General features: G+C 72.1%; 36 protein-coding genes and 1 pseudogene (1 of these 37 running past the window's edge). 16 read left to right on the top strand and 21 right to left on the bottom strand.

The features are described from left to right. Window positions 1-1,253, bottom strand: the 5' portion of a protein-coding gene (locus tag G6O68_RS21285) for a hypothetical protein (protein WP_165250667.1). It extends 565 nt beyond the left edge of the window; only the first 1,253 of its 1,818 coding nucleotides appear in the window; it begins with the start codon at window positions 1,251-1,253; the stop codon falls past the left edge of the window. Window positions 1,254-1,575: 322 nt separating this feature from the next. Between G6O68_RS21285 and G6O68_RS21280 the strand changes: the two genes are divergently transcribed. Next, the gene (locus G6O68_RS21280; protein ID WP_240911424.1) at window positions 1,576-5,343 is read left to right on the top strand and encodes a PVC-type heme-binding CxxCH protein; all 3,768 of its coding nucleotides are present in this window, start codon (window positions 1,576-1,578) and stop codon (window positions 5,341-5,343) included. A gap of 575 nt (window positions 5,344-5,918) precedes the next feature. Next, on the top strand, window positions 5,919-6,254 hold the full coding sequence (locus G6O68_RS21275; protein ID WP_165250666.1) for a hypothetical protein: 336 nt from the start codon (window positions 5,919-5,921) through the stop codon (window positions 6,252-6,254). Between the two features lie 7 nt (window positions 6,255-6,261). Here the strand turns inward: G6O68_RS21275 and G6O68_RS21270 are convergent, their stop codons facing one another. Next, complete coding sequence (locus G6O68_RS21270) at window positions 6,262-7,119, bottom strand: cyclase family protein (protein ID WP_165250665.1); 858 nt, start codon at window positions 7,117-7,119, stop codon at window positions 6,262-6,264. A gap of 180 nt (window positions 7,120-7,299) precedes the next feature. Between G6O68_RS21270 and G6O68_RS21265 the strand changes: the two genes are divergently transcribed. From G6O68_RS21265 to G6O68_RS21250, 4 genes are all read left to right on the top strand, one after another. Continuing rightward, on the top strand, window positions 7,300-8,724 hold the full coding sequence (locus G6O68_RS21265) for a DUF2079 domain-containing protein (RefSeq protein WP_165250664.1): 1,425 nt from the start codon (window positions 7,300-7,302) through the stop codon (window positions 8,722-8,724). A 33-nt stretch (window positions 8,725-8,757) separates the two neighbouring features. Beyond that, a complete protein-coding gene (locus G6O68_RS21260) occupies window positions 8,758-10,251 on the top strand; it encodes a sulfatase (protein ID WP_165250663.1) in 1,494 nt (497 codons plus the stop codon). A 113-nt stretch (window positions 10,252-10,364) separates the two neighbouring features. Then, window positions 10,365-11,855, top strand: a complete 1,491-nt coding sequence (locus G6O68_RS21255) for an MFS transporter (RefSeq protein ID WP_165250662.1) — start codon at window positions 10,365-10,367, stop codon at window positions 11,853-11,855. Between the two features lie 73 nt (window positions 11,856-11,928). Then, window positions 11,929-12,924, top strand: a complete 996-nt coding sequence (locus tag G6O68_RS21250; RefSeq protein ID WP_165250661.1) for a malate dehydrogenase — start codon at window positions 11,929-11,931, stop codon at window positions 12,922-12,924. A gap of 265 nt (window positions 12,925-13,189) precedes the next feature. Here the strand turns inward: G6O68_RS21250 and G6O68_RS21245 are convergent, their stop codons facing one another. The 4 genes from G6O68_RS21245 to G6O68_RS21230 all read right to left on the bottom strand — a co-directional run bounded on the left by G6O68_RS21245 (window position 13,190) and on the right by G6O68_RS21230 (window position 18,774). Next, complete coding sequence (locus tag G6O68_RS21245) at window positions 13,190-13,897, bottom strand: CAP domain-containing protein (RefSeq protein WP_165250660.1); 708 nt, start codon at window positions 13,895-13,897, stop codon at window positions 13,190-13,192. A gap of 174 nt (window positions 13,898-14,071) precedes the next feature. Next, the gene (locus G6O68_RS21240; RefSeq protein ID WP_165250659.1) at window positions 14,072-14,683 is read right to left on the bottom strand and encodes a PEP-CTERM sorting domain-containing protein; all 612 of its coding nucleotides are present in this window, start codon (window positions 14,681-14,683) and stop codon (window positions 14,072-14,074) included. 156 nt (window positions 14,684-14,839) lie between these two features. Continuing rightward, entirely contained in the window at window positions 14,840-18,196 is a 3,357-nt protein-coding gene (locus G6O68_RS21235) for a WD40 repeat domain-containing serine/threonine-protein kinase (protein ID WP_165250658.1), read from the bottom strand. Then, window positions 18,193-18,774 carry a sigma-70 family RNA polymerase sigma factor gene (locus G6O68_RS21230; RefSeq protein WP_165250657.1) on the bottom strand — a complete coding sequence of 194 codons (582 nt, stop codon included), beginning with the start codon at window positions 18,772-18,774 and terminating at the stop codon, window positions 18,193-18,195. The genes G6O68_RS21235 and G6O68_RS21230 overlap by 4 nt, the downstream gene beginning before the upstream one ends. Before the next feature lie 284 nt (window positions 18,775-19,058). Here G6O68_RS21230 and G6O68_RS21225 point away from each other — a divergent pair, with 284 nt between their 5' ends. Next, entirely contained in the window at window positions 19,059-22,763 is a 3,705-nt protein-coding gene (locus G6O68_RS21225; RefSeq protein WP_165250656.1) for a PAS domain S-box protein, read from the top strand. A gap of 7 nt (window positions 22,764-22,770) precedes the next feature. Here G6O68_RS21225 and G6O68_RS21220 read toward each other — a convergent pair whose 3' ends face one another. The 3 genes from G6O68_RS21220 to G6O68_RS21210 form a co-directional block, all read right to left on the bottom strand. After that, window positions 22,771-23,829, bottom strand: coding sequence for a HEAT repeat domain-containing protein (locus G6O68_RS21220; RefSeq protein ID WP_165250655.1), 1,059 nt, complete (start codon window positions 23,827-23,829; stop codon window positions 22,771-22,773). Between the two features lie 86 nt (window positions 23,830-23,915). After that, window positions 23,916-24,566: a bifunctional 4-hydroxy-2-oxoglutarate aldolase/2-dehydro-3-deoxy-phosphogluconate aldolase gene (locus tag G6O68_RS21215; protein WP_165250654.1), complete on the bottom strand. Its 651-nt coding sequence runs from the start codon at window positions 24,564-24,566 to the stop codon at window positions 23,916-23,918. Then, entirely contained in the window at window positions 24,563-25,849 is a 1,287-nt protein-coding gene (locus G6O68_RS21210; RefSeq protein ID WP_165250653.1) for a DUF790 family protein, read from the bottom strand. Before G6O68_RS21210 ends, G6O68_RS21215 begins: the two co-directional genes overlap by 4 nt. Window positions 25,850-26,400: 551 nt before the next feature. Between G6O68_RS21210 and G6O68_RS21205 the strand changes: the two genes are divergently transcribed. Beyond that, window positions 26,401-27,807, top strand: coding sequence for a hypothetical protein (locus tag G6O68_RS21205; RefSeq protein ID WP_165250652.1), 1,407 nt, complete (start codon window positions 26,401-26,403; stop codon window positions 27,805-27,807). A gap of 117 nt (window positions 27,808-27,924) precedes the next feature. Here the strand turns inward: G6O68_RS21205 and G6O68_RS21200 are convergent, their stop codons facing one another. The 4 genes from G6O68_RS21200 to G6O68_RS21185 all read right to left on the bottom strand — a co-directional run bounded on the left by G6O68_RS21200 (window position 27,925) and on the right by G6O68_RS21185 (window position 33,737). Beyond that, window positions 27,925-29,931, bottom strand: a complete 2,007-nt coding sequence (locus G6O68_RS21200; protein WP_165250651.1) for a SulP family inorganic anion transporter — start codon at window positions 29,929-29,931, stop codon at window positions 27,925-27,927. Between the two features lie 183 nt (window positions 29,932-30,114). Next, window positions 30,115-31,533: a DEAD/DEAH box helicase family protein gene (locus G6O68_RS21195; RefSeq protein WP_165250650.1), complete on the bottom strand. Its 1,419-nt coding sequence runs from the start codon at window positions 31,531-31,533 to the stop codon at window positions 30,115-30,117. 600 nt (window positions 31,534-32,133) lie between these two features. Further along, the gene (locus G6O68_RS21190; protein ID WP_165250649.1) at window positions 32,134-32,598 is read right to left on the bottom strand and encodes a carboxypeptidase-like regulatory domain-containing protein; all 465 of its coding nucleotides are present in this window, start codon (window positions 32,596-32,598) and stop codon (window positions 32,134-32,136) included. Between the two features lie 104 nt (window positions 32,599-32,702). Next, window positions 32,703-33,737, bottom strand: a complete 1,035-nt coding sequence (locus G6O68_RS21185) for a DUF1559 domain-containing protein (protein WP_165250648.1) — start codon at window positions 33,735-33,737, stop codon at window positions 32,703-32,705. Between the two features lie 305 nt (window positions 33,738-34,042). Here G6O68_RS21185 and G6O68_RS21180 point away from each other — a divergent pair, with 305 nt between their 5' ends. Beyond that, complete coding sequence (locus G6O68_RS21180; protein WP_165250647.1) at window positions 34,043-34,954, top strand: RluA family pseudouridine synthase; 912 nt, start codon at window positions 34,043-34,045, stop codon at window positions 34,952-34,954. A gap of 102 nt (window positions 34,955-35,056) precedes the next feature. On the opposite strand, the gene G6O68_RS21175 is transcribed toward G6O68_RS21180, so the two are convergent. Continuing rightward, window positions 35,057-36,085 (bottom strand): PP2C family protein-serine/threonine phosphatase, encoded by a 1,029-nt coding sequence (locus G6O68_RS21175; RefSeq protein WP_165250646.1) that lies wholly within the window; start codon window positions 36,083-36,085, stop codon window positions 35,057-35,059. A 137-nt stretch (window positions 36,086-36,222) separates the two neighbouring features. Then, window positions 36,223-37,461 carry a XylR family transcriptional regulator gene (locus G6O68_RS21170; protein ID WP_165250645.1) on the bottom strand — a complete coding sequence of 413 codons (1,239 nt, stop codon included), beginning with the start codon at window positions 37,459-37,461 and terminating at the stop codon, window positions 36,223-36,225. Window positions 37,462-37,960: 499 nt separating this feature from the next. On the opposite strand from G6O68_RS21170, the gene G6O68_RS21165 reads away from it, so the two are divergent. The 6 genes from G6O68_RS21165 (at window position 37,961) to G6O68_RS21140 (ending at window position 45,999) form a co-directional block, all read left to right on the top strand. Beyond that, window positions 37,961-39,040, top strand: coding sequence for a DUF1559 family PulG-like putative transporter (locus G6O68_RS21165; protein WP_165250644.1), 1,080 nt, complete (start codon window positions 37,961-37,963; stop codon window positions 39,038-39,040). A gap of 35 nt (window positions 39,041-39,075) precedes the next feature. Continuing rightward, the gene (locus G6O68_RS21160; RefSeq protein ID WP_165250643.1) at window positions 39,076-39,303 is read left to right on the top strand and encodes a hypothetical protein; all 228 of its coding nucleotides are present in this window, start codon (window positions 39,076-39,078) and stop codon (window positions 39,301-39,303) included. Window positions 39,304-39,399: 96 nt separating this feature from the next. Next, the gene (locus tag G6O68_RS21155; RefSeq protein WP_240911422.1) at window positions 39,400-40,770 is read left to right on the top strand and encodes a hypothetical protein; all 1,371 of its coding nucleotides are present in this window, start codon (window positions 39,400-39,402) and stop codon (window positions 40,768-40,770) included. 231 nt (window positions 40,771-41,001) lie between these two features. After that, window positions 41,002-43,893 carry a PVC-type heme-binding CxxCH protein gene (locus G6O68_RS21150; protein ID WP_165250642.1) on the top strand — a complete coding sequence of 964 codons (2,892 nt, stop codon included), beginning with the start codon at window positions 41,002-41,004 and terminating at the stop codon, window positions 43,891-43,893. Between the two features lie 313 nt (window positions 43,894-44,206). Further along, window positions 44,207-45,007: a 3-keto-disaccharide hydrolase gene (locus G6O68_RS21145; protein ID WP_165250641.1), complete on the top strand. Its 801-nt coding sequence runs from the start codon at window positions 44,207-44,209 to the stop codon at window positions 45,005-45,007. A gap of 110 nt (window positions 45,008-45,117) precedes the next feature. Beyond that, window positions 45,118-45,999: a dienelactone hydrolase family protein gene (locus G6O68_RS21140; protein ID WP_165250640.1), complete on the top strand. Its 882-nt coding sequence runs from the start codon at window positions 45,118-45,120 to the stop codon at window positions 45,997-45,999. 59 nt (window positions 46,000-46,058) lie between these two features. Here the strand turns inward: G6O68_RS21140 and G6O68_RS21135 are convergent, their stop codons facing one another. From G6O68_RS21135 to G6O68_RS21110, 6 genes are all read right to left on the bottom strand, one after another. After that, complete coding sequence (locus tag G6O68_RS21135; protein WP_165250639.1) at window positions 46,059-48,665, bottom strand: polynucleotide kinase-phosphatase; 2,607 nt, start codon at window positions 48,663-48,665, stop codon at window positions 46,059-46,061. Window positions 48,666-48,762: 97 nt separating this feature from the next. After that, window positions 48,763-49,128, bottom strand: a complete 366-nt coding sequence (locus G6O68_RS21130; protein WP_165250638.1) for a hypothetical protein — start codon at window positions 49,126-49,128, stop codon at window positions 48,763-48,765. A 222-nt stretch (window positions 49,129-49,350) separates the two neighbouring features. Continuing rightward, the gene (locus G6O68_RS21125) at window positions 49,351-50,076 is read right to left on the bottom strand and encodes a hypothetical protein (protein ID WP_165250637.1); all 726 of its coding nucleotides are present in this window, start codon (window positions 50,074-50,076) and stop codon (window positions 49,351-49,353) included. Between the two features lie 19 nt (window positions 50,077-50,095). Then, the gene (locus G6O68_RS21120; RefSeq protein ID WP_165250636.1) at window positions 50,096-51,367 is read right to left on the bottom strand and encodes an SUMF1/EgtB/PvdO family nonheme iron enzyme; all 1,272 of its coding nucleotides are present in this window, start codon (window positions 51,365-51,367) and stop codon (window positions 50,096-50,098) included. 113 nt (window positions 51,368-51,480) lie between these two features. Next, window positions 51,481-52,290, bottom strand: coding sequence for a HEAT repeat domain-containing protein (locus G6O68_RS21115; RefSeq protein WP_240911421.1), 810 nt, complete (start codon window positions 52,288-52,290; stop codon window positions 51,481-51,483). Continuing rightward, a complete protein-coding gene (locus G6O68_RS21110) occupies window positions 52,280-53,680 on the bottom strand; it encodes a 3' terminal RNA ribose 2'-O-methyltransferase Hen1 (protein WP_165250635.1) in 1,401 nt (466 codons plus the stop codon). The genes G6O68_RS21115 and G6O68_RS21110 overlap by 11 nt, the downstream gene beginning before the upstream one ends. Before the next feature lie 187 nt (window positions 53,681-53,867). Between G6O68_RS21110 and G6O68_RS21105 the strand changes: the two are divergent. Next, window positions 53,868-57,671 (top strand): annotated as a pseudogene (locus G6O68_RS21105) (patatin-like phospholipase family protein); the annotation flags it as partial.

The following is a 57,671-nucleotide window of genomic DNA, read 5'->3' as shown; positions in this document are numbered from 1 at the left end:
CCGTCGCGGGTCATCCAAAGCTCGACGACCGCCGGGCCCCCGGGCCCCGCGTCGTCGACCGCGTACTGAAGCTTGAATCGCGGGTCGCCTACCAGCATCGTCCCGCCGCCCCCCTCGGGGCCGGGGCCCGCCCCGTCGGCGAGGCCGCCGCCGCCCATCGGGCTGGGGAAACCGCCGGCGCTCGAGGCCGGCTCGGGGTTCGGGAACGGATCCGGGAATCCGGGGGGGCGATTGGAGGCCCCCATCCCGGCCGAGTCCGTCGACCCGGCGAATTCCGAGGCCGCGGCCGGCGCGGGCGAGCCGGCGCCCCCGGATCGAGAGCCGGCGTCCCAGTCCGGGGCCGGCGGCGACGAGTTCACCAGGGCGTCCGACCCCGCGCGGGCCTGCCGGGCGATCGGCCGCTTGCCCTCGCTGCCCCAGGCCCCCGCGACGGGGCGGGAGGCCGGGGCCGGATCGTCCTCGACCGGCGTGAAGCTGGAGTCGGGCTCGATCGGCGAGCGGCTCCGGCGGAACGGCTCCACCGGCGGGGCCGAGGCCCCTTCGGGATCGATGGACGACATGTCCAGCGGGGCCGAGGCCCCCTCGGACAGCTCGATCTGCTGCTGCGCCACGTTCCCCGCCCGGTCCGCCACCGAGGCCCGCACCCGGATCGACTCCACCGTGTTCGCGTCCCAGGATTCCGTCCCCAGCGCGGTGGCGCGGCGGATCGGCACCCGCTTCCAGTCGCGGGCGCCGGCGACCTGATACTCCACGGCGAGCGACTTCAGGTCCAGGTTCTCGTCCTTGACCTCCCAACGCACCTTCGCCAGGCTCCCCTGGCGGCCGTTCGCCTCCAGGACCAGGCTCGGCGGCAGGGTGTCCACGATCACCTTCAGGCCCGGCCGGATCGTCTCGTCGGTCGCGGGGGAGAATTGGCCGCTGGTCGACATGGTCCGGACCGCGAACCAGTACTCGCCGTCGCGGCGGGCCCGGAACGTGAAGACCTTCTGGTCGGGCGTCGTCCGGCTCACGGAGTTCCAGTGGAACCCGGCGTCCTCCGAGGCCCAGAGCTGCAGCTCCTTGATCCGCGAGAGGTCCTGGCCCCCCAGGTCGAACGGGATCCGGAACGAGCGCTCCTTGTGGTAGATCGGCGCGACCTGATCGTCGCCGGGGGCGGCCGAGGCGGGAGGCCAGGGCGCGAGGAGGCCGAGCGTCAGGGCCCATGCCCGGATCGCACCCGCCTTCCATCCGTCCTGGGTCGCCTTGTTCGCCACAGTCTCGATCTCCCGGCCGCGTGTCCAGCCGTCGCCGCGCGTCCCTTCGTCCTTGGTCCGGACGCACGGCCTACGGCGGTCTTATCGACCCCTTGCGTCGGCCCGCTTGAAACGATTCGTCCGTCCCGGCCGATTGCAACGGTCGCCATCTCCCGAGCGAGAGCGACATGGGAGGGCTAGGGGGTCTGGCGAAGGAAATCGCCGATTGGGCGGCGAGGTCGGAGCCTGGGGTCGCGAGGTTGCCGCCCATTCGACAGGGGTTGTACAATCGCGGCCATCCCTCGTCGAACGCTCATCCGATCCCCACCACAGGACGCGCCCCATGCCCTCGGCCCCTCTTCCGCGGACGCGGTCCGCCCTCCCGCGATCATCCCGGCTCCTCGGGGCGATCGCCCTGGTCGGGCTCTCGCTCGGTTCCTCCGCCCGCGGCGAGCTGCCGAAGGTGCCCGACGGCTTCAAGATCCGCCTGGTCGCGGCGGTTCCGGCGGTGTCTTACCCGTGCCAGCTCGCCACGGCGCCCGACGGTTCGCTGTTCGTCGGCGAGGACCCGATGGACCAGATCGGCCCGGCCGACAAGCCCATCGACCGCGTCCTGCTGTTCCGGCCGGGGCAGGAGCCGACGGTCTTCGCCGAGGGGCTCAACGCCGTTTTCGGCATGCTCTGGCGCGACGGCGCGCTGTACGTCATGAACATGCCCAACCTGACCGTCCTCCGCGACACCGACGGCGACGGCAAGGCCGACGAGCGGAAAGAGCTGTTCACCGACATGGGGGTCGGCCCCGGCTTCCCGAACATGCTGAACGACCACATCGTCTCGGGCATCCAGATCGGCATGGACGGCTGCCTCTACATCTCGGTGGGGGACAAGGGGGTCCCGAAGGCCACCGGGCCCGACGGCCGGACGATTCAGCTCAAGGGGGGCGGCGTGGTCCGCTGCCGGCCCGACGGGACCGGGCTGGAAGTCCTCTCCTCCGGCACGCGCAACCACCTGGAGCCGAACCTCGACGCCCGCGACCACCTCTTCACCTACGACAACACCGACGACGGCCTGGGCTGGTGGACGCGGGTCGAGCATCACGTCGACGGCGGCTATTTCGGCTACCCCTTCGACTACCACGACCGCAAGGACAGGATCCTCCCCCACATGGCCGAGTACGGCGGCGGCTCCCCGTGCGGCGGCGTCGTCTACGAGGAAGACGCCTGGCCCGAGGAGTTCCGGGGCCGGGCCTTCTGGGCCGAGTGGGGCAAGCGCTCCGTGCGGGCCTTCCGGTTCAAGCCCAAGGGGGCGAGCTTCGAGGTCGCCGACGTGATCGACTTCGTCCAGCCCGGCGAGGTCGAGGACTTCCGGCCGATCGACCTGGCCCTCTCCCACGACGGCGAGACGATGTACGTCGCCGACTGGTCGATGGGGGGCTGGGGCGAGAAGAAGGACAAACTCGGCCGCGTCTACGCCGTGACCTACGCCGGCGAGGGCGCGGACCGGGCCCCGGCCCGCCGGCCCCGGGGCTCCGACGCCGACCCGACGCCCGCGCTGATCGCCCAGCTCGACCACCCTGCGCGGGCCGAACGGCTCCGCGCCCAGCACGCGCTGATCGCTCGGGGCGAAGCGGCCCTGGCCGACGTGACGGCCGCGCTGGCGAAGCCCGAGACCCCCGAGGTCGCCCGCCGGCACTTGACCTGGGCCGTCGCCGGGATCGCCCCCCGCTCGCCGCTCGGGATCGAGCCCCTGATCGCCGCCCTGGACGACTCCTCGGCCGACGTCCGCGCCCAGGCCGCCCGCGCGATCGGGCTGGATTACGGGCCGATCGCGACCGACGCGCTCGTCGCCAGGCTGAACGACCCCGAGCCCTCGGTGAGGCTCCAGGCCATCGTCGCCCTGGGGCGGGTCGGCGCGCCCGAGGCCGTCGCGGCGATCACGCCGATCGTCGCCGACCCCGACCCCTACCTCGCTTTCTCCGCCCGCAAGGCCCTGGCCCGGATCGGCGACTGGGACAGGGTGGGGCAGGGGCTCGCGTCGCCCGATTCCAAGGTTCGTGATGGGCTGCTGCTGGCCCTCGAAGGGGTCTATCGCAAGGAGGCGGTGAAGGTGCTGGCCGACTTCGCGGCCGGCGGCGGGGAGGCGTCCGAACGGGCCCTGGCCGTGCGCCGGCTGGCCTCGTCGGCCCGCGAGACGCCCCCGTGGGACGGCAAGTGGTGGGGGACCCAGCCCGCGAAGGGGAAGGCCCCGGCGAGGACCGTCGACTGGGAGGAGACGCCCTTCGTGCTGGACGCGATCCGGGCCCGGATCGGCGACCCCGCGCCGGCCGTCCGGGCCGCAGCCGCCGACGCCGCGGCCGAGGTGAAGGACGAGTCCGCGAAGGACCTCGTCCGTGCCCGGTTCCCGGACGAGGCCGACCCCGACGCCCGCGCCGCCTTCGCCCGCGCCCTCGGCGTCCTGGGCGACGCCGAGGCGCTCCCCGCGCTGGCCTCGGTCGTTCGCGACCCGGACGGCCCCCAGGCGGTCCGCGACGCCGCCCTGCAGGCGGTGGAGGCGATCGGCGGCGACCGCGCGACCGATGTGCTGCTGGGGGTGCTGGACGACCCCTCGCTGGGCGACGACCGCCGCAAGGGGGTGGTCGCGGCACTCGGCCGCTTCCAGGCCGGCTCGGCGGTCTCGGCCCTGGTCAAGACCCTCGACAACCCCGCGCCGGCCGTCCGCGAGGCGGCCGTCGACGCCTTGGCCTCGGTGCTGGGGGATCGGAAGGGCGAGGCGCCCGACTCGGCCCTCGCCGCCATCCGGGGACGGCTCGACGACCCGGCCCTGGAGGTCCGCAAGCGGGCCGTCGAGGCGCTCGGGACGCTCGCCGACCCGGCGTCGGTCCCCGCCCTGATCGCCGCAGCCGACCGCGAGGACGTGCGGTACGAGGCGGTCGAGGCCCTGGCCGCCAACCCTGTCTTCGAGGCGATGCCGGTCTACCTCGGCGCGCTGGGCGACAGGAGCCCCGCGCTCCGCAAGCGGGCGGCCGCCGCGCTCGCCCGGCTCAAGGATCAGGCCGTCCCCCGGCTCGACCAACTGGCGGCGCGTCGCGAACTGCCGGCCGCCGCCGTGGCCGACCTCCGCGAGGCGTTCACCGTGACCGCGCCGATCCTCGCCTGGCAGGTCGTCGGCCCCTTCGAGAAGGAGGCCCCGCCGCCGTTCCCGCTCGACGGATCGATCGACCCCAAGGCGGAGCTGGACGGACTCGACGGCCGTAAGGTCTCGTGGAAGGCCGTCCAGCCGCGCGACCGTCGCGGCCGGGTCAACCTGGAACGGATCGTCGGCGGCGGGGACCGCTCGGCCTTCGCCGTCGCCGAGGTCGAGAGCCCGACCGACCGCGTCGCCTCGTTCGCCGTGGGCTCGGACGACACCCTGACCGTCTGGGTGGACGGCGAACAGGTCTACGACTTCCCCAAGAACCGGGGCTACTCGCCCGAGGCCGACCGCTTCGAGGTCAAGCTGAAGCGGGGGGCCAACAGGATCGTCGTACGCTGCGGCAACGACGGCGGCCCCTGGGACTTCTCGGTGGCCGTCGCGGGCGCGGCCGACTACGCCTTCCTGAAGGAGCCGGCGGCCGGCGGCTTCGACCCCGAGGCCTACCGCGCCCGGGCGGTCATGGGGGGCGGCGACCCGGCGAAGGGCAAGGCGATCTTCGAGGACCTGAAGGGCCTGGCGTGCATCAAGTGCCACGCCGTCGCCCCCGGCGGGTCGACGGTCGGGCCGGAGCTGTCGAGCGTCGGGGCCAAGTACCCGAGGGACGAACTGATCACGGCCGTGCTGCAGCCCTCGGCGAAGATCTCCAGCGGGTATGAGCCGGTGGTCCTGGCCCTCGACGACGGCCGGGTCGTCTCGGGCGTCCTCAAGTCCGACACCGCCGACGCCGTGGAGATCCAGGACTCCGACGCCAAGCTCGTGCGGATCGAGGCCGACCGCATCGAGGACCGCAAGCGCGGCGACGTCTCGATCATGCCCCCCGGACTGGCCGAGGGCATCGCCCCCACCGACTTCGCCGACCTCATCGCGTACCTGGAATCGCTTAAGAACCCCAGCCCGGCCCCCAAGCCCGGCGGCTGAGGGGCCGACCCCATCAATTCGAAGGACGGGCGTACCGACGCCTTCCCCCCTGGCGGGGGAAGGCAGACCCCGCAGGGGTCGGTTGAGGGGGGGACGCTCGCGGGGAGTCGGGGGATTTCGAAGCTCGGCCCGTACGGCCGACGGCCTCGGAAGGCCCTGTTGAAACACCGAGAGTCGTCCTGCCCGCCCCCCCCTTCATCCCGCCCTGCGGGCCACCTTCCCCCGCCAGGGTGGAAGGGAGTCATCAACCATCCGAATGCGGCGCTTGCGCGAGACGGCACCCGGTTTCCCGCTTCCTGGACTGGGTCGCCCCGCGCGTCTGGCCGACGCCCGCCGTCCTGCTTCCTGAGGCGGGCCCAGGCTTACCAGGTTTCCCGGACCCTCGCGAAGCCACCCCCCGCCGGGCCTCTCGCGGGCAGCGCGTGGGATTCGGCGCCGCGGTTGCTTTAGGGATGTCCATCACTTCGAGCCCGGCAGCTAGGTCGGCCTCGCGTCGAGCCCAGGACATTCCGCCACTCTCGGCGGTTCTGCAATTTCACGAGGCCCGCGCCACGCGCGGGTCAGGAGGGAGACCCATGCGCGGAACGATCCGGCCCCTGGTCGTCGGGACCACGATCCTCGCCCTCAGCGGCTGCGCCGGCTCGCGCTGCCTGCATCGCCCGTGCGAGCCCGAGTGCGCGGTCTCGTTCGACAACCCCTCGCCGTTCGCCCGGACTTCCAAGGTCCAGCGCGAGCCGCTGCTCGACCGTCTGGGAGTCGACCGACTCTGGAACCGCGACGAGACCGCGCGTGACATCACAGTCCGTCCCGAGGAGACGCCGATCCCGGGCGAGCGCGTCGCCCGCCGCACGACGGTCCGCGGCGTGCTCGACCTCCCCCCGGTCGCGGCCGAGGACCCGCGCGTGGACTGAGCCGCCGTCACGGCTTCGGAGCGATCGAGAAGACGCGGGCCGGGAAGCCCGAGCCCCCGCGCGGCCTGGGGAAGGCCGCCACGACGATCGCGCCCGCCTCGGGCAACTGATCCAGGTTCGTGAGGGCCTCGATCTGATACCGATCCCGGCCCAGGACGTACCGCTCCAGGCCGTAGTCGCCCCGACTCGTGGCCGATCCCGGGTCGGTGTCCAGGGTCTCGTGGCCTATGGCGGTGGCCCCGCGAGTCTCCAGGATGTGACGCAAAGCCTCGCGCCCCCAGCCGGGCGTGTGCGAGACGCCTCGCGCGTCCGGGTTGCGCATCATTTCCGGGTCTGGCCAGCGCTTCGACCAATCGGTCCGCAGTGCGACGAACGCGCCGTCGGGGATCGGGCCGCGCCGACGTTCCCAGGCGAGCACGTCGTCCAGGGTCGCCGTGTAGTCCGCGTCGCGGGCGACCGCCTCGTGCACGTCGATCACGACGAGCGGCAGGACCATCTCGCGGACGTCGATCTGGTCCACCGTCCGCAGGCCCTTGACGAAGTGGGCGGGCGGGTCGACGTGGGTCCCCCACTGGCCGACCAGGCTGTAGCGGTGCATCAGCAGGCCGGAGCCCATGCTGCCCCGCGCCGGTTCGTGATCGTAGAGCGTCTCGACCGCCTCGTCGGGCGCGCCCGACCAGTGCGGCACGCCGGGCTCGAACGCGTGCGTCAGGTCGACGAACCGCCCCTCCTGGAGCTTCGCCAGGATCTCCCAGAGCGGCGGCCTGGCGGGCTCCCGGTCGCCTCCGCCGATCGGCAGGGCGGCCGTCCCGATCAGGACGACCGCCGCCGAAGCCCCCGCGCCGAACCATCGTCGCCGCGTCATGTCTCTGCTCCTCGATGGACCGCCCCTCCTCGACCCAATCCCGCCCGGCCATCCTAACCCACCCGAGGGGCGGAAGGGCCGGCGACGCGAATCGCCGCGCCGATGCGCGCCGCCGATTGCTTATAATGCGACGATCGGTCCGGGGAGGCCCCGGCTGGGTGAGGCGACGGGAGATCCTTCATGCGGATCGACGGGCGGATCGGCTCCTGGCTGCTGGTGGCCTTGCTCACGGCCGTGCTCACGGCGACCACGACCACGCAGGCGCTCCGGCGGTATCACGACCTGCAACTGGGGTGGTCGTGGGACCTGGCCTATTACAACCAGTGGTACTGGGCGCTGACGAAGGGGGACGGGGTCCTCTCCGTGCAACCGATCGCGGCCTACGCGATCGAGGGCCCGTCGGTCTGGAAGTCGAACTACCTGGCGCCGGTGCGATTCCTGATCGCGCCTCTGTACGCGGCGTTCCCGGACCCTCGCACGCTGTTGGTCGTCCAGAACGTGATCTTCTGGTGGCTGATCCCGGCGGCCTTCACGCTCGCCCGGTCGGAGTCGGGCTCGACCCGAGCGGCGCTGGCGGCGACGGCCCTGGTGCCGATGGCGCCGCTGATCTGGCCGCTCGCCTGGAACGACTTCCGGGAGCTGTCGATGGGGATCCCGTTCGTGCTCTGGGCCTACCAGGGCGTGCGGAGTCGGCGGGCCGGGCTGGCGGCGGCGGGGGTGGCGGGGATGCTCGCCTGCCGGCAGGAGTTCGCGATCATCGTCGCCAGCCTGGCGTTCCTGCCCGCCCGCGAGGACGAGGACGTCGGCCGCAAGGCCCTCTGGCGGCTCGTCCTGTTCGACGTCGGCCTGGGTTGGATGCTCTTCGCGTTCTTCGGCTACCTGTTCCTGGTGGTCAGCAGCCGCGGGCCCGAGGCGTACGTCGACCAGTTCCTGGGCGGCAAGCCGACCCTCGTCGAGACGCTCGGGACGATGTTCTGGGTGGTGCGCGACGGCCTGGGCCCCTGGCTCTGGCTGGCCCTGCTTTCGCCCGCCGCGGCGCTTTTGGCGGCGCCCTGGCTCTGGAGCCTATGCAACGGCCAGTGGGCGATGCGGATGCTGGCGGAGCCTTCGTGGCACCACGTCCGCTACGCTGTGCCGACGGTCGCGACCATGCTGGCCGCCGGGCTGATCGGCTTTTCCCGGCTGGCGGCCCGGCTGGAAGGCCGGCGCGGCGGGCCTGCGATCCTGGCGCTGGTCTGGCTGGCGGCGGCGGGGTCGTCGGCGTTCGGCCTGCGGGAGACGCTGCGGCGGATGGAGGCGATCCCGCCGCCGGTCGCCGCCGCCGACGTGGAGCCCTACTGGGCCTGGGCCCGCCAGGTCGAGCCGGACGACGCGGTGCTGGCCTCGTACGAGTTCACGGCCCCGCTCTCGTCGCGCAAGGCCCTGTACAGCCACGTGCTGACGATCAACGAGCCCAAGGGGTACCCCCAGCTCGGCCCGGAGTTCCGCTGGATCTTCTGGAAGGTCCCCGGCCGCGACCCGGCGGTCACGTTCACCCCGCAGGGGTTCGCCGTGGTCCACCGGGGGCCGTCGCTGGTCGTTTTGAGGCGAGCGGAGACGCCGTAGTCGAAGGGCGGGCGCGTCATTACAATGGGCCCCATGAACGCCATCGTCGTCGCCTGCAACAGCGTGCATCTTGGATTCCTCGGGGCCTACGGGAACGCGTGGATCGAGACGCCCAACCTCGACCGCCTGGCCGCGCAGGGGGTCGTCTTCGACCACCACTTCCCGGAGAACCTGACCACGCTCCCCACCCGGAGGAGCTGGTGGACGGGCCGATACGGCCTGACCGACCCCGACCTCGGCTGGACCCCCCTACGCCCGGACGAGCGGATCCTCCCCGACCTCCTCAGCCCTCAAGGCGTGCGGACGGCCCTGATCTCCGACGTGCCGTTCCTGCGCGAGACCGGCATGGGCTACGGCCGCGGGTTCGACGACGTGATCTGGATCCGGGGCCAGGGCTACGACCCCTACATCCCCGCCGACGACCCCCGCGCCCGGGGCGTCCGCCTGGAGGACGAGCCCGGCCTGCGCCTGCCGCCCGAGGACGAGGACGACCCCGAATCGGCCGAGCGCTGGCGGACCCGCTGGGAGCAGTTCCTCCGCAACCGCAAGGCCCTGCGGACCGACCGGGAGGAGAACACCGGCGCGGCCCGCACCGTCAAGGCGGCGATCGACTGGCTCGACCGCCGGAAGGACGACCCCGAGCCGTTCCTGCTCTGGCTCGACTTGTTCAGCCCCCACGGGCCCTGGGACCTCCCCGACCCGTATCGCGACCAGTACGCCACCATCGAGCCCGACGAGTTCGAGTCCGACGACGAGGGGGACCTCGTGGACGACTCCGACGAGGACGAGCCCGAGATCGACGTCGAGGACGTCCCCGTGCTGATCGACGTCCCCGCCGGCGCCGTGGGCGACGTGATCGGCGAGGCCGAGCTGTACCGCCTCCGCCGCACCTACGCCGGGGCCGTCACCCTGGTCGACCGCTGGCTCGGCGAGCTGTTCGACGCGCTCGAACGCCTGGGCCGCGACGAGGACACGCTCCTGATCTTCACGAGCGACCAGGGGGAGCCCCTGGGCGAGCACGGCTACGTCCGCCGGTTCCGCCCCTGGCTCTATGAGGAGCTGGTCCACACCCCGCTGATCGTGAGGATGCCCGGGGCGAAGCACGGCGGCATGCGCCACCAGGCGATCGTCCAGACCGTCGACCTGCTGCCGACGCTCCTGGGCTTCTTCGGCGTCCAGCCCCCCGACGACGCGCCGCCGATCCACGGCCGCGACCTCCTGCCGCTCATCCGGGGCGAGCAGACCAAGATCCGCGACTACGCCGTGATGGGCATGGACGTGGAGGAGTACGCCATCCGCACCCACGTCTGGCACATGATTCTCCCCCTGGTCGACGACCCCGAGGAGCCGCGACGCCCCGAACTGTACCGCAAGCCCGAGGACCGCTGGGACCAGAACAACGTCATCGAGCAGCACGGCGAGGCCGCCGAGCACCTGGAACTCGCCCTCCGACGGTTCGTCGAGGCCGTCCCGCGCGAAGGGCTCGACGAACTCCCACCCATCCGCGACGTCGCCCGCCGCGGCTGACCCGGGACGGCGGCCGGCCGCCCCCTGGACGCCGCGCCGGTGGTGGCGTACGATCGTCTCCTGGACTCTGGCTCGGGTCGACCAGGGGACGATCGAAGCGGAGTGCCACGTCCGTGAGCCAGCCGAGCAACGAGCCGATCGAGGGAGGGGAGCGGAGGCCGACGACGCGGCCCGATCCCCTCGGGGGCGTCCCCGACCCCCGGCCGGCTCCGTGGTGGGCGTGGGGGCTGCTGGGCTTCCTGTTCCTCGCGAACGTCCTGGCCTCGGTCGACCGCTGGCTCTTCACCGCGCTGATCCGGCCGCTGGGCCTCGAGCTGGACCTCTGGGAGGACCAGGCCGACTGGCTGGAGACCCTGCCGCTGATCGCCGCGGCGCTGGCGGCCCCGGCGCTGGGCTTCTTCGGCGACCGCATGCGGCGCCCCCGGCTGCTGGCCCTGGGGATCGCCGTCTTCGGGCTGGCGAGCGTCGGCACCGGCCTGGCGTCGTCGTTCGGGACGCTCCAGCGGGCGAGGGCCCTGGTGGGGGTCGGCACGGCGACCTTCGGCGTCGTCGCCCTGACGATGCTGATGGACCTCTTCCCCCGGACGGCCCGCGCGCGGGTGCTGGCGGTCTACTTCCTGGCCGGGCCCGTCGGCGCGGCGACGGCCCTGGGCCTGGGCCCGGCGCTGGCCGACGTCACGACCTGGCAGACCGCGTTCCTGTTCGCCGGCGCCCCGGCCCTCGTCCTGGCGATGGCGAGCTTGACCTTGCCCGACCCGGTGCGGGGCGTGAGCGAGGGGGTCGCGATCCCCCGCCTGCGACGGCACGAGGCGGAGGGGGCGAGCGGCGAGGACTACGTGGATCTGATGGTCAACTCGTCGTTCACGTACGCCGTCTTCGGCCTGACGTTCACCGGGTTCGCGATCGGCGGGCTGGAGGCCTGGCTGCCGACGTTCCTGGTGGGGGTGCGGAAACTCTCCGAACCGCAGGCGGCGATCGTGGCCGCGACCCTCCCGCCGGCGGCGGCGGCCGTGGGCCTGCTGGCCGGCGGCTGGCTGGCCGACCGCTGGGCGAGGACCGACCCCCGGGCCTACTTCCTGGTCCCGGCGGCGGCGGCGTTCCTGGCGGCTCCGCTCTGGCTGGTGATGGCCCTGGGACCGGCCCGGCCCTGGCAGTTCGGCGTCCTGTTCGCGGTGGTCGCGCTGCTGGCGGCCAACCTGGGCCCCTGCCACGCGATCCTGGCGTCGGTCGCCGCGCCGAACATGCGAGGGGTCGCGTTCGGGTCCGCCCTGACGGTCTCGCACCTGCTGGGGGACGCCTGGGGGCCCCGGCTGATGGCCTGGGCCGCCGAGGTCTTCGGCCAGGCCGACGCGATGGCCACGCCGTTCGGCCGGGCCCTGGCCGCGCTGGGGGCCGTCCCCCGGGCCGTCGGCGGCCGACCTCCCGAGAACCTGGCCGCCGCGATGCTGGTCGCGGCGCCGACGCTGCTGGCCGCATTCGTCGTCCTGCTCTGCGGGGCCCGCCACCTGCCGGGCGAATCGGCCCTGATGCTCGCCAACCTCCGCGCCGCGGCCCCGAGGCCGGTCAAGACCGCCCCGCCCGTCGAGGCCCCGCCGGCGCCCTGATCCGGCCGCCCTCCACCCTCCAACCGTCAACCCGAAACGTTTGTTCACTCGATCAATCGGAGAATCCTCGAAGATGTCCACTCCCCTCCGCGTCGCGATCACCGGGGCCGGCGGCCAGATCGGATACGCCCTTCTGTTCCGCATCGCCTCGGGCGCCCTGTTCGGCCCCGACCGCCCGGTCGCCCTCCAGCTCCTGGAAATCACCCCGGCGCTGCCGTCGCTGAACGGGACGATCATGGAGCTGGAGGATTGCGCCTTCCCGCTGTTGACCGAGGTCAAGGCCTCGGACAAGGCCGAGGTCGCCTTCGCCGACGCCGACTGGGTGATCCTCGTCGGCGGCCTGCCGCGCAAGGACGGGATGACGCGGGCCGACCTGATCCGCGCCAACGGGCCGATCTTCACCGGGATGGGCAAAGCGGTCAACGACGTGGCCGGGCCCAACGTCCGGGTGGTGACCGTCGCCAACCCGTGCAACACCAACGCCCTGATCGCCCGGTCGCACGCCCCGAAGGTCGGCGCCGACCGCTGGTTCGCGATGACCATGCTCGACCAGAACCGGGCCACCGCGCAGATCGCCAAGAAGGCCGGCGTGCCGGTCTCCTCGGTCAAGAAGGTCACGATCTGGGGCAACCACAGCGACACCCAGTACCCGGACTACAAGAACGCCGAGATCGCCGGCGTGCCCGCCCCGAAGGTGATCCGCGAGGACTCCTGGTTCACCGAGAACTTCATCCCCACCGTCGCCAAGCGCGGGGCCGCCGTCATCAAGGCCCGCGGCGCCTCGTCGGCCGCCTCGGCCGCCAACGCCGCCATCGACACGGTCGCCAACCTCTACCACCCGACCCCGGCCGACGAGTGGTTCAGCACCGCCGTCGTCTCCGACGGCAGCTACGGCATCCCCTCGGGCCTGATCTACAGCTTCCCGCTCACCTCCAAGGGCGAAGGCTCCTGGTCCATCGTCCCCGGCGTGCCGATCGACGACGACGCCCGCAAGCGCCTCGACGCCTCCGCCCAGGAGCTGATCGCCGAGCGCGACGCCGTCAAGGACCTCCTCGGCCCGGCCGCCTGATCGACGTCGAGAACGAACCCAAAATTGGGTTCGTCTGCGAACGAAGCCAATCGCCGTTTTCGGGGTTAAGTCCTGCTCAACCAAGGCTTTACACCGCTCCGCGATTGGCTTCGTTCGCGCGTTTTTCCTTTCGTCGCCACATCGGCATCCGCACCTGCGCCGCAGTGCCAAGAAACATCGGGACGCAGCATCCCGTACCTGGATCATGCGCACGAACGGGCCGGAGCGAGCGCGATTCCGGCGCGATCGGCGCTCGGCCGAACGCTCAGCGGATCGGCCGGGCGAAGACCTGGACGGCGAAGAGGTCCCGCGTGGAGGGATCGGCCGGGATCGGGTCGAGGCTCACGCCCACGCCCAGCTCGGTGAACGCGGGGTCCAGGATGTTATCGCGGTGGTCGGGCGAGTTCATCCAGGCGGCGACGACACCCTCGGCCAGCGTCGGGTCGGCGGCGACGGGAAGGGCGCGGAACAGGTTCTCGCCCACCGAGGCGGCGGCCTCGCCGACGGTCGCCACGCGGTCATAGGGCGTGACGCCGTCCACGACGTGCTCGACGATCCCCCGCGACGCGAGGTCGTCGGCGTGGACCTCCGCCGCGAACGCCAGGCGGTCGCTCCAGGCCAGCGGGGCCGCCCCGACGGCGGCCCGCTCGGCGTTCGTCAGCTCCACAATCCGCCGCGCGAGCGAGTCCGGAGTGGCGTTGAGGACGGGTGCCGGGGCCGGGATCGGTATCGGGGCCGCGATCGCCACGGCCGGCGAGGCGGCCGGCATCCGGCTCGCGGGCCGTCGGGGTGACGACCTGGACTGGGCGGCGATCGCGGATTTCGACCGGGCCGGGGTCGTGACGGCCCGGGGCTGCGGCCGGGCCGTCGACCGGGTCGGACGGCGGGCCGGCGGCCTCGCCGCCTCGGCGTCGATCGTCGCGAATGTCAGCAGCGCGCAAGCGAACGCGAGCACCTGCGAGAGGGCTTTCATGGGGCGGACTCGACGGATTGGATCGATGAGGATGACGACGCGCCGGGGATCGTCCCCCGGCCCGAAAGACGGGCCCGGCGGGCTGGGTCACGGCCTCGCCGGATCGCGTCGCAATCCTACATGATCAAAAGCGAACTTCCCACGATCCCGTCGCGAAGTCGCGATTTATCAACGTCACGAGCGAACGCGTCGCCCGAGGGCCGACGCCCTGCGCCGCGCGACGACCCCGAGGGCCCCCGCGCCGACGGCGAGCAAGGCGAGGCTCGCGGGCTCGGGCACGGTGGCAATGGTGGTGCTCGCCGTGAAAGTCCCCTCGTCGGAGACCCGGGAGAACTCCAGCGAGCCGAGGCTGGTCGCATACGTCACGCCCGGACCGGCCGAGGCGATAAGGCCGAGCGTCGGGCCGACGGCCGACTTGAGGTCATAGCCCGCCAAGGACTCGTCGAAGAAAACCAGGATGCCGAAGGACGCTCCCCCACGATCGCCCAGAGGCCCCTGGACCGTCCTCATGTCGACGAAGTGGAGATTGGAGAGCGTCAGGTCCCCGACGCCCGCGATCGAGGCGGTGAGCGTGAGGCCGTCGACGAGGTATTGCTGGCTTGTGAACGGCCCCCGCACGTCGTCGGTGTCCGCGGTGGTCCTGAGGGTGAACGCGGCGTCGGTGAACGCGACGCCCCCCACATGGCCGGACGCGACCGTCTCCAGGGTGAAGGTGATGGGCTCGGCCTGGACGTCCGCGGCTCCCAGGAAGACCAGGGTCGCCAGCAGGGCTGAATGAGTTCGCACGTTGAGCATCCTCGATGTTCTCCACAAAACCTGTCGTATCCGGATGAGGTGGGCGGCGGCCGCGAGCGTCCTCGCATCGAGCGAGCCGCGCGCCAGGGTCGACGCCCCCGGTGAGAGACGACCTGACGCGGCCGACGTCACGCCGGCCTTGGAGATTTAGCGAGGCGAATCCGCCCACGTCGTCACCGAGGCGGGGCGATTGGCGTCTCCCTGGTGGACGGCGGTGAGGGAGGAGCCGTCCGGTGAGAAGTCGAGATGGACGACCTCGGCGGGGGGGCCGGCGAGCGGCAGGAGGGGCCGGAGCGAGGCGGCGTCGAGGAGGGTGGTCACGCCCGTCTGGTCGCCGACGGCCAGGGTGGATCCGTCCGGGGAGACGGCCAGGGCGGTCGGCCCCTCGGCCGTGGCGACGAGCGAGGCCGTCCGGCCGGCCTGGTTCAGGTCCCAGGCGAGGAGAGCCCGGTCGTGGCGGAAGGCGGCGACGACGCGGCGGCCGTCGGGCGTGACGACGATCGAATCGGCCCGGATCATCGGCGCACCCGGATGGTCGACCATGACGCCCGTCGAGGGATCCCAGACCCTCAGATGTCCGTCGCAGACCAGGGCGATCCGATCGCCGGCCGGGAGGAAACGGGGGGCGAAGCAGGAAGCATCGCCGACCCAGGCGAGCGGTCGGGGACGATCGACGTCCCAGACGCCGACCACCCCGGTGCCGTTGGAGGCGACCAGGCGGCGGCCGTCCGGAGAGAAGCTCATTCCGACGTGCGCCGGGGAGCCGCGAGGCGGGGAGAAGCCGGGGGGGAGATCGAGTCCGATCGCCGGCGCTTCGGACGCGAGCGGGAGGATTTCGAGGCGGTGGCCACCCACCACCTCGCGATACACGGCCACCCTCGCCCCGTCGGGGGAGGCCTCGCCGCGCATCCAGCCGCCGCCGCCATACGCCCGCTCCAGGACCGCACGCCCCGCGTCTCGCTCCCGGATCTCGGCGCGGGCGGGGCCGTCCGGGGCGCTGCCGAAGATCGCCAGGCCGAGCCGGGTCGTCGTCGCCGAGACGATCCGGCCGTTCGTGCCGGGGAGCGGCCTCGTCTCGCGCTCGCGCGGCTCGTCGACGTCCCAGAGGTCAACGAACCCGTCGTCGCCCGAGGACGCCAGGGTGCGGCCGTCCGGCGAGTAGGCGAGGCTCCAGGCGCGACGCCGGCCGGACCGGAGCGATCGGATCGAGAGGAGGGAATCGGCCTCATGGATCGCGATGCTCCCGTCGCCCCCCGCCGTGGCGAGGAGGCCGCCGGCCGGCGCGAACGCGAGTGCCTCCTGCCTGATGGTCGGGTCGACCAGATATCCCCTGGCGACGGCCTTCGGGCCGGTGGAAGCGAGGCGGACGCGGCCCGAGCTGTCGCAGCAGGCGACCTGGCTCCCGTCCGGGCTGAACGCCACGCTGTTGACGATAGAAGGGACGTCCAGCGAGAGGTGGTCGATCGAAAACCCCCCGCCCGTCGCGCCGAGCCTCACGATCCTCAGGTGCGGGGCCTCGCAGGCGATCGCCAGGAGGGCGCCGTCGGGCGAGAGGGCCATGCCGTTGATCCGCGTGTTCTGCGAGGGCAGCACGCGTTCCACGGCGGCGTCGGCCGCGTTCCGGACCACGACGCGGCCGCGTGCGTCGCCCGAGATCAGGCTCTTGCCGTCGGGGGTGAAGAGGACCGAGACGACCTCGACGCCGACGCGGGAGTGGACGCGCGAGGGCTTCGAGTCGTCGAGGGCGTCCCAGAGCCGGACCGTGCCGTCGTTCCCGCATGAGGCGAGGGTTCGGCCGTCGGGCGAGAAGGCGACCCAGTCGACGTCCCCCGCGTGGCCCCGGAAGACGCGCAGGGGGGAGCCGGTCGCGGCGTCCCAGAGGCGGACCGTGGCGTCCGCGCCGGCGGTGGCGAGGGTGCGGCCGTCGGGGGCGTACTCAACGTGGTAGACGTCGCCCACATGGCCCTCCAGGCGTCGCGGCCGGGCCTCGCAGGCCCGCCAGAGGAGGCGCCAGGCGAAGTCGCGGTCGTCGTCGGCCCCCGGTGCGGGGACGTGGTGCACAAGCCGGTCGACGGCCGTGGCCAGGTCGTTGCGGTAGACGTGCTGGCCCGCCTGGGCCACGTCGACGATGTAGGCGGCCCGGCGTTCGACGCGGGCCAGGTCGCGGTTCCGGGACGCGAGGACGCCGACCGCCGCCGCGGCGACGGCCGTCAGGGCGAGGCCGAAGACGAGCGCGGCCGTCGCCGACCGGTGGCGACGAACCCAGCGTTCGGCGCGCTTCCAGGGGCTGGGGCGGCGGGCGAGGATCGGACGGCCGTCGAGGAACCGGCGGAGGTCCTCGGCCAGCGCGCCGGCGGTCGGGTAGCGGCGATCGGGCTCGCGGGCCATGGCCCGGAGGATGATCGTCTCCAGGTCGCGGGGGATGGATCGGTCGCGGGAGCGCGGGGGCCGGGGCCCGTCCGAGTCCAGGCCGGCGAGAAGCGCGTCCCGCCCCTCGCCCTCTCGGGCCGGCCGGAGGGTCAACAGCTCGTAGAGCGTGGCCCCCAGCGAGTAGACGTCGGCCCGCCCGTCGACCCGCGAGGGATCGCCGGAGGACTGCTCGGGGCTCATGTAGCGAAGCGTCCCCAGCAGGTCGCCGGTGAGGGTCAGGCCCGGTTCGGACTCCATGCGGGCCAGGCCGAAATCGGTCACCCAGAGGACCCCCTCGACGTCCACCATCAGGTTCGCCGGCTTGACGTCGCGATGGACGACGCCATGGCGATGGGCGTGCTCCAGGGCGTCGGCCGCCTTCACGCCGAGGTCCGCGACCCATCGGTGGTGCGCCGAGCCTCGACTCCGGAGGATCGGTCCCGCGTCAACCGGGGGGGCGGGGGCCTCGGCCGATCTCGCCGGATCGCCGCTCGCCGCGGCGTCGGCGGCCGGGTGCGCGCGCATCTCGCTGATGAGGTCGGCCAGCGAGCGGCCCTCGATGAACTGCATCGCGTAGTAGTGGACGCCCTGGTCGCAGCCGACGGAGAAGACGGGGACGATGTGGGTGTGGTGGAGCTTGGCGGCCGCCTGGGCCTCGATCCGGAACCGGGCCAGCCGGAGCGGGTCGAGCGCCGAGGCCAGCGGCAGGACCTTCACGGCCACCCTGCGGTTCAGGCTGACCTGGCGGGCCTCGAAGACGACTCCCATGCCCCCCCGGCCGACCCGCCGGAGCAGGACGAAGTCCCCCAGACGGGTGCCGTCGGGGGCGTCGTCGTCGGCGGGGCCCCTGGCGAGGGCCGGGCCGGTGAGGTCCAGGACGGCGACGCAGGCCCGGAACCGCTCGGCGATCTCGGGGTGGAGCGTGGCGATCAACTCGGCGTCGGACGGCCGCCCGGCCTCCACGTTGCGGAGGTATTCATCGAGCAGTCGGCCCAGCTCCGACTCCCAGGCCGGGCCCGACGCGCCGGCCGGGTCCTCCCGGCGGTCCGTCGCGGCCTCGGCCCGCTCGCCGCCGTCGCGCCCGGCGGGGCTCAAGCGCGGCCTCCCAGCTCGCCGCCGAGGCGTTCCAGGGCCCGCGCCCAGAGCATGCGGACGGCCCCAGGCGAGCGTCGCATCCTCGGGGCGATGTCCTCGAACGGCAGGTGGTGGAGCGTGCGCAGGAGGTAGACCCGCCGATAGTCCTCCGGCAGGCGCTCGACCGCCTCGGCCAGGAGCAGGGCGCGCTCGCGGCGGGCGGCGGCCTCGCTGGGCGAGGGCCCTCTCGACGCCAGCGCGCGGTGGACCGTCGTCCCCGGGCGGTCGAGCAGGGCGTCGAGCGAGGCCGGGCGCCCCCCCCGCGTCGCGCGACGGCGGTCGCGACGGACCTGATCGGTCAGGAGGTTGACCAGGATGCGCCGGAGCCAGGCCTGGAGCTCGGCCTCGTCGGCCCCCCGGAAGCTCGCGAAATCGCGGCCGGCCCGGAGGAACGCCTCCTGGACGAGGTCGGAGGGGTCGAGCCGGAGACCCCACGCGGGGCCGACGAGCCTCGCGACCGCCGCCCGCAGCCGGCGGCGATGCCCCTCCAGGAGCTTCCCGAGCGCCGACGCGTCGCCCCGCCTCGCCTCTTCGATCATCGCTCGCCCCCCATCCCAGCCCGTCGCGGCCCGGTCCGCGATCCTCCCTCCATCATGACGACGGCCGGCGGCGGTCCTCACGCGAAATCCGGCGGGCCGGCGGGAATCGCCCCGACCTGCGCGTCGGTTTGAACATGTGGACGTGAACTTGATACAATCCGACGACCATTCGAGGGTCGGTGCGGGGCAGGGAGGCGGCGCCATGACGGGCGGAGGCGGGGATGACGTCGGCCGGACACGAGGGTGAGCGCGCGGGGCCTGACGCCTCGGGAGGATCGCGGGAGGTGCCGGAGGCGGGCTCGCGGGCCGACCGCGAGCGGCTGCGGATCACCCTGGCCAGCATCGGCGACGGCGTGGTCAGCACCGACGCCGAGGGCCGGGTGACCTACCTGAACCCGGCCGCCGAGGGGCTGACCGGCTGGACGACCGCCGAGGCGGCGGGCCGCCCGCTGGTCGAGGTCTTCCGGATCGTCAACCAGCACACCCGGGCCGAGGTCGAGAACCCGGCGATCCGCGCCCTCCGCGAGGGGAAGGTCGTCGGCCTGGCCAATCACACGGTCCTGATCGCCCGCGACGGGACCGAGCGGCCGATCGACGACAGCGCCGCGCCGATGTTCGACGAGGCCGGCGCGGCGATCGGGGCCGTCCTGGTCTTTCGGGACGTCAGCGAGCGGCGCGATGCGCACGCGGCTCAGGCGCGGCTGGCGGCGATCGTGGAGTCCTCGGACGACGCGATCGTGAGCAAGGACCTGGACGGCGTGGTGCGTTCCTGGAACGCCGGCGCGGAGCGGCTGTTCGGCTGGAGCCGCGAGGAGGCGGTGGGCCGGCCGCTGGCGTCGCTCATCATCCCTCCCGAGCGGATGGGCGAGGAGGAGTTCATCCTCTCCAAGCTGCGGCGCGGGGAGCGGGTCGAGCCGTTCGAGACCGTCCGGATGCGGAAGGACGGGAGCCGGGTGGAGATCGCGGCGACCATGTCGCCGGTGTTCGACGACGGGGGCCGGGTGGTGGCCGCCTCCAAGATCGCGCGGGACGTCTCGGCCGCGAAGGCCGCCGAGCGCGCCCTGCGGGCGAGCGAGGGGCGGCTGCGCTTCCTGGTGGACCTGGCGACGGCCTCGCAGGAGGCGACCGACCCGGGCGAGATCCCGGCCGTCGCCGCGAGGCTGCTGGCCGAGCACCTGGGGGCCGACCGCTGCGCCTACGCCGAGGTCGAGGACGAGTCGGTCTTCGTGATCACCGGCGACCACGCGCGGGGGGTCCCCAGCATCGTGGGCCGCTGGCCGCTGGCCGCCTTCGGGGCCGCCCTGGAGCGGCGGATGGCGGCCAACGAGCCGTTCGTCCTGGAGGACTCCGAGGTCGACGCCGAGGCGGGGGAGGACCGCGAGGCCTACCGGGCGACGCGGATCCGGGCGGTGGTCTGCGTGCCGCTGCACAAGGAGGGCCGGCTGATCGCCGCGATGGCCGTCCACCAGGCCTCCCCACGGCGCTGGACCGACGAGGAGGTCGCCCTCTTGCGCACGGTCGTCGACCGCTGCTGGGAGTCGCTGGAGCGGGCCCGGGTCACGCGCGAGCTGAAGGCGAGCGAGGCGCGGTACCGGGCGATGGTCGAGACCACGCCCGACTGCGTCAAGCTCGTCGACGCGTCGGGGCGGGTGCTCCAGATGAACCCGGCGGGGCTGGCGATGGTCGAGGCCGAGGCCGGCGAGGTCGTCGGCCGCCCGATCGGCGAGTCGATCGCGCCCGAGCATCGCGAGGCCTTCGCCGCCTTCATCGCGCGGGTCTGCCGGGGCGAGCGCGGGACGCTCGAATACGAGATGATCGGCCGGCGCGGCACCCGCCGCCACATGGAGTCCTCGGCCGGGCCGATGCCCGCGCCCGGGGGCAGGTTCCACATGCTGGCCGTCTCGCGCGACGTCTCGGAGCGGGCCGCCGCGGCGCGGGCCCTGGCCGAGAGCCGGTCGCGGCTGGACTACGCCGTGCGGCTCTCCGGCGTCGGCTTCTGGTACTGCGACCTCCCCTCGTTCGACATGACCTGGGACGAGCGGGTCAAGCAGCATTTCCACCTCCCCGCCTCGTCCCGGCCGACGCTCGACGACTTCTACGCGCGGATCCACCCCGAGGACCGCGAGCCGACGCGTCGGGGGATCGAGTCCTCGATCGGCGGGCGGGTCGGCTACGACGTCCACTACCGGACGGTCGAGCCGACCACCGGCGACATGAAGTGGATCCGGGCGATCGGCGGCGCGTCGTACGCCCCCGACGGGACGCCGATCCGGTTCGACGGCGTGACCGTGGACGTGAGCGCCCAGAAGCGCGACGAGGAGCGGCAGGCGCGGCTGCTCCTCCGCGAGCGGGAGCGATCGCGGCTCTTGCGGCGGATGGCCGACGCGGCGCTGGCGATCCACGCCGCCGGATCGCTCGAGGGCGTGCTCCGGGCGATGGTCGAGCAGACGAGGGGCGTCGTCGGCGCCCACCAGGCGGTCAGCAGCCTGACCGTCGGCGACGACTGGGCCCAGGCGATCACGACCGTCTCGATGTCCGACAAGTACGCCCGATGGCGCGACTTCGCGGTCGAGCCGACCGGCGCGGGGATCTACGCCCGGGTCGCCCGGTCGGGCCGGCCGATGCGATTGACCCAGGCCGAGCTGGAGGCCCACCCCGGCTGGCGGAACTTCAGCGGCCACGCCGCCGAGCACCCGCCGATGCGGGGCTGGCTCGCCGCCCCGCTCGTCGGCCGCGACGGCCGCAGCCTCGGCCTGCTGCAGCTCTCCGACAAGGAGGAGGGGGACTTCACCGAGCTGGACGAGGCGGTGATCGTCCAGCTCGCCCACGTCGCCGCGGTGGCCGTCGAGAACGCCCGCCTCTACGCCGAGCTTCGCGAGGAGGACCGCCGCAAGGTCGAGTTCCTGGCCCTCCTGGCGCACGAGCTGCGCAACCCGCTGGCCCCGCTCCGCAACGGCCTGCAGCTCATGCGCCAGGCCGAGGTCCCGGCCCCCGTGGCCTGGGCGCGCGACATGATGTCGCGGCAGCTGGGCCACATGGTCCGGCTGATCGACGACCTGCTGGACGTCTCGCGGATCAACCAGAACAAGCTGGAGCTGCGGCGCGGGCCGGTGACCCTGGACGAGGTGGTCGCCGCCGCCGTCGAGACGGCCAGGCCGCTGATCGACGCCTCGGGGCACGAGCTGGCCGTCGACCTCGCCGCCGGCCCGGTCCGGCTCGACGCCGACGTGACCCGGCTCGCCCAGGTCTTCGGCAACCTGCTGACCAACTCGGCCAAGTACACCCCCCGGGGGGGGCGGATCCGGCTCTCGTCGCGTCGCGAGGGGACCGAGGTGGTCGTCGAGGTCGGCGACGACGGCCTCGGCATCCCGCCGGAGGCGCTCCCCCGGCTGTTCGACATGTTCTCGCAGGTCGACCGCGGCGACGAGCGCATGGCCGGGGGCCTGGGCATCGGCCTGGCCCTGGTGAGGGGCCTCGTCGAGATGCACGGCGGCACGGTCGCCGCCGCCAGCGAGGGCCCCGGCCTCGGCAGCACGTTCACCGTCCGCCTCCCCGTCCCGGCCGAGGCCGAGGCTGCCGCGAGCGAGGAACCTCACCCCGACGCCGGCCCGGCGATAGGCCGGCTCCGCATCCTGGTCGTCGACGACAGCCGCGACTCGGCCGCCTCGATGGCCGAGATCCTCAAGCTCCTGGGGAGCCGCGTCCGGGTGGCCCACGACGGCCTGGAGGCCGTCGCCGCCGCCGAGGACTTCCGCCCCGACGTCATCCTGATGGACGTCGGCATGCCCCGGCTCAACGGCTACGACGCCACCCGCCGGATCCGCGAGGCCCCCTGGGGCCGCGGGATCCTCGTCGTCGCCCTCACCGGCTGGGGCCAGCAGGCCGACCGCGACCTCTCCCGCGCCGCCGGCTGCGACGCCCACCTCGTCAAGCCCGTCGACTTCGCCGACCTCGAACGCCTCCTGGCCGAACTCGCCCCCCGGGGCTGAGGCCTGCTCACTCGGGCGAGGCCGGCGCGGGGCGGGCCCCCGCCCGGCTCAGCTCGACCGCCAGGTCGCGCAGGACGTGGACCGGCTGATAGATCTCCGAGCCCCCCTCCAGGTTCGCGGTCAGCACCCACTGCACTTCCTGCAAGGTCCGGGGCGGGACGACGCCGGGATGCAAGGCCCCCGCTTCGAGCAGCTCGCGCAGCGTCGCCCGCGCCCGGCCTCGCTCCCAGCCTTCCATCTCCACCAGGGCCAGCGTCGCCAGGCAGCGCGTCGCGAGGTCGTCCGACCGCGACGCCTTCTCCAGCTCCGGCGAGGCGGGGCCGGCCGCATCGGAGAGGACGAGCAGGGACGCGGCCGCGGCGCGGCGGGCGGGCGCGTCGTCGGACCCGAGCAGGCTGGCCAGGAGGCCCACGCCGCGGGCCTGCGTCTCGGGGCTCATCCGTTTGAGCAGGTCGGCCGGGGCGGTGGGGTCGGGATCGTTCGGGACGCCGCCGGGATCGGCGAGGCGGTGGACGACCGGGACGGTCAGGAGGTCCAGGACGCCTTGCCGCAGAGCCTCGGACTCGCTCGCCTCGACCCGTGCCAGGCAACGGGCTGCGCCGAAGCGGACGTCCGGGTCGGGGTCGCCCAGCGCGGCTCTCAGCGCGGCGGCCTGCGAGGCGGCCTCGGGCCCGAAGCGGGCCAGGGCGTCGGCCGCCCGCCGCCGAACCTCCGCGTCGTCGTCGCGGATCGCGGCGCCCAGGGCCGGGATCGCCGCCGCCGGCAGGGGGATCACGAGCCCGAGGGCCCAGGAGGCGCGGCGACGGACGGCGGGGTCGCCGTCCCGCAGGGCCTCGACCAGCCTCGGGATCGCGGGATCGCCGGCCTTACTCAGAGCGCGGGCGGCGGGCAGGCCGACCCGGGGGTCGGGGTTCCGCATCTCGGCCGCGAGGCCGCGGGCCCGCCACGAAGGCCCCCAGCGAGAATCCACCTCGCGGACGGCCAGGCCCAGGACCGCCAGCCCCGCGACCGCCAGGGTGGACCAGAAGAGCGGCCCGAAAGGACGCCTGCGACGGGGGTGGTTCATCGGCGGCTCGGCTCCAGGGGGTGTTCGTCTCGGGACGCGTCCTCTCCTCGCGAAGGCCCGGCGAGACCGCCGCCGGCGAACCGGCCTCAGGCCGTCGCGCGGAACGCCTTGACGATCGCGGCGTATTTCGAGGCCAGGTCGCGGATGCGGGCGAAGTCGCCGGCGGCGACGGCCTTGGGCTCGACGAGCGAGCCGCCGACGCCCAGGCAGCACGCGCCGGCCTTCAGGAACGCATCGGCCGTGGCCAGGTCGACGCCGCCGGTGGGCATGAGCCGGACCTGGGGCAGGGGCCCGCGCACGGCTTTCAGGAACGGGGGGCCGCCGATCTCGGCCGGGAAGACCTTCACCACGTCGGCCCCGGCCTCCCAGGCGGCGAGGATCTCGGTGGGGGTGAACGCGCCGGGCATCACCGCCTTGTCGTAGCGGCGGGCCAGGCGGATCACCTCAAGGTTCACGGTCGGGCTGACGAGGTATTCGGCCCCGGCGAGGATCGCCGCCCGGGCGGTCTCGGGGTCGAGCACCGTGCCGGCGCCCAGGACCACGGCGTCGCCCAGGGCGCGGCGGGCGTCGCGGATCACGTCCAGGGCGTCGGGGACGGTGAAGGTGATCTCGGCCGCCGTCACGCCGCCGTCGGCCAGGGCCTCGACGACCTTCACCAGGGACTCGCCCGACTCCGCCCGGACGACCGCCACGATGCCGCCTTCGAGGATCCGCCTGAGGTTCTTCTCGCGACTCATTTCAGCATGCTTTCCTGTTTACCGGGGAGGAACCGCTCCAGCAGCGCCGCCAGCTCGGGGGCGCTGGGGATTTCCTTGAACCAGAGGATCGGGCCGGGGAGCTTCTCCAGCGCGTCCTCGTCGACCTTCAACTTCTCGGAAACGACCATCACGAACCGGGGGGGCCCCAGGCGCGGGAGCTGGTCCAGCAGGCGGTCGAGCGTGGCCTTCTTCCAGAAGCCGACGACCTCGACGAACACGTCCACGCCGGTCTTCCTGTGCACGGCGCGATAGTCCGGGACCCAGACCCCCTCGCGGCCGAGTTCGACGATCTCGGTGGTCTCGGTCAGGTCCCAGGCGGGGGCGACCTGGCGGAAGCGTTCGGCGAAGGCGGGGACCTCGGGCGGGACGTAGACGCCCGTGTCGGCCGTGTGCGACACCAGGCCGACGTTGGCGTCGACGTGGAAGCTGCGGGGCTCGCGCTTCGGCCCCCAGCGCAGCTCGGCGTCGAGGCGGAAATCGTGGCAGCGGAGCAGCGTGGGGAGGAAGAGCGCCATCTGGAGGCCGTACCGCGTCGTCGCGCTGAACAGGCTCAGGGGGCCGTCGATGTGGAACGTGTAGCCCTCGCGCATCGAGCCGGTCACGCGGTAGAGGAGCCGGTGGAACTTGAGCTGGCGGAAGAGCTGGCGATACCGCGCGGGGGTCTCGCCCCGGACCTCGACCATCACCCGGACCGACCGCAGAAGGACCGCCTGAGCGAGCGCCGTGTTGTAGCGGTCGACCAGCCGCTGGGCGGTCATGTCCTGAAACGAGAGCATCCGGTTTTCGTCGCGGAGGTCGGCGAAGAGGCCGTCGATCAGGGTCTTCGGCTCGACCTTCAGCTCCTGGGCCACGGCCTCCAGGACCTCGTCGCGGCGGAAGGGGGGGCGGGGGCCTCGGCCGGCCTCGGGCAGCGGGTTGCCGTCGTGGGGGTGGGCCTGGGCGAGGGCCTTGCGGTGGGCGGCGGCGGCGGTGAAGACCTTCTCGCGGATGACGTCGGGAGGGACGTCGGCGACGACCTCGAACTCGGCGCCGTCCTCCAGGACCTTCGCCAGGCCGCGATGCACGAGCGTCGCCTTGCCGCCGCCGCCGAACAGCTCGTCGATCTCCCCCTCGATCTCGCCCCGGGTCATGCCGACCCCCTCGCGGAAGATCGCCAGCAGGCTCTCGGCGGCCTCCAGCCACTGCGCGCTCTCGCGGTTCAGGTAGAGCGGCAGGACCCGCTCCTTGCTGGTCCTCACCCGCACCAGGTCGCCGGTCAGCATCGGGGGGCCCCCTCGGGCTCGCCTCGCGCCGGTCGGCCCGGCGCGGGGGCGACTCGGGACGAGCGGCGCGGGGCGCGGCCTGGCTCGCCGGGTCGGCTGGGTTCGTCCACTTCGTCCTCGCTTCGTCCGGCCCGCCGGGCCGTTCCGGGTTGTCTTCGCTCCGCGCCGCACGGGGATCCATCTTACCCGATCGCGGGCCCGGAAGTGGTGCGATCCGCCGGTCCTCCGACCGCTTGCCTGTAGCGATTCGCCCGCCCGCTCGTGTAAAACCACGGTCGAGGGATGGCGGGCGATCCGCCGAGCAACTCCTCCACCCGATCCGACGGCAGGCCAAGGCGCCGCGCGTCGAGGTCGAGCGGCTCGGAAGGGCGGGCGACGGGCCGTCCCCGGTCCAGGCGAGAGCCCGAGGCCCAGCCCGAACGACCGGGCCGGAATCCTGGGCTTCCCCCGGTCGCCGCCCGGCACTGGCGGGGGACGTGGCCCGTTCACGATCGGTTCCTCGAGAAGGGCGAGACGGGCCGTGGCCCGGGCGCGGCCGTGGGTGGATTTCCATGAGCGCGCCGGCCTACTTCCGAGACGCGGCCGATTATCACGACTGGTGGTTCTTCTCCGGCACGGCCCTGGCCGCCGCGAGCCCGGGCGATACGTTCAAGATGCTCCACGCGCAGCTGTCCGAGGCCGGCGCGAACACGGTGATCGCGGTCCGATTCCTGGACGAGAACGACCGGGGGATCGACCCGCAGCTCTGGCGGAGGGCGTTCGTCTACGGGCACGTGGGCTTGCAGGTCTCGCTGACCTTGCGGGCCCTCGAAGCGATCGGGGCGTCCGGGATCGTCCGGGACCTTCGATCGTCTCCCGCCCGGCCCTCCCTCCTCTCTCAGGCCCAGGAGATCGTGCGGGACGGCAACCACGACCCCGGGGAGGTGGCGAGGATCATCCAGGGGCTGCGCGAGGACGTCGCCGTCGGGGTCTCGCACGTCCTGGGGGGCGGCCCCGGCGGGCCCCCGGAGGCCGGCCCGCAGTCCCGGCCGTTCGACGGGGTCGAGACCCGCGAGGAGGTCGGGCGCCTGATCGACGCGTACGTCGCGGCCCACCAGGACGACCTGGCCCGCGACGTCGAGAAACACGGCGACCCTCGCAAGAGTCCCGACTTCGACCCCCGACTCGCCGAAGAAGACCGGGCGCGACGGATCAAACGCTCGAATCATCTGAGATATCAGCGCGACGCGATCGGCGGCCTCCACGAACAACTCGACAGGCTCAACGCCCTTGCGGCGAAGGAGCCGCCCGAGTCCCCCAGACTCAACAAGGCGTTGCGGAAGGTCCTGGCCGAGTACGAAGGCTTCGCCGGCAAGCCTCCCGAAGACCTGACGCCCGAGGTCCGGGCGTGGCTCCGCGAGGTCGAGCGGTTTCGCGACGCCCACCCCGAGGCGCTCCATCCCAAGCCGTGCCGCGATGAGCGCGTGAACGCCCGGCTCGCCGCGATCGGGCCTTTCGAAGTCTCGTACGACCGCGACACCCCCTCCATCTGGTGGGACGAGCCGGCCGGCCTGACCTGCGACTGGACCGACATCCAGTTGGGCTTCAGGGTCGTCCTCGAGAAGCGAGCCGACCCGTCGCGCGTGGCCTCGGCCCTCGACGCGTTGTGCGACGAATGCGGCCGACTCCGGGCACGCTGGCCCGAACTTCGTCCCGGCCTGGAGCGGCACGTCCTCGACGTCTTACGCGGCGTGGCCTCCCATTCCCTCCCCGCCGACGAACGCGCGGAGTACGAGGACGACGGCGGCGAGCTCTCCGCGGGGAAGTTGCTGGGGGCCGTCGAGGGTGGGGCGATCGTGCTGACGCGTCATGACGACAGGCCGGTCCACGCGGAGATCCATTTCGGCGTGCCCTGGGACGAAGGACGCGGGTTCGAGGTCCAGTTCGACGCGGACGGCGAGATCCTCTCCTGGCCCTGAGCCCCCCTCCTGGGCCGGCCGAACCCGAGAAGGGCGCCCGCGCGATCGGGTTTGCGTCGCGGTCGATCGCGGGAGGAGGAGCTGCGATCCGACGCGGCGACCGGGGGCCGCCGCCGGCTACATGATCGGCCGGGCCCGCTCCGCGTCGGGCGCGGAGGCGTAGTCGACGCCGCGGGGGTCGCGCTGCTGGAGGGAGAAGGCGGCGAGGTCCCCCTCGGGGTGCCTGACGTAGCGGTCGACCGGCACCATCCCCAGCCGGACCAGGACCCCTCGGGGGTGGTCGGCGTGGACCGGCTGCTCGTCGAAGGCGTCCTTGATGGCCTCGTCCATCGCCAGGCCCTGGAGGGCGGACGCGGCGGACAGGATGGGCAGGCCGCCCCAGAGATCGCCGAGGATGGCTCGCGACGGCCGGGGGGCGACCGGGCCGGGCAGGTTGATCTGGCGGATCCGGGTGCAGGACTCGTGGTCGGAGAGCCTCCCGAGCAGCTCCATGCCGACGAATTCGGCCGCCCCGCGCCCCGAGTGCTCGAACTCCTCGGCGAAGTGGATCAGGTTCTCGCAGGTCGTGTGGTCGATGACCGTCACGCCCTCCTGGAAGTGCAGGAAGAGCCGATCCGCCTGGCGGGGGATCGCGGCCAGCGCGCGGTTGACCGGCAGCGAGTTGAAGCAGACGAGCGGCCCGTCGAAGCGGACGTGGTACGAGCCCCCCTCGACGGAAGCCCCGGCCACCGGGCTGCGGAATAAGGCGGCCAGGTGCCCGGGGGCCTTCGCGATCGCCTCGAAGGGCCCCTCGCCCCGAGCGGCGAACGCCAGGTTCAAGGCCAGCTTGGCGACGATCCCCACGCCGATCCCGATCAGCAGGTCGGTCAGGAGGGTGGCGACCACCGTGATCGTGAAAAGGCCGAGCTGCTCGCGGCCGATGCGGCCGACGTGCCGCCACACGGCCGGCTCGCTCATCTTGTATCCGGTGTGGATCAGGATCGCCGCCAGCGCCGCCAGGGGGATCATGCCGATCAGCGGCCTCGCGACGAACAGGAAGAAGAGGAGGAAGAGGGCGTTGTAGAAGTTCGCCCACAGCGTCCGCCCGCCGCCGACGATGCAGGCCTTGCTCTTCACCCCGCCCGGGATGATCGTCAGGCCGCCGGCCAGGCTCGACGCGATGTTCAATGCCCCCATTGAGAAGAGGACCCGGTTCGGGCTCGACTTCCTCCGGAACGGGTCGATCTTGTCGATCGCCTGGGCGGTCGCCAGCGACTCCACCCCGTCGACCATCGTCAACGTCACGACGGCGGCCAGGGCCGCGCCCCAGAGGGCCGGATCGCCGAACAGGCCGGTGAAGTTCGGCAGGACGATCCCGTGCCCGAGGATCTGGTCGGGCAGGTGGATCAGCGCGCCGTCCCCGAGGCCCAGCGCCCGGCCGAGGACGATGCCCAGCACGACGACCGTCAGCTGGGGGGGGATCTTCCGGAGCGACCCGGCGCGCCGCGAGCCGAGCGCGAACAGCAGCGCCAGGCACACCACGCCCAGCCCGAAGACCCGGGGCTGCATGTGCCGGAAGGCCGCCGGAGTCTCGGCGAAGTACTCGAAGAACTCGTGCGCGTGGTACTTGGCGCCCAGGAAGTTCGGGAGCTGCTTGGCGATGATCATCAGGCCGATCGAGGCCAGCATCCCCTCCACCACCGCCGCCGGGAAGATCGCGCTGAAGCGGGCCGCCTTGAGGGCGCTGAGCACGATCTGGATGACGCCGACGATCGAGATCACGACCAGGAGCAGGGGATATCCGGTCGCCAGGTCGCCCCGCCCCAGGGTCAGCATCGCGGCGAGCAGCACGGGCGCCAGCCCGGCCGCCGGCCCGCTGATCGTCACGTACGACCCGCCCAGGAAGGGGAGCAGCAGCCCGGCGATGATCGCCGAGAACAGGCCCGCGATCGGCGGGGCCCCCGACGCCACCGCGATCCCCAGCGACAGCGGCAGCGAGATCAGGGAGACCAGCAGGCCCGCCGTCATGTCGTGCCGCCAGTGCTTCAGCCCCGCCACGCCGTTGGCCGGCTTCTCCTGCGCCTGCGTCGGGGAGTGCCCCGTCCCCTCGCCTTCCGCCGCCTTGAGCCCCTCGGACCCGCTCATCGTCGCCCCCTGCGGCGCATCGCCCTGATGGGGCGCCTGCGCGTCGTCTTCGCCGCGTGTGCGGCGCGCAAGCGGCCGCCGGCCGAATGGGGGGGTTAGAGATCGTCTAACGACCGCGACATCGCGGCGGGTGAGTCCAGCAGACGACTTTCCGACGTCGCTGTCAAGGGCGTCGACCGGCCGTCAATCGCCGTCGTAGGCGCTGTGCTGCCGCCGACGGTTGGACGTGTATTCCTCGACGGTGCCCCGGGTGACGACTTCGTAGAGCACGGCCTGCTTGTCGCCCGACTTGCGGAGGATGCGGCCCAGGCGCTGGACGTGCTCGCGGACGGAGCCGGAGCCGCTCAGGATGATGGCGACGTTGGCCTCCGGGACGTTCACCCCCTCGTTCAGCACCTTGCTCGTCGCCACGATCGGGTAGGCGCCCGAGTTGAACCGCAGGAGGATCTCCCGGCGTTCCTTGGTCTTGGTCTGGTGGGTGATGACCGGGACGAGGAACCGGCGGGCGATGGTGTAGACGGTGGCGTTGTCGTGGGTGAAGATCAGCACGCGGTCCTGGTTGTGGCGGTCGAGCAGCCGGTCCAGCAGCTTGAGCTTGGCGGGGGCGGCCAGGGCCAGCTCGCGCTGGCGGCGGTAGGCGTGGAAAGCCTCGCGGCCCTCGGGGGATCGGAATGCCAGGAACAGGAACCGGCTCCAGCCGTCGGGCCGGCGCATGTCGATCCCCGAGCCGCTGATGAACGCCCGATAGCACTCGCGGGCGTTCTCGTAGATGAGCCGCTCCTCGTCGCTCAGGGCGACGAACAGCGGGATGGTCTGGTACTCGGCGAGGAACCGCCCCCGGAGCTGGGTGATCTCGCGACGGTAGACGATCGGACCGATCAATTGATCCAGGTGCGTGTGCGCGTTGTCGGCACGCTCCGGGGTGGCGGTCAGCCCCAGCCGGAACGGCGCGATCGAGGCGACGGCCGAGAGCCCGTAGGTCGCCCCCGGCAGGTGGTGGCACTCGTCGAAGACCAGCAGGCCGAAGCGGTCGCCCAGCCGCTCCATGTTGATGTAGGCCGAATCATAGGTGGTGACGGTGATGGGCTGGACGTCGTTGTAGCCGCCGCCGAGCAGGCCGACCTCGACGCCGAAGCTCATCGTCAGCTCGTCGTACCACTGATTCATGAGGTCGATGGTCGGGGTGACGATAAGTGTGGGCCGACCGGCCTTCTCGATCGCCATGTTCGCCAGGTGGGTCTTGCCCGTGCCCGTGGGCAGGACGACGACCCCGCGCCCGCCGGCCTTCCACCAGGCGTCCAGCCCCTCGACCTGGTGCGGGAACGCCTCCTTCGCAACCTGGATCTTCCAGGGCGTCTGCGTCGGCCCGTAGCCCCGGGCCTCGTCGTTATAGGCGACCTTCCTGGCGCGCAGGTGCTCGACCAGTGGGCGATACCAGATCGCCTCGGCGCGGTGGAGCTTCGTCCGGGGGTCGTAGCGGAGGCCGGGGAGGCCGGACCCGTCGTGTTCGGGCAACCCCTCGACGACCACCGTGCCCCGGTCGAAGGCCAGCCGCAAGGGGGCCGTCTCGCCCTTTTCCGCGTTCGCCCCGCCCTCGCTCATGAACCGGCCGCTCCGATCCGATCCGCCCCGACCGCCGCCCCACGCCGCTGACTATTTATCCAGTGTACCCGACCGATCCCCGGCCGACGAGTCCGCCCCCTTGGCCGCCCGCCGCCGGCGGGGAAGTCCGAAGGAGGACGGTTTCGGGCCCCCGAACCGCGCGATTCCGCGGGCCGGAAGGTCGGCCGTCGCGCCCCCTCGGCGTTGATCGGGGAAACTTCCATCCGAAGCCAAGGCCCGCCGGGGATCCGCTCCGGCCCGAGTCGAAGGCCCCGCCTCGACGGCCCGACGGTTGGCTTCGATTGGGTTCGTTCGCGCGCCTCCTAGAGGTCGTTTTGTCACCGTAAACCCATGAATAATAACAGCTTAGGATTCAGAGAAAAATTGGCTTCGTTCGGCGCGCTTCGGGCGCGATTCGCCCGCTCGCGAGTGGGCCCTTCCGACCCCTCGCCCGACGAGCCCGCCGGCCGCGGACGGAGCCCGCCAGGTTGAGTATGGATCACGACCGCGACTCCAGGAACGAAGAACCCCCGCGACGGCCTCGGCGGGGAGGGCGGCGCGGGGGTTCCTGGTTCGCCCGGGTGGAGCCGAGGTCCGGGGTCAGGGGGCGGCCTCGGCCTTGACCTTCACGTCGATGTCGTGGACGGGGTTGGGCTCGTCGACGACCTCTCGGTCCTCGGTGTACTCGATCGGGTCGTTCTTGGAGACGCCCTTCTTCTTCGCCGGGGCCGGGGCCGACAGCGAGGCCATGAAAGCGTCTTCCTGGAAGGCGGGATCGGTACTCGCCCCCGGGGCGCCGAGACGGGTCACGACGGCCTTGTACTTGCCGACCGCCGCGCCGGGTACGTCCCGGGTCATCAGGGTGTACTTGCCACTGGAGTCGGTCATGCCCTCGGCGGTGAGGGATCCGTCGGAGCCTTCGGGGAGGAACATCACCGAGACGTCGGCCAGGGGCTCGCTGTTCAGGGTGATGGTGCCGGTGACGGGGACGAACTTGGGGCCGGAGCCGCAGCCCGAGGCGGCGATCAGGGCCCAGGCGAACGCGAGCGTCGGGACTCGTTTCATCGGCGTCGATCCATTCCTGCTGGGGAGCCAAGGGAAGAACCCGGCCGGCCGGACGCTCCGCACCGAGGGGCCGGACCGGCCCGGGTTCGTCGGAGAGGTCCGGGTCAGAGCGAGTCGGCGCTGACGACCTCGCCGGCGCCGATGGTCTGGATGCCGTGCCAGGCGGCCGCGTCGATCGAGTTCTTGATGAACTTGACCGAGCCGTCGGCGAAGGCCACGTTGACGCCGCCGGGGTGCCGGCTGCTGTTCGTCCAGGCGTAGCCGAGCCGCTTGGGGTTGTTGGCCACGGAGACCTGGGTCGTCAGCGCCACGCCGTTCGGCATGGTGCCGGGCCACGAGGTGGTGGACTTCGGGTAGACCAGGGCATGGGTCGAGGTCCAGACGCCCTGGCCCCAGTAGGGGCCGTACGCCGCGCTGGTCTTCTCCTTCCGAGACTCCAGCACGAGGGTGGTGTTGCTGGTGCCGTCGGTGATGTTCGCCAGCTTCGTCGAGCCGTCGTTGAACGAGAAGACGCCGCCGTCGCGGGGGCGGGTGGTGTGCGAGCGGCCGTTGCCGTTCTCGTAATAGATGGCGGCGGGCAGGGCGTAGTTGCAGCGCTGCGAGAGGAAGCCGTTGTAGGCGCCGTTGGTCGTCGCGGCCGTCGGGTTGTAGGGCTGGACCATGTCGTCCGAGGGGCAGTTGTAGGCCGAGAGGATCGACGTGGTGACCGTGGTGTTGGCCAGGTACGAGGACGGCCCCCCCACCGGGGTCAGGTTCACGGTGTTGGTCGCCGGGCACGACGGCAGGCTGTAGTTGTACGCGTTGGCCATCGCCGTCTGTTCGAGCTGCGGCAGGATCAGGACGAAGGCGGTGGTGTTGAGCACCAGGCCCTGGCCGCCGGCGTCGTTGGTGAGCGTGATGCCGGACGTGGCCGACCAGAGCTTGGCCGGCGGGAACGAGCCGTGGGCCGACTCGTAGTTGTGCATCGCCAGGCCGATCTGCTTCAGGTTGTTCGTGCACTGCGAGCGGCGGGCGGCCTCGCGGGCCGACTGCACCGCGGGGAGGAGGAGGGCGATCAACACCGCGATGATGGCGATGACGACGAGCAGCTCGATCAGCGTGAACCCGCGACGAGGCTCGCTTCGGTGCGTGGTGGCCATGGAAAGATACTCCTCCGCAAGTCGTCCGAGTGGGAGGCGGACGGCCGGCGAATCACGTCACGAGGGGGAACGAGGACGCAAGGATTCGAGGCGAGGGACGGAGAGGTGCACTCACCATAGGAGCCTCCCCAGGATGCGACAATTCAATTTTCGGCATTCCATTTCTAAGATCCGGCCCGGCCGTCGATGCCGTCGGAGACTTCGCGGCAGGTCGGTGTGACCCGGCGGCCGCGAGCGGCTATACTGGCCTCTCACGATCCGAAGAATTCGCGGTCCGGGAGGCCCAGGTGGAAGGCGATGCTCCGATGAAGGTCCGGCTCGACAAGATCGTGGCCGAGCGTTTCCAGCTCTCTCGACGCGCCGCGCGCGAGGCGGTCGAGCGCGGCCAGGTCGACGTCGGGGGCGTGCGCCGGGTCGACCCGGCCGAGGAAGTCGGCCCCGACGACGAGCTGTCGTTCCACCCCAACCGGCCCCGGGCCGACCTGGCCGAGCGTCGGCTGACCGTGCTGTACGAGGACCGCGACGTCCTCGTCATCGACAAGCCCCCCGGGCTCCTCGTCCAGCCCACGGAGCTTCGCGAACGCGACACCCTGCTGGAACGAGCCGGGCGGTATCAGATCCACAAGCGGGGGGTCAAGAAGCCCTACGTCGGGATCGTCCACCGGATCGACCAGCTCACGTCCGGGGTGATCCTGCTGGTGACCTCGCCGCGCGCCCTGCGGCCGTTCCAGGAGCTGTTCCGCACCCACACGATCGAGCGCGACTACCTCGCGGTGGTGGAAGGGGTGTTCATCACCCCCGAGGGACGCATCGACATCCCCCTGGTGGACGACGCCGGCGACAACCGCCGGGGGGTCTCGCGCGAGCCCGGCGTCGGCATCCCGGCGACGACCCACTTCCGCGTGATCGAGAGCTACGGGACCGTCGCCAGCCTGGTCGCCGTGCGGCTGGAGACCGGCCGGACGCACCAGATCCGCATCCACCTCGCGGCGCTCGAGCATACGGTCGTCGGCGACCCGGTCTACGGCCGTCGGGGCCGGCCGAAGTTCCCGATCCGGTTCCATCGCCAGGCGCTGCATGCCGCGTCCCTGGGCTTCATCCACCCCCTCTCCGGCCAGCCCATCCGCGTCGAGGCCCCGGTCCCGAAGGATTTCACCACCCTGACCGACCAGTTGAAGCACGATTACGGCGTGGTGAAGGTCGCCGATCAGGGCTGACGGGCCTTCTTGCCTTCCCCCACGAGGGGGGAAGGACGATCGGCCATGGCTTTCTCGATCCAGCCTCCGGCCGCGTTCACAATGGGCAACGGCCTCGTCGGGTCATTGCGGCGGGGGGAATTCGCCGGTGTCGACGACGGTGGAGCGCTCGGCCTGGGCGGGCTGGGCCTGGACCTCGCGGACGCCCAGGAACTCGGCGGGGGGGATGTGGTAGCCGGCGACGATCAGGGTGACGTTGTCCTTGCCGCCGGCGTCGAGGGCCTTCTCCAGCAGGAGGTCGACGGCCTGCTGGGAGGTCTCGCCGCGGGCCAGGATCGCGGCCACGCCGGCGTCGTCCACCATGTCGGTGAGGCCGTCGCTGCAGACGAGGAGGCGGTCCCCGTCCTCCAGGCGGCTCCAGCGGACGTCGGCCCGGATCTTGCCGCGGTGGCCGCCGAGGTAGTTGGTCAGGGTGTTGCGCCGGGCGTGGGTGCGGACCTCGTCGGGCTTGATCTGGCCGGCGTCGGCCAGGGCCTGGGCGACTGTGTGGTCGTGCGTGAGCTGGATCAGCTCGCCGCGCCGGAAGAGGTAGGCGCGGGAGTCGCCGACGTGGATGAGGAACAGGTGCGCGCCCACGCTGTAGGCGAGCGTCAGCGTGGTCCCCATGCCGAAGAGGCGGCGGTCGGCGTCGCTCTTGTGGGTGAGGCGGAGGTCGATCTCCTGGAAGTACAGGCTCATCCGATTGAGCAGGTCGCGGGCCTCGCGCTCGTTGATCTTGAAGCCCCACTTCACCGACTTGTCCGCCAGGCGGACGCCGGTGCTGATCGCCAGCATGCTGGCCACGTCGCCGGCGTTCATGCCCCCCATGCCGTCGGCGACGACCATCGAGTAGGCGTCCTCGCCGATCTCGTCGGGCAGCTCGCCGGCGGGCAGGTTGTTCAGAAGGACGTCGATGCGTCGCGAGGCCTTGGCGACCATGTAGTGGTCTTCGTTCCGGGACCTCACCTTGCCCGGGTGCGAGGTCGCCGCCAGGTCCACCCGCACCTTGGTGCTGGAGGCCTCCCGCGCGGCCGGTCGCGCGGACGAGGAGCTGAGCGGACTGACCAGGAACTCGTAATGCGAGGTCTCGAACTTCACCGGCATCGCGGTCATGGTCGTCGCTCCCGTGCGGGCGGCTGGCTCTCTCCGGATCACGTCCCCGCGGGCTTGCGTGCCGCACGTCGGTCCGCCCAGCATACGCCAAGCAATTCCCGGGCCGCACGCGAAATCCGCGGGAAGCTCGGGCTCGCTCAGTCGGCGGCCCGCCCCCCAGCGCGGGGTCGGGCGGGGGCGTGCCGCGAGGGCTCCGGGCGATGGGCCTTGCGGTAGGCCCCCGGGGTCGCGCCGAAGGCCTTGCGGAAGGCGGCGACGAGGTACTCGACGTGGGCGAAGCCGACGCGCTCGGCGACGGCGTGCAGGGGGAGCTCGGTCTCGACGAGCAGCCGCTTGACCCGGTCCATCCGCATCCCGGCGATGGCGTCGTGGATCGTCCGACCGGTCGAGGCGCGGAACCGGCGGTGGAGCGAGCTGCGGGAGATCCCGGCGTGCCGCACCACGTCGTCCAGGCGGATGCCCCGGCAGGCGTGCTCGCGGATGAACCGCATGGCGTCGGCGACGATCGGGTCGGGGATCGCCGTCACGTCGCTGGACTGGCGGACCGAGATCCCCAGCGGCGGGACCAGCAGCGAGCGGGGCGGGGGGGCCCCGCCGGCCAGGACGCCGTCGAGCAGGCGGGCGGCCTCGTAGCCGATCCGCCGGCAGTCCGGGATGATGCTGGAGAGCGAGGGCTGGGCCAGCTCGCAGGCGAGGATCTCGTCGTCCACGCCGATCACGGCGACCTCCTCGGGGACGGCCACGTCGGCCCGCCGGCAGGCGTCGAGCGCCTGGACGCCCCGGAAGTCGTTGCAGGCCATCAGCCCCATCGGCTTCGGCAGGCCGTCGATCCAGCGCGCCACGCGGTCGATCTCGGCCTCCCAGGCGGGCATCTGGTGCCCCCAGGAGACCGCGTGGGCCGGCTCGTACTCCTCGCAAGAGAACCCGGCGGCGGCGACGGCGCGGCGGAAGGCCTCCAGCCGCAGCCGCGACCACTCGAACTGGGGGTAGCCGAAGAAGCCGAACCGCGTGAACCCGCGCTCGATCAGGTGCGCGGCGGCCATGGCGCCGATGGCGAGCTGGTCGCTTCGCACGGTGGGGAGCCCGGAGCGCGGCTCCTGGTCGTCGAGGTCGATGGTGGGGATGCCCGTGCGGCGGATCAGCTCGGAGAACTGGGGGTAGAGCGTGGTGATGATGCCGTCGCCGTCCCAGTCCTCCAGCCAGGGGGGGGCCGGGTCCTGCATCGACCGAGGTTCGAAGAAGACCGTCCAGGGCCCGTTCTCGCGGACGTACTGGACGGTGCCGTGGAGGATCTCGCGGCCGTAGGCCATCGAGGTCTCGATGATGAACGCGACGTGCGGGGGCCCGGCGCGGCGGCGGCGTCGTCGTGATGGCATGGCGGGCCCGTCGGGTGGTCCGTCTCGGAGTGGCGTCGGCTTATGCTACCGGCCGGAAGTGCGGCGGTCCAGCGTCCACCGGGGCGGAGCGATTCCTCCATCCGCGACGGCGGGCGGCGTCGAGGGGGGCTTCGTCGGGGCGGTCGGGCCGGGCTCCCCCGCGCGGTCCGGGGCGCCGCCGCGAGGTGCGGGCGTGGCCCCGAGGCTGCGGCGCGAAGGCCGTCGGTGTCTCTCGGCGGGGCCGCACCGCTTCGGGGACCGGGACGACGCGACGGGCCGGGCTGACACGATTCCTTAATCAGGATTGCATAAAAGCTCAATTCCATTCGTGCTCGACGATTGTTTAACTTCTTCGGAACGGCGAGTCGCCGAGCCGACGCGCCCCATCCTCTCCGACGCGCCACCCGGCCCTCCCGCCGCCGCGGGCGCGACGACGCGTTCGCTACGACCGTCCTTGCCGACCCCCTTGCACGTCCCAGGTCCCGAGGAGTCACGACCAATGCGCCGGAGCCGTGGATTCACCCTGATCGAGCTGCTGGTGGTCATCGCGATCATCGCCGTCCTCATCGCGCTCTTGCTGCCGGCCGTGCAGTCGGCGCGGGAGGCGGCCCGACGCGCCCAGTGCGTCAACAACCTGAAGCAGCTGGGGCTGGCCGCCCAGAACTACATCTCGACGTATGACGTGATGCCGATGCAGTGCAATTATCCGACGTCGGAGATCCAGGATTCGGGCTTCTCCTGGGCCTGGACGGTGGCGATCCTGCCGCAGATCGAGCAGAACGCGCTCTTCGACTCGATGAACTTCATGCAGGGCAACTACGGCCTGCAGATCACGACGGCGGGCTACACGCAGGTGGCGGCCTTGCTCTGCCCGTCGGAGTCGATCGGCCAGCGGCCGGGCTACCCGTGGGCGACGTGCAGCTACGTGGGCAACTACGGCGGCCCCGGCCAGATCCAGGCCTACAGCGGGACGATCGTGCCGCCCAAGGACCTGAAGCTCAACGGCGGGATCGGCACGAACGGCTGGGGGGGCGGCTCGGGGATGGTCCGAATCTCGTCGATCACCGACGGGACGTCGAACACCGCGGCGTTCAGCGAGCACCTGATCGGCCTGGGGATCGCCCCGGGGGTCGCGGCGATGACGCCCGGCCACAAGGACGCGAAGCGGGTGATCTTCCCGGGGACGGATAGCTCGGGGGTCGGCACCGGGGCCGACGGCGCGCTGCGGATGGCTCAGGCCTGCCAGGCCCTGCCCATGACGACCACGGCCAACGCGACGGCCTCGGCCTACCTCGGCTTCAACTGGCTCCTGGGGTACCCGACCCACGTCTGCCTGGTGAACTACATGCACGTCGCCCGGCCGAACAGCCTGCAGTGCGGCAACGCCGGCGACATCCCGTACGTCCAGTTCGTCGGCCCGACGGGCTCGGCGGCGGCGAGCAGCAACCACGCCGGCGGCGTGAACGTGGCCCTGGCCGACGGCTCCGTCCGATTCATCAAGGACTCGATCAGCTTGCCGGCCTGGTGGGCGCTCGGCAGCCGCAACGGCGGCGAGGTCCTCAGCGCCGACTCCTACTGACGAACCGCCGCTTCGACGCTCAACGGAGAGTTCCCATGAAGAGGACGACCCCCAGGACGACGAAGTCGCGAGCGACGGCCCCCCTCGCGGCGGCGCTGATCGCCGCCCTGCTGGCCGCCGGCTGCGGGTCGGAGGACCGGCTGGCCGGCACCCCCACCAACCTGCCCCCCGGGACGATGCCGGCGGCTCCCCCGCTGGAGCAGTCGCCGATGGACCTGGCGAAGACCGCCAAGGTAAAAGGGAAGGCGAAGGCCCGGCCCTGACGTTCCGTCCCGAGACCTCCTCTCCCGCGGCGCGCCGGCCGCCCGGCGCGCCGCCTTTCCACGAGACGATTTCCGCAACCGGGAGACACCGCGACGATGCAACGGACATTCTTGAGCCTCGCGCTCGGCCTGTCGCTGACGACGGCCTCGGCGACGCTTCCCGCCGCGGCCCTCGCCGGCGAGCTGATGGTCGGCGCGGCCGCCGCGAACCTGACGGCCGACGACTCGATGGTGATCGGCGGCGGGATCGGCCCCGGCAAGGCGACCGGCCAGGAGGGCGAGCTGCGGGCCTCGGCCGTCGTGATCCAGGACCCCCAGGGGGCCAAGGCCGCCCTGGTGGAGCTGGACGTCCTGATGATCGAGCGCGACGTGCTCGACGACGCCGCCCGGCGGATCGAGGCGGCGACCGGCGTCCCGTTCGACAACGTCCTGATCAACGCCACCCACACCCACCACGCGCCGACGACCTGCTCGATCCACGGCTACCGCCGCGAGGAGGCGTTCACCAAGCACGCCGGCGATAAGGCCGTCGAGGCGGCCGTCGCGGCGAACGCCCGGCTGGCGCCGGCGACGATGTCGTTCCGGCTGGGCGAGGAGTCGTCGGTCGGCCGCAACAGCCGGCTGCTGCTCTCCAACGGGATGATCTACTGGACCGGCGCCACCGACGACTTCGTCCGCCCCACCGGCCCGTTCGACCCCGAGCTGCCGGTCTGGGCGTTCCGCCGGCCGGATGGTTCGCTCGAGGCGCTGATGTTCAACCACTCCACCCACACGATCGGCTCCCGCACGCCCGGCGTCCGCTCGCCCAGCTTCTACGGCCTGGCCGCCCAGGAGCTGGAGAAGGAGCTGGGGGGGACGACCCTCTTCTTCGAAGGGGCGTCCGGCTCCACTCATAACCTGGAGCTGAAGGCCGACGAGATGATCATCCGCATGAAGGCGGCGGTCGTCGCCGCGCTGGCCAAGGCCGAGCCCCGGCCTGTCGACCGCGTGAAGGGGATCCGCAAGGAGATCACCGTCAAGGTCCGCGACTTCGACGACGCCAAGGACGACGCGGCGGTCGTCGCCTACGAGGCGTACAAGCTGAAGGACCACCCCCAGATCGCCCAGTTCGTCGTCGACGTCTTCCGCGACATGCGCAAGGAGCTGGCCCCCCGCAAGGGCGAGGAGCGCAAGACCTGGGTCCAGGCTATCCGCATCGGCGACACCGCCGTGGTGGGCGTCCCGGCCGAGTTCTTCACCGTGCTGGGCCAGGACATCAAGCGCCGGAGCCCGTTCCGCGACACCTTCGTCTTCGAGCTGGCCAACGACTACATCGGCTACGTCCCCGACCGCAAGGGGTTCGAGCTGGGCGGCTACCAGACCTGGACCGGCCTCCACAGCTATACCTCGCCCGGCGTCGGCGAGCAGATCGTCGACGAGGCTTTGGGCCTGCTCAAGACCCTGCATGATGACGCGACGAACCCCTGATCGATGAGCCTCCTCGTCTTCCCTTCTCCCCTTGAGGGAGAAGGTGGCCGGGACGGCCGGATGAGGGGTCGACCCACCAGGCCGCTCGGGATGCGGGCCGACGAGCCGTCCAACAGCCGCCGGACGTCGACCCCGCATCCGCCCCTGCGGGGCACCTTCTCACTCAAGGGGAGAAGGGAATCAAGCCTCCGCTTTCGAGACGCAGTCGAAACCCGCCCCGAAGGACTCCGCATGCCGAACATCCCCCCCCTCTCGCGGCGGATCGGCGCCGTGTGGCTCGCCGCAACGCTCTGGACCGGCGCATCCCTCGCCGCCGATCCCGCGCCGGGGCCGCTCCCGCCCGAACAGGCGAAGGCGACGCTCCGGCTGATCGACCCCGAGCTGACGATCGAGCTGGTCGCGTCCGAGCCTGACGTCTGCAGCCCGGTCGCGGCGGCCTGGGACGAGGACGGCCGGCTGTTCGTCGCCGAGATGCTCGACTATCCCGTCGGCCCCGCCTCGGGCAAGGTGCGGCTGCTGGAGGACCGCGACGGCGACGGCCGATACGAGCGCGCCTCGACGTTCGCCGAGGGCCTGAACTTCCCCAACGGCGTCCTCCCCTGGAACGGCGGCGTGCTCGTCACCGCAGCGCCCGACATCCTGTTCCTCAAGGACGAGGACGGCGACGGCGTCGCCGACGTGCGCAAGGTCGTGCTCACCGGGTTCGCCGAGGGGAACACGCAACTCCGCGTCAACGGCCTGACCTGGGGCTCCGACAACTGGGTCTACGGCGCGAACGGCCGCAGCGACGGCGCGGTGCGACGGCCCGAGGATCCCGAGTCGGCCGTCGTCCCCCTGCGTTTCCACGACTTTCGCTTCCGCCCCGACACCGGCGCGGTCGAGGTCGTCTCGGGCTTCAGCCAGTTCGGCCTCCCGCGCGACGACTGGGGCCGGCGTTTCCCCTCGTGGAACACCATGCCCATCCGCCACGTCGTCCTGGAGGAGAAGGCCCTCGCCCGCAACCCGTACCTGGCGGAGTCGGCGTCGGTGGCGACGATCCTCGACCCCGCCGACGGCGGCCGCGTCTTCCCGATCAGCCCGCCGCCGACCACGTTCAACCGCGAGTCCACCACCTACTTCAACGCGAGCTGCGGCCCCACGATCTACCGCGGCGACCTGCTGGGCGACGGCTACGTCGGGAACGCGTTCTTCGGCGAATCGCTCACGAATCTCGTCCAGCGCCGAATCCTGGAGCACCAGGGGCCGACGTTCCTCGCTCGCCGCGCCGAGGCCGACCGCGAGTTCCTCGCCTCCACCGATCCGTTCTTCCGACCGGTGAACACCGCCACGGGGCCCGACGGCGCCCTCTACGTCGTCGACTTCTACCGCGAGATGGTGGAGCACCCGGCGTTCGTCCCGGCCGACGTCCGCGACTCGATCGAATTCAAGCGCTGGATGAACCGGGGTCGGATCTGGCGGATCGCTCGCAAGGGCGCCAAAACGGCCCCGCCTCCGCGCCTGGGCGGCGCGTCCGCCGAGGCGCTGGCCGCCCTGCTGGAAAACCCCAACGGCTGGCGTCGCGACGCGGCCCAGCGGCTGCTCGTCACCCGGGGCGACAGGGCCGCGGTCCCGGCCCTGGCGGCGCTGGCGAAGGCGTCCGCCAGGCCCCTCGGCCGGATCCATGCGGCCTGGACGCTCGACGGCCTCGGCGCGCTCGACGACGCGACCGTCGCCGGCTTGCTGGCCGACCCCTCGGCCGACGTCCGCGAGGCCGCCGCCAAGCTCGCCGCCGGCCGACCCGACCTGCTCAACGCGGTCGCGACCCTGGCGGATGACGGCGAGCCGCGGGTCCGCTTCCAGGCGGCGATCGTCCTGGGCGATTCGAGCGCCCCGGCCGCCGTCGAGTCGCTGGCGAAGGTCGCCGCCCGCGACGCCGAGGACGAGTGGACGCGTCTGGCCGTGCTGAGCGGCCTCCGCGACACCGCCTCGCCGTTCCTCGCGTCGCTGCTCAAGGCGCATCCCGAATGGCTCGCGACCGCGACGCCGGGCCAGGCCCGCCTCCTCGGGGCGACGGCCTCGATCCTGGGCGTGCGGGCGAACCCCGACGAGCTGAAGGCCCTGTCCGCCGCGCTCCGGCCTCCCGCCGCCGGCGAGGGCTCGGCCGGCCGCCTCGCTCTCCTGCTGGGCCTGTCCGACGGCCTCGCCCGCGCCGGCAAGCCGCCGCGCGAGCTGGCCGGCGAGGCGGGCTTCGAAGGCCTCGCCGTCTTGCTCGATCGCGCCGGCGAGACGGTCGCCGCGACCGACGCCGAGGCGGCCGACCGCGCCCGGGCGTTGACCCTGCTGTCGCGGTTCCGCCCCGACGCCGCCGCCGAGTTCGTGCCGACGCTCCTGGGGGCCGACCAGCCCCCGGCGGTGCAGGCGGCCGCGGCCGACGCGATCGCCGAGGTCGCCTCGGCGCCGCTGGCGGGGCGGATCTTCGAGTCCTGGGAGTCGATCGCGATCGCCCCCCGACGCGCCGTGCTCGCCGCGATGGTCCGCTCGGCCCCGCTGGCCGGAGGGCTCGTCGAGGCGATCGAGGACGACGTGGTGGGCCTTTCCGAGCTGACCCCCGCCGAGCGCGAGTCGCTCCGGTCGTCGTCCGACCCCGAGGTCGCCCGGCGCGTCTCGGCCCTTCTGGAATCGCGGACGCCCCGCGACCGCGCCGAGGTCGTGGCGAAGTTCCAGTCGGCCCTCGCGCTCGAAGGCGACGTCGCGCGGGGCCGCGAGCTGTTCGTCAAGAACTGCCGGACCTGCCACCAGCACCGGGGCGACGGCTACAAGGTCGGCCCCGACCTCTCGGGGGTGGCCAGCCGGCCCGCGTCGGCCCTTTTGAAGGACGTGCTCGACCCCAACGCCGACGTCTCGCCCGACTTCGTCGCCTTCACGGTCCTGACCAAACGCGGCCAGACGCTCTCGGGCCTGCTCGCCGAGGAGACCGCCGCCAGCCTGAAGCTCCGCGGGGCCGAGGGGATCGAGCAATCCATCCTCCGCACCGAGATCGAGGCCGTCCGCCGCAGCGGCCGCTCCCTCATGCCCGAGGGCTTCGAAGACGCCCTGGGCGAGCAGGGCCTTGCCGACTTAATCGCGTTCCTCCGCCAGCCGTGACGGCACGAGTGAGCACCTGAAAATCCTTCCCCCCTGGCGGGGGAAGGTGGCCGAAGGCCGGATGAGGGGGAAGACGAGCACGGAAACCGACCGGAGAATCAAGCGGGCGGGAAGCTGCCAATCGCCCTTCCCCCACCGGGGGGGAAGGGAAGAAGGGATCGCCGTCGTCGCTCGTCCGCCTTGGTGCTCCCCATCCGGCCCTGACTCGCCGGCGTTCGCGACTCGATCGCCCGGCGCGCCTGGCTCGTTTAGCATGTGCCTTGAGTCCCGACATCACCAACCCCAACTCGATTCCTCCCGAAGGCGGTGACCGATGCTCCTCTCAATCCCCTGTCTGGCCCTGGCCTCGGCCCTCGCGCTGGCGGCGCCCCCGGATTCGTCGGACGGCGGCTGGACGCCGCTGTTCAACGGCAAGGACCTGGACGGCTGGTACACGTTCCTCCAGGAGCACGGCCGGAACTCCGACCCCGACGGGATCATCACCATCGAGGACGGCGCGATCCACCTGTACAAGAACTTCGAGGACAAGGCCAAGGTGGTGATGGGCTACATCGGCACCGAGCAGGAGCACGGCGACTACCACCTGCGGCTCCAGTACAAGTGGGGCGACAAGAAGTTCGAGCCCCGCTACGCCCTCAAGAAGGACGCTGGTCTGTACTACCACATCACCGGCCCCGACGCCGTCTGGCCCCGGTCGCTCCAGTATCAGATCGAGGAGACCAACGTCGGTGACCTGATCGCCCTCTTCGGCATGCAGCTCGACACCGCCATCGACCCCAAGACCCGCGACGCCAAATCGCCCGACTATCCGACGTTCCTCCCCGTCGACCGCGGAGGCGAGCCCAAGGTCCTCGGCCTGAAGGGGATCGACTACCAGCATCGGCTGGCCGAGGTCCCCGAGCGCGACGGCTGGAACGACGTGGAGATCATCTGCAAAGGGGCCGAGGTCACCCACCTGCTCAACGGCCAGGTCGTCAACCACGGGACCGCCGTCCGCTTCGACGACCCCGCGAAGCCCGGCGACCCGAAGCCGCTGACCAAGGGCCGGATAGCGCTGGAAATCGAGGCCGCCGAAATCTGGTTCCGCAACGTCGAGATCCGTCCGGCGCGATGAGGTCCGCCGCCCGAGTTCGCAGGCTACCCCGTTCAGCCGGCCCGGATGCTCGTTATGATGACCAGGGTCGATTGACCATGATCTTCGGACGAGTTCAGGGGAGCAGACGCATGCACGACGATCGAACGAGCGGGGTCGCGGAGATCGAGGCCGGTGGCGTCTCGCGGCGAGGCTTCGCGGTCACGACGCTGGCCGTGGGGTTCGCGGCGGCCGTCCAGCCGGTCTCGGCGCAGACCATCACGACGGACACCGAGGGGCTGGAGGCGGGAGACGTCGAGATCCCGACCTCCGACGGCAAGATCCCCGGCTACCGCGCCATGCCGGCGGGCGCGGGCCCGTTCCCGGTCGTCCTGGTGGTCCAGGAGATCTTCGGCGTCCACGAGCACATCAAGGACATCTGCCGGCGGCTGGCCAAGCTCGGCTACTTCGCGATCGCCCCCGAGCTGTACTTCCGCCAGGGGGACGTCTCGAAGGAGGGGGAGTTCCGCGAGATCATCCGCAAGGTCGTCTCCAAGGTTCCCGACGCCCAGGTCATGTCCGACCTGGACGCCGCCGTGGCCTTCGCCAAGGCGTCCAAGGGGGACGTGTCGAAGCTGGCGATCACCGGCTTCTGCTGGGGCGGCCGGATCGTCTGGCTGTACGCCGCGCACAACCCGGACCTCAAGGCGGGCGTCGCCTGGTACGGCCGGGTCGTGGGGGACAAGGACGAGCTGCACCCGAAGAACCCGATCGACGTGGCGGCCGAGCTGAAGGCCCCCGTCCTGGGCCTCTACGGCGAGGCCGACGGCGGCATCCCCGTCGCCAGCCTGGAGCAGATGCGCGAGGCCGCTAAGGCGAGCGGCAAGGAAGTCGAGATCCACGTCTACCCCGGTGCCCCCCACGCCTTCCACGCCGACTACCGCCCCAGCTACCGCAAGGCCGACGCCCAGAACGGCTGGGAACGCCTGCTCGCCTGGTTCGCGAAGCACGGCGTCTCGCCCGCGAAGGCCTGAGCCCCGAACCGGTCGAGAGTCGCCGGGCCCCCTCCTCACGGGGCCCGGCGTCCGGCCGATTAGAGCCGGGGGTCCACCGGCTCGCTCTCCAGGGCGAGGACCCCGAAGACGCACTCGTGGACCCGTCGCAGGGGCTCGCCCCGGACGAACCGCTCCAGGGCCTCGACCCCCAGCGCGAACTCGCCGAGCGCCAGCGACCGCTTGCGGCCCAGGCCCCGCGACCGCAGCCGCGACAGGTTCGCCTCGGCCGTGTACTCGGGCCCGTAGATGATACGCAGGTACTCCCGGCCCCGGCACTTCACCGCCGGCTGCGCCAGGCCCTTCGCCCCCTTGAGCAGGAAGGGGAGCGGCTTGACGACCATCCCCTCGCCGCCGCGCCCGGTCAGCTCCTCCCACCAGGCGATCCCCTCGGCCTCGCTCGCCGGATCGGTCACGTCGACGATCCGGTAGGGCGTCGCGCGGAGCAGTTCCGGGTCGGCCCGGCAGACCTCGGCCAGCGTCTCCATGTGCCAGGCGTGGTCCTTGTCGACGTGCGTGCGGCCCTCGGTGGCGAGCAGGTGGAACGGGGCGAGCTTGTAGTCTTCCAGCCCCGCCACCGGCCAGCAGTAGCGGCGATACGAGGCCACGAACCGGCCGACCTCGTCGGCCCGGCGATGGACCGTCGACTCGGCCTCGCGGAGCTTCGCCAACTCGTCCCCCTCCAGCCGCCGCGAGGCCCGTTCGAGCGCCTCGGCCGCGCGCGGGAGGGCCGCCGACCCCGCCGCGCCGACGGCCGCGTACTGGGACCGCAGCAGCTCGCGAGCCTTGGCCGACCAGGGCATCAGCTCGCAGTCCAGAAGCGCCCAGTTCGTCTCCAGTCGGCCCCAGACCTCGGCCGAGGTGAGCGCCTCGCGGACGCGGTCCAGGAACCGCCGCTCCAGGTCGGCGTCGTTGAAGAACCGACGCCCGGTGCGGGTGACGACCACGCCCAGCTCGCCGGTATCCACGCCGAACCGCTCGCGCGCGACGGCCTCGTCGCGGCAGGCGACGACCACGGCTCGCGAGCCCATGTGCTTCTCCTGGCAGACGACCCTCGGCGCCCCCTGGGTGCGGTAGTACGCGAAGGCCTCGGCCGGGTGCTCCAGCAGGCCGGCCTCGCGGCTGGTCTCGGTCGGCGACATCGTCGGCGGCAGGTAGATCAGCCAGCGCGGATCGACGGCGAACCGGCTCATGACCTCCAGGGCCGCGGCGGCGTTCTCCTCGCGGATCGTGACGTTCCCGCGAAGCCGGGTGGGGATGATCCGCTTGCCGATCACGTCCTCCAGGTCGAGCGTCCGGTCGTGCTCCTGCTGCGCCGAGGGGGCCGGGGACTCGGCCTCGACCGGCAGGAACGGCCGGGACGGTTCGCGATAGACGCGCGCGGCGGGGACGGAGACGAACGCGCGCTCGGGCCAGCGCAGGGCCGTGAGCGCGCCGCCGAAGACGCAGCCGGTGTCGATGTTCACGGTGCGGTTGAGCCACTCGGGCGCGGGGACGGGCGTGTGGCCGTAGACGACGGCCGCCTTGCCGCGATACTCGGCCGTCCAGTTCACGCGGACGGGGAGCCCGAACTCGTCGGTCTCCCCCGTCGTCTCGCCGTAGAGGGCGAAGTCGCGGACGCGACCGGAGCCCCGGCCCTGCATCTCCGCCTTCATCCCGGCGTGCGCGACCACCAGCTCGCCGCCGTCGAGGACGTAGTGGCTCACCAGGCCGTCGAGGAACTCGGCCAGCTCGCGGACGAACGGCTCGCGCGTTTCGGCGGGCAGGGCGTCGATCTCGGCCAGCGTCTCGGCCAGGCCGTGCGTGACCTGCACGTCCTTCCCGCGCAGCTTCTTCAGCAGCTTCATGTCGTGGTTGCCCGGCACGCAGAGGGCCGAGCCGTGCTTGACCATCGTGGCCGCGATGCGGAGCACGTCGACCACGCGCGGTCCGCGATCCACCAGGTCGCCCACGAAGACCGCCCTGCGGCCCTCGGGGTGCGTGTAGAGCGGCCCGGAGAGGAGGGGGGACGTCCCCGGTTCGACGGGCGAGGGCTCGTAGCCCAGCCGGGCCAGCAGCGCCTCCAGTTCGTCGCCGCAGCCGTGGACGTCGCCGATCAGGTCGAACGGACCATGATCGTCGGTGCGGTCGTTCCAGAGCGGGGTGCGGACGATCTCGGCCGCGTCGACCTCCTCGGGCGTGCGCAGGACGTAGACGTGGCGGAAGCCCTCCTTGCGGAGCCCCCGGAACGAGCGCCGGAGCTGCGACGCCTGGTTGCGCACGACGTGCGGTCCGAACGCGCGGTCGTCGCGGCCTCGGTTGCGTTCGTGGCAGACAGACTCCGGCACGTCGAGCACGATCGCGACCGGCAGGCAGTGATACTTCCTCGCCAGCTCCACGAGCGGCCGACGCGACTCGGGCTGGACGTTGGTCGCGTCCACGACCGTCAGCTTCCCGCGCGCCAGCCGCTTCGCCGCGACGTAATGCAGCACGTCGAACGCGTCGTTCGTCGCCTCCTGATCGTTCTCGTCGTCCGACACCATCCCCCGGCAGGCGTCCGACGAAAGCACCTCCGTCGCCGCGAAACACCGCCTCGCGAACGTACTCTTCCCCGACCCGCTGGGGCCGACCAGGACGACGAGGGAGAGCTTGGGGATGGACAGGGTCATGCGAAACTCTCGATCCATAATTTCCATCCCCCACCAGGGGGGAAGGCGAATCCGGCATCTCTTCATGCTGACGGGCAGGTCGATCCGGTTCGAGCCTTCAGCCGTCGGCATTCTCGTCGAATCTTCGGGTCCGCCCGTCGGCGTCGAACCGGGCCTCCTCGACCATCCAGGCCGGCATCAGGCCGCGTTCGTGGAGAAGGGCGACGAACCCCTCGCGGCAGAAACTGCACGGCGTCGAGGCGTAGCCGACGAGGGCCAAAGGGAGCGCATCGGCTTCTGGGTTGGCCTCCAGGATTCGACGCACGTCCTGGAACAGCCAGTGACGCTCGGCCTCGTCCTCGGGCGGATCGATGGATTCGAGGATCAACCGTTCGTCGCCGGGGCGAAAATGATGGATCAGCAGCTCCACGACGGCCGCGCCTCCGGGCCCGCCCGCGATCTCCGCCAGGGCGAATTCCCGCACGGCCGGGTCGTCGACCTTCGCCAGCGCCTGGATCGTGGGGTTCCTGATGGCCGGGTCCGCATCCAGGCAGAGCGGCAGCAGCCGAGGGTCGAACCGCGGAAAGCCGGGCCGGTAGAAAACCCTCGCCAGACGCGCCTGGAACCTCCGGTCGGTGGATTCCAGGAGCCGGGTGAAGACCGCTTCCCTTCCATCCGAGTCGGCGAAGCTCCCCCAACCCTGGAACTAGAAGTAAAGGCGGCTCTCCGTCGACTCGGCCGCCTCCAGGACGGCCTCCACCGCGATCGACCGCATCCGCTCCCGATAGGGTGGCTCGGCCGCATGTTCCGCCGCTTCGGCCTCCTCGTGGCGACGCCGTCGCTCCTCGAACGCAGCAACCAACGCATCGCCCGACTCGCGCAGAAGGCGATCCCGTCGTTCCTCGCCGAGGATCTCGCCAGAATGGCGGATGAACGAGTCGTCGCTCCATTGCCAGCCACGATGCCGCAGCGACTCCCCCCGGAGCCGCGCCAAAAGCAGGAACGCCGGCTCCCCGTCAAGATCGAGGACCTCGTCCTCGACCAGGAGCCAGCCCTCGTCATCGGGGCCGGCCTCCACGATCCGGTAGAGCGATGAGCGGAACGCGTCGTCGCCCGCTTTCGCGTAGGCGAAGGCCAGCTCGCAGAGTTGCCCGGCGTTCGCGTCATCGCGCTCATCCAGGGCTCGCAGGATCGGCACGCGGAAGCGGCCCATCGCGTCGGCGGCGCGGACGATCTCCGCGAGCCATCGTCCGCGCGTCCCTTCGAGCTGCCGGTCGAACCGAAAGTCGGTCAGGCAGGCCTCCAGCAAAGGCCCGTCCTCCAGCTTCCCGACCTCGGCCCACATCCGCGCGCGGCCGAAGCCCTTGCGCAGGGCGTCGCGCTGCTGGTCGAGGGTGGGGGAGGCCGGAGGCGAGAAGTCGACGATCCGCATGCGGGGCTCCGGGATTCGGTCAGGGCAGGGGGGCGACGCAGCGGAAGCCCAGGCAGCGGCCCCGAGCCGAGGGGGGGCGGCCGCGGCGGGCGGAGCTTCGGCAGAGGGAGGCGGGGCCGACCCAGCTCCCCCCGCGCTCGGCGCGGACGCCGGTCGGCGTCCGGTTCGCGGGGTTCGGCGCGGAGGCTTCGGGGCGGCCGGGGAAATCGGCCGCGTACCAGTCGCGGCACCAATGCCAGACGTTCCCCGCCATGTGCCGGGCCCCGAACGGCGAGACGCCCAGGTCGACGTTCACGTCGGCCATCGGCAGGGTCGCGGGGACGTACGACGCCCCCCTGCGGTGCCGGCCGAACTGCAACAGCTCCGGCGAGGGAGACGCCTCGCCCCAGGGAAAGGTTCGCCGCGAGGCGCCCCGCGAGGCGTACTCCCACTGGGCCTCCGTCGGCAGGAAGCCCTCGGGGTCTCCCGCCCCGCCGCCGTAGCGTCGCCAGTCGCAGCCCAGGGCCCATAGCGAATACGCGTTCGCGCCGAACCACGAGACCAGGATCATCGGCTTGCGGTCGACGCCCGGCAGGGGACGCCAGGTCGACCCCTCGCGCCGGACGAGATGGTGCTCGTCGCGGTCGTCGTCCGGGTGCAGGACGAACCAGTCCGCGAGCACGTCGGGCCCGACCTCGCCGATCGAGTTCAGGAACCGGCAGTAGGCGGTCGTCGAGACCGGCTCGGCGTCGATCACGAAGGCGTCGATCTCCACCCGCCGCACGGGCCGCTCGTCGCGAGGGGCGTCCGGGTTCTCATCGCCAAGTTCCGCGACGGCCGACGGGATCGGCAGGCATCGCATGCCATCGGTCCGACGGCGGTAACTCATCACGGCCCCGTCGGCGATCGGGACCTCCCACACGGGCGACCGGCCCTCCCAGCGGCCACCGAGCTGCGTGAAGCCCGCGATCGTCGTGTGCGCATCACCCTCGCCGTCCCGGCCCCGATCGCTCCTGGGGGCCCCGGACCCCTGCACGAGGTAGACCAGCTCGGCCAGGTCGGCGAGCCGGAAGTCCGGGCGGGTGAACACGGCCTTGAACACTGGGTCCGCCGATCGATCCGGCAGGGTCACGTCGAACGCCTCCTCCACCTCCATGAACAGCTCGACCAGGTCCAGGCTGTCGACGTGGAGGTCCTGCACGATCCGCAGCCCCGGCGCGAGCTTCGCGCGCGGGATGCTGAGCTGCTCCGAGGCCACGTCGCAGACGCGGCGTTCGATCTCTTCGAGTCCCAGTCTCTCGATGGTCGCCATCGTCCCCTCCTCGTCCCCGATCGTCGCGAACCACATCCAAGAGGACGCACGCCCATCCTACCGACGGCCGCGACGGGGCCGACGCCCTGGGCGATTCGGGAGAGCCTGCGTCCTCAACCCGGGGTGCAGGCCCGGATCGCATCCTCAAGCCCCCTGGGGTCCGCATCCCACCTCCCGCGCAGCGCGAGCAACAGGGGGTGGAGTTCGGGCTCGGCGATCAGGGCGGCGGCCTCGACGTGGAGGATCATCGGCCGTCCCGAGGTCAGTTCGTCGCGGATGCACGGCAGGGCGCGACGATCGCCTCGGCGGGCCAAGCCGACGACCGCTTCGGCTTGCGTCTCCTCGTCCTCGTCGGCGAGACGCGCGGCCAGGGCCTCGCGGATCGCGGGCGTGTCGTCGTCAATTTGACTTCCCAGCGCGAAAGTGGCCCAATCGCGGACGTGGGGCTCCGGGTCGCGCGAGAGTTCGATCAGGGATTCGATCGCCCGAGGGTCGGACAGGCCCATCAGCGCGTGGACCACCGCATCTCGCACCTCCGGGTCGGGATGCGCGCTCCGATCGGCGGCGGCGGAGACGGCCTCGGCCGACCAGGCCTGGTGCCCCAACGCGGCGAGGATCGCCTGCAGTGCGCCCGCGTCCGTCTCTTGCTCCAGCATCTCGAGCAAGGCGCGAAGGCGCCTTCCCGACTCCGACGGCTCCGGGAGCGTCAGCTTCCCGAGGACGTCGGCCCCGCGAGCGCGTTCGAACGGACAGGCACCGGCGCAGAGCGAGAGCGCGCGGTCCAGGACCTCGCGCGTCCCGATCTCGTGGAGCGCCATCACGGCGTCCCAGGCGAGAATCTCGTCGGGCTCGACGAGGGCCGCGTTGAACAGGTCGTCGACGGATCGCGGGTCGTCCTTCGGGTCGATCGATTCAAGATCCACGGGTGAACACCCCCATCTGGGTCGGCGGGCCGAGGGCGGCGTCTTCGGGGCCGACGGCGACGAAACGGACGGAGTATCCGTGGCGGACGGCGACGGCCTCGGCCCAGGCGCGGAACTCGGTGCGGGTCCATTCGAAGCGGTGGTCGGGGTGGCGGAGGCGGTCGGGGCCGAGGTTCTCCCAGGTGGCGTTGTACTCGCGGTTCGGGGTCGTCAGGACGACCGTCGCCGGCCGGGCGGACGCGAACAGCGCGTTCTCGAAGGCGGCGAGCCGGGGCGGGTCCAGGTGCTCGACGACCTCGACGACGGCCGCGGCGTCGTAGCCTTCCAGGCGGCGGTCGCGGTAGGTCAGCGAGCCCTGCATCAGCTTGATTCGCGCGGCCTGACGCTCGGGGAGGCGGTCCAGGTGGAGGCGGTCGCGGGCCGTTTCGAGCGTCCGCATCGCCACGTCCACGCCGACGATCTCGGCGAACTGCGGGTCCTTGAGCAGGAGCCGGAGCAGCTTGCCCTCGCCGCAGCCGAGGTCCAGGACGCGCCGGGCCCCGGAGGCGCGGAGGGCCGCCAGCACCGCTCCCAGGCGCTGGTCGTTGAGGCTCATGGGCCTCTCGACCGCCTCCTCGACGCGCGCGGCCGCTTCCTCGCCGTCGGCCTCGACGGCCTCGGGCTGCTCGGGGGCGAGCCGGGCGAGGGCCTGGCGGTAGAGGCCGGCCCCGCGCCGGAGGTAACGGCGGGCGATCTCATCCTTCTCCGGGTGGTCCGCGAGCCAGCCGGCCCCCTTGTCCAGCAGCTTCTCCAGCTCGTCGGGGCCGACGTAGTAATGCTTGGCGTCGTCGAAGACCGGGATCAGGACGTAAAGATGCGTCAGCAGGCTCGCCAGGGTCGTCTCGGCGGCGATCGTGACGGCGAAGTACGGGCTCTCCCCCCAGTCGGGGAACTGCTCGTCGAGCGGCACGCGGTCGGCGTCGACGCGGTAACCGAGCGGCTCGAACACGGCGCGGAGGAACGCCTCGCCGCCCCGGACCGGCAGCACGTCGATCCGGGCCTCGAAGGGGAGGGGGGTCGACGCCAGTTCGGGCCGGTCCTTGCAACGCCCCTGCATGGCCGAGCCGTAGACCTGCGCGATCGCCGTGCTCAGGAGCGACGACGCCGCATAGGGCCGGTCGTTGACGTAGCGATCGAGCATCCCCTCGCCGCTCCCCCGGCCGCGCACCAGGCCCACCGGGTCCACGTCCAGCATCAGGCAGGCGGAGCAGCGATCCGCGCCCGCCTCCGGGTAGAACACCCGAGCGTGCCCGAAGCTCAGGTCATAGCCCTGGAACCGCCCGGGATGCTTGTGCAGCAGATAGCCCAGGTCGTCGGCCGGCCTCCTCGTGGTCGTGATCGTCAGCAGCATCGCTCGGCCCCTCCGATGGTCTCGGCTCGCCCTCCGGGCCTGGAGGACACGGCGACGGTCGCTCGGGTTCGTTCGGAATCGTGTAAGAAAGCGCGTCGGCTTGCGTTAAAAACGCCTGGACGGCCGTTCGAGTCCCCATCGCGGACGCCGAGGAGGGAGCGCCCGCGGTCCACCGCGAGGTGACATCATGCCCCATGTGAACATCCCACGCCAGGAAGACGCCCCGGCCGATGCCGTCGTCGGCCAGCCGGAGCCCGTCCCGGAGGGGCCGTTCGGCTTCGCCGAGCTGAGGCGAGCGGAGGCCCGAGAGATCGCCGAACGTCGCGAGGAACTCGGCTACAGGGAAGGCGAGGCGCAGCTGGCGGGGCTGAGCTTCTCCGGCGGGGGGGTCCGCTCGGCCTGCTTCAGCCTGGGGCTGCTGGAGGGGCTGGACCAGCTCCCTTATTCGCCGCCGCCCGAGAAGCTGAAGCCCCCGGGCGAGGCGGACGGGGATCGGAGGCACCTGGAGTACTTCGACTACGTCTCCAGCGTGTCGGGCGGGAGCTATGCGGCGGGGCACCTGGCGACGTCGATGCTCCCCGGCGGCTCGGAGTGGTTCGGCAAGGTCTCGCTGACCTCGAAGACGGTTCCGGGGTGGCTCTGGGGGGTGGGAGTCTGGTTCCTGGGGGTGGCCTTCCAGCTCGTGAAGACGGGCTCGCTCCTGATCGCGGCGCTCGCCCTGACCGCCTTCGTGATGCGGATGCTCGACGCCCCGGACGCGAACATCTTCTGGTACGCGATGGGCCTGGGCACCGACGTCTCCCGGGGCTTCGCGCCCTTCTGGATCACGCTGGGGACCTTCCTCGCGGGCTACTGGATCGACACGACGTCGCGATGGAGGAAGTATCTGACCTACCTCTGGTTCGCCGGATCGATCCTCGCCGTGGCCTGGTACACCTGCCTCATCTGGCTCAATCGAGGGGAGTACCCCAGCATGGTGGGGACCCTGAGCTTCCTCCCCCAGTTCCTGCTGCTCCTGTTGCCGATCGCCGTGATCCTGACGGTCTGCGTGGTCCTCTTGCTGGGCCGGCCGCTCCGATGGCTCGCGGCCGCGATCGGCCTCCGCTCGCTCCTGAGGCGCGGCTTCGATCGGCTTGGGAGGGCCCTGGAGCGGCGATTCGCGGACGGGCCTCGGCCGGGCTGGGCCCGGATCGGCCTGGGCTGGATCGCTCGGCTGTGGAACCAGCCGGAGCGGTCGCCCTTGCGGAGTTCGCTGCTGATCCCGCCGCTGGTGGCCCTCTTCTGCTTCGCGGGCCTGGTGGCCACCGGGGACGTGGGGCTGAACACGGTGAGCTCCGACCCCGATCAGCTGGAGAAACTCGCGGAGCGTTCGCGATGGCTCGGCGAGCAGGGGGACCGCCTCTATACCCTGGCCTGGATCGCCCTCGGGGTGGTCTCGCTGGGCTTCCTGTTCCCCAAGGACCTCTTCCGCAGCGTCCGGCGGGTCGAGGAGGCCTCGGAGCAGCGGGGCGGGCGGGCGTCGTTGCGGGAGAGCCTCGGGTGGGAGCCGGTCTTCCGGGTCGTGATCTTCCTGTGCAGCTACGGCTTCGTCCTCCTGCTGATCTTCGTGCTGTTCAGCACGGTCGCGCGGGAGAACGTCTCGGGATATCTCAGTTGGCGGAAAGACCTGAAATCCGCGGCCTTCCACCCTTCCGACCTCCGCGACTCCGAACGGTTCTGGGAGAAGGTCGCCCGCGACGCGGCGTCGAGCGCCGAGATGAACCCCTGGCAGCCGCTGGCGAAGCAGCTCACGGACGCCAGGAAGCAGGTATATCCCTGGGAGCGCGAGCGACTCGACCTCGCCGAGATCCACCTGCTGGAGTCCCTCCCTTGGGTCCAGCGCGTGGCCGGCGGCGTCCTCGGCGTCGGGGCGCCGGAATCGTGGCGGGCCGAGGCGGGCGGGGCGTTCGGTCCGGGATCGGTCGAGGCTCCCGAGGGGCCGCCGCCGGAGGAGATCTCCGTCATGGCCGGCTTTGGGGGGCGGACGGGGCGTTCCTGGTGGACGGAACGGTGGCAGGCGTTCCGTAACATCGACTGGTGGGGACGGCTCGCCGCCGGCTGGAAGGCGATCCGGGGACTCGACGTGAAGCGGGCCGTCGCGGCCCGGTTGGAGGCCATCTTCGAGCCCCCCGCCGCGCGGCTCTACCGCCTGCTGCACGATCGCGACAGGCTGGAGGGCCGGTACGTGCAACGGATCTCCGATGACGTCCTCTCCCGGCCGAACCTCTGGGAGTCCATCCCCGACGCCGCCGCCTCCCACGACGCCGGGACGCCGCAAGAGGTCAAGGACCGTTACGAGACGCTCGACCGGGATTATCGCCGGCAGGCCGCGAGCCTCGCCGCGCTCGGGCCCGAGGCCCTCGCGAAGCCCGCCGCGCAGGCGGCCCTGCGGAACAACAACCGGCTGGCCCTGCAGCTCTACGCGCGCGGCCAGGTCCGCGACCGAGGCCAGCATACGGTCTTCGCCTCGATCGTCTGGCGGGAGGACCAGTGGGCGCGGCTCTGGATCTTCGCCTTCGCAGCCGCCATCTGGCTGATCACCTGCGCCGTCGACGTGAACGCCTTCGCGCTCCAGAAGTTCTACCGGGACCACGTCATCGACTGCTGGGTGGGCATCCGGCGGGAGGCCAAGACGGAGCGCTGGCTGTATCAGACGGGCCGCACCTACCGGGGCTGCCGCCCGTCGGAGGACGGCCCCGGGGCGTCCGGCCCCCGACGGGCGCCCCTGCTGCTCATCAATGCCACGCTGGAGGGGAACCGATCGCTCGGCGTGGAGCCCAACCTCCCGGAGAACATCTTCACGTTCTCGCCCCTCTCGGCGGGCTCGGGCTTCACCGGCCACTGGATCCGCGGCCGCGACCGCGAGTCCTTCGCCCGGCGGAACCACATGGACATCGGCAACATCGTGGCGACCTCGGGGGCGTTCCTCGCCCCCGGCACCATCGCCAACCCGGCCCTCTCGGCCGTGCTCCACCTGCTCAACATCCAGACCGGCTACTGGGTCCGCGACCCGAAGCGGTTCGAAGCGCGGTCCCCGGCGGAGAGCCTGCTCTTCCACCTGTACCAGTCGCTGGGGGTCGACGGCGAGGGGGACTGCCGGTTCATGCTCACCGACGGCGCGCACGTGGAGAACCTGGGCCTCTACGTCCTGCTCCAGCGTCGATGCGCCCTGATCGTGGCGTCGGACTGCGGGCAGGAGGAGCGGGGGGCGGCGGCCGAGCGGCGGTTCGACGCCCTCATCCAGGTTCTCCAGCAGGCGGGGGTCGACGGCGTCCAGGTCGGGCCCTTCCTGAGCTCGACGGCCTACCGGGCCTGGCTCGACGATCGGTCGGTGGCCGCGTGCGGCTGCCCGGAGACCGATTGCCAGCGCTCCGGCGGGGTGGGCCTGGACCTCGTCCTGCCAAGCGACGCCCCGAACGACGCGTGCGCGATACCCGCCGGCCGGTCCAGCCCGGCCTCCCCCGAGTCGCCCCATGCCAACGGCAACGGCGACGGCCACGCCGCCCACGTCAACGGCGACGGCCACACCCCGAGGTCGAAGGCGAGAGCCGAGGCCCCCGGCGACTTCGCCCGGGAGCACTTCGTCTTCGCGCAACTCCTGTATCCGGGCGGGCGGAAGGGGCTTTTGGTCTACCTGCGGCCCACGCTCACCGGCGACGAGGGGGACGGGCTGCTGCTCGCGGCCCGATCGTCGGCCTTCCCCGACGACGACCCGGTCGACCAGTTCTACACCCCCGCCAAGATGAGCCTCTACCGGCTCCTCGGCCGCCACATCGCCACCGAGTTGGCCCACGACCCGGTCATGCGGGCGGCCCTGCACCAGGTCGTCCAGGGCCGGGACGTCGACGGCCGACCCGCCGCCGACGTGCCGACGTGCGACTGCTGCGCCGGGGGACCGGCGTCGAGGTGCTTGTGGAGCCAGCCTCGCCCCTTCCGCTCAGGTGCCCCGACT

Origin of the sequence: Paludisphaera soli, from assembly GCF_011064595.1 — a bacterium.
GTDB classification, from domain to species: Bacteria; Planctomycetota; Planctomycetia; order Isosphaerales; family Isosphaeraceae; genus Paludisphaera; species Paludisphaera soli.
This window is presented reverse-complemented; position numbering and strand designations above follow the sequence as displayed.

Coding starts and splice junctions, on each gene's coding strand:
- G6O68_RS21280 (WP_240911424.1), top strand. CDS start 1,576: ATGCCCTCGGCCCCTCTTCCGCGGACGCGGTCCGCCCTCCCGCGATCA.
- G6O68_RS21275 (WP_165250666.1), top strand. CDS start 5,919: ATGCGCGGAACGATCCGGCCCCTGGTCGTCGGGACCACGATCCTCGCC.
- G6O68_RS21270 (WP_165250665.1), bottom strand. CDS start 7,119: ATGACGCGGCGACGATGGTTCGGCGCGGGGGCTTCGGCGGCGGTCGTC.
- G6O68_RS21265 (WP_165250664.1), top strand. CDS start 7,300: ATGCGGATCGACGGGCGGATCGGCTCCTGGCTGCTGGTGGCCTTGCTC.
- G6O68_RS21260 (WP_165250663.1), top strand. CDS start 8,758: ATGAACGCCATCGTCGTCGCCTGCAACAGCGTGCATCTTGGATTCCTC.
- G6O68_RS21250 (WP_165250661.1), top strand. CDS start 11,929: ATGTCCACTCCCCTCCGCGTCGCGATCACCGGGGCCGGCGGCCAGATC.
- G6O68_RS21245 (WP_165250660.1), bottom strand. CDS start 13,897: ATGAAAGCCCTCTCGCAGGTGCTCGCGTTCGCTTGCGCGCTGCTGACA.
- G6O68_RS21230 (WP_165250657.1), bottom strand. CDS start 18,774: ATGATCGAAGAGGCGAGGCGGGGCGACGCGTCGGCGCTCGGGAAGCTC.
- G6O68_RS21220 (WP_165250655.1), bottom strand. CDS start 23,829: ATGAACCACCCCCGTCGCAGGCGTCCTTTCGGGCCGCTCTTCTGGTCC.
- G6O68_RS21215 (WP_165250654.1), bottom strand. CDS start 24,566: ATGAGTCGCGAGAAGAACCTCAGGCGGATCCTCGAAGGCGGCATCGTG.
- G6O68_RS21210 (WP_165250653.1), bottom strand. CDS start 25,849: ATGCTGACCGGCGACCTGGTGCGGGTGAGGACCAGCAAGGAGCGGGTC.
- G6O68_RS21205 (WP_165250652.1), top strand. CDS start 26,401: ATGAGCGCGCCGGCCTACTTCCGAGACGCGGCCGATTATCACGACTGG.
- G6O68_RS21200 (WP_165250651.1), bottom strand. CDS start 29,931: ATGAGCGGGTCCGAGGGGCTCAAGGCGGCGGAAGGCGAGGGGACGGGG.
- G6O68_RS21195 (WP_165250650.1), bottom strand. CDS start 31,533: ATGAGCGAGGGCGGGGCGAACGCGGAAAAGGGCGAGACGGCCCCCTTG.
- G6O68_RS21190 (WP_165250649.1), bottom strand. CDS start 32,598: ATGAAACGAGTCCCGACGCTCGCGTTCGCCTGGGCCCTGATCGCCGCC.
- G6O68_RS21185 (WP_165250648.1), bottom strand. CDS start 33,737: ATGGCCACCACGCACCGAAGCGAGCCTCGTCGCGGGTTCACGCTGATC.
- G6O68_RS21180 (WP_165250647.1), top strand. CDS start 34,043: ATGAAGGTCCGGCTCGACAAGATCGTGGCCGAGCGTTTCCAGCTCTCT.
- G6O68_RS21175 (WP_165250646.1), bottom strand. CDS start 36,085: ATGACCGCGATGCCGGTGAAGTTCGAGACCTCGCATTACGAGTTCCTG.
- G6O68_RS21170 (WP_165250645.1), bottom strand. CDS start 37,461: ATGCCATCACGACGACGCCGCCGCCGCGCCGGGCCCCCGCACGTCGCG.
- G6O68_RS21165 (WP_165250644.1), top strand. CDS start 37,961: ATGCGCCGGAGCCGTGGATTCACCCTGATCGAGCTGCTGGTGGTCATC.
- G6O68_RS21160 (WP_165250643.1), top strand. CDS start 39,076: ATGAAGAGGACGACCCCCAGGACGACGAAGTCGCGAGCGACGGCCCCC.
- G6O68_RS21155 (WP_240911422.1), top strand. CDS start 39,400: ATGCAACGGACATTCTTGAGCCTCGCGCTCGGCCTGTCGCTGACGACG.
- G6O68_RS21150 (WP_165250642.1), top strand. CDS start 41,002: ATGCCGAACATCCCCCCCCTCTCGCGGCGGATCGGCGCCGTGTGGCTC.
- G6O68_RS21145 (WP_165250641.1), top strand. CDS start 44,207: ATGCTCCTCTCAATCCCCTGTCTGGCCCTGGCCTCGGCCCTCGCGCTG.
- G6O68_RS21140 (WP_165250640.1), top strand. CDS start 45,118: ATGCACGACGATCGAACGAGCGGGGTCGCGGAGATCGAGGCCGGTGGC.
- G6O68_RS21135 (WP_165250639.1), bottom strand. CDS start 48,665: ATGACCCTGTCCATCCCCAAGCTCTCCCTCGTCGTCCTGGTCGGCCCC.
- G6O68_RS21125 (WP_165250637.1), bottom strand. CDS start 50,076: ATGCGGATCGTCGACTTCTCGCCTCCGGCCTCCCCCACCCTCGACCAG.
- G6O68_RS21120 (WP_165250636.1), bottom strand. CDS start 51,367: ATGGCGACCATCGAGAGACTGGGACTCGAAGAGATCGAACGCCGCGTC.
- G6O68_RS21110 (WP_165250635.1), bottom strand. CDS start 53,680: ATGCTGCTGACGATCACGACCACGAGGAGGCCGGCCGACGACCTGGGC.